Annotated in this window: 53 protein-coding genes, 1 other RNA gene and 1 pseudogene (2 of these 55 only partly in view); 28 read left to right on the plus strand and 27 right to left on the minus strand. The window is 36.4% G+C overall.

Annotated features, from left to right (window positions below):
* Nucleotides 1-295, minus strand: partial view of an MFS transporter gene (locus NDQ75_RS10070; RefSeq protein ID WP_202027351.1) — the 5' portion only. The gene continues 971 nt to the left of window position 1, outside the view; the window shows 295 of its 1,266 coding nt (coding positions 1-295); the start codon lies at nt 293-295; the stop codon falls past the left edge of the window.
* A 240-nt stretch (nt 296-535) separates the two neighbouring features.
* On the opposite strand from NDQ75_RS10070, the gene NDQ75_RS10075 reads away from it, so the two are divergent.
* On the plus strand, nt 536-1,369 hold the full coding sequence (locus NDQ75_RS10075; RefSeq protein ID WP_202027352.1) for an OmpA family protein: 834 nt from the start codon (nt 536-538) through the stop codon (nt 1,367-1,369).
* A 102-nt stretch (nt 1,370-1,471) separates the two neighbouring features.
* On the opposite strand, the gene NDQ75_RS10080 is transcribed toward NDQ75_RS10075, so the two are convergent.
* The 13 genes from NDQ75_RS10080 to aroC form a co-directional block, all read right to left on the minus strand.
* Nucleotides 1,472-2,752: a PQQ-dependent sugar dehydrogenase gene (locus NDQ75_RS10080; RefSeq protein WP_202027353.1), complete on the minus strand. Its 1,281-nt coding sequence runs from the start codon at nt 2,750-2,752 to the stop codon at nt 1,472-1,474.
* A gap of 515 nt (nt 2,753-3,267) precedes the next feature.
* The gene (gene arsB / locus NDQ75_RS10085; RefSeq protein WP_202027354.1) at nt 3,268-4,311 is read right to left on the minus strand and encodes an ACR3 family arsenite efflux transporter; all 1,044 of its coding nucleotides are present in this window, start codon (nt 4,309-4,311) and stop codon (nt 3,268-3,270) included.
* A 33-nt stretch (nt 4,312-4,344) separates the two neighbouring features.
* Nucleotides 4,345-4,959 (minus strand): arsenate-mycothiol transferase ArsC, encoded by a 615-nt coding sequence (locus tag NDQ75_RS10090; RefSeq protein WP_202027355.1) that lies wholly within the window; start codon nt 4,957-4,959, stop codon nt 4,345-4,347.
* Nucleotides 4,960-5,257: 298 nt separating this feature from the next.
* Nucleotides 5,258-5,719 (minus strand): DUF6428 family protein, encoded by a 462-nt coding sequence (locus NDQ75_RS10095; protein WP_202027356.1) that lies wholly within the window; start codon nt 5,717-5,719, stop codon nt 5,258-5,260.
* A 53-nt stretch (nt 5,720-5,772) separates the two neighbouring features.
* The gene (locus tag NDQ75_RS10100) at nt 5,773-6,105 is read right to left on the minus strand and encodes an ArsR/SmtB family transcription factor (RefSeq protein WP_202027357.1); all 333 of its coding nucleotides are present in this window, start codon (nt 6,103-6,105) and stop codon (nt 5,773-5,775) included.
* A gap of 74 nt (nt 6,106-6,179) precedes the next feature.
* Nucleotides 6,180-6,638: a universal stress protein gene (locus NDQ75_RS10105; protein ID WP_202027358.1), complete on the minus strand. Its 459-nt coding sequence runs from the start codon at nt 6,636-6,638 to the stop codon at nt 6,180-6,182.
* Between the two features lie 87 nt (nt 6,639-6,725).
* Nucleotides 6,726-7,409, minus strand: a complete 684-nt coding sequence (locus NDQ75_RS10110; RefSeq protein ID WP_202027359.1) for a hypothetical protein — start codon at nt 7,407-7,409, stop codon at nt 6,726-6,728.
* 156 nt (nt 7,410-7,565) lie between these two features.
* Nucleotides 7,566-8,852, minus strand: a complete 1,287-nt coding sequence (locus NDQ75_RS10115; RefSeq protein WP_202027360.1) for a carboxypeptidase-like regulatory domain-containing protein — start codon at nt 8,850-8,852, stop codon at nt 7,566-7,568.
* 308 nt (nt 8,853-9,160) lie between these two features.
* Complete coding sequence (locus NDQ75_RS10120; protein WP_202027361.1) at nt 9,161-9,556, minus strand: response regulator; 396 nt, start codon at nt 9,554-9,556, stop codon at nt 9,161-9,163.
* Nucleotides 9,549-9,917 carry a hypothetical protein gene (locus NDQ75_RS10125; RefSeq protein WP_207190415.1) on the minus strand — a complete coding sequence of 123 codons (369 nt, stop codon included), beginning with the start codon at nt 9,915-9,917 and terminating at the stop codon, nt 9,549-9,551. Before NDQ75_RS10125 ends, NDQ75_RS10120 begins: the two co-directional genes overlap by 8 nt.
* A gap of 225 nt (nt 9,918-10,142) precedes the next feature.
* Nucleotides 10,143-11,303, minus strand: coding sequence for a flavohemoglobin expression-modulating QEGLA motif protein (locus NDQ75_RS10130; protein ID WP_202027362.1), 1,161 nt, complete (start codon nt 11,301-11,303; stop codon nt 10,143-10,145).
* Between the two features lie 8 nt (nt 11,304-11,311).
* Nucleotides 11,312-12,739, minus strand: a complete 1,428-nt coding sequence (locus NDQ75_RS10135; RefSeq protein ID WP_202027363.1) for a dicarboxylate/amino acid:cation symporter — start codon at nt 12,737-12,739, stop codon at nt 11,312-11,314.
* A gap of 34 nt (nt 12,740-12,773) precedes the next feature.
* Nucleotides 12,774-13,844: a chorismate synthase gene (gene aroC / locus NDQ75_RS10140; protein WP_202027364.1), complete on the minus strand. Its 1,071-nt coding sequence runs from the start codon at nt 13,842-13,844 to the stop codon at nt 12,774-12,776.
* Between the two features lie 188 nt (nt 13,845-14,032).
* On the opposite strand from aroC, the gene NDQ75_RS10145 reads away from it, so the two are divergent.
* Both NDQ75_RS10145 and NDQ75_RS10150 read left to right on the plus strand, forming a co-directional pair.
* The gene (locus tag NDQ75_RS10145; RefSeq protein ID WP_202027365.1) at nt 14,033-14,863 is read left to right on the plus strand and encodes a UDP-2,3-diacylglucosamine diphosphatase; all 831 of its coding nucleotides are present in this window, start codon (nt 14,033-14,035) and stop codon (nt 14,861-14,863) included.
* Between the two features lie 36 nt (nt 14,864-14,899).
* Nucleotides 14,900-15,700, plus strand: a complete 801-nt coding sequence (locus NDQ75_RS10150; RefSeq protein WP_202027366.1) for a hypothetical protein — start codon at nt 14,900-14,902, stop codon at nt 15,698-15,700.
* An 11-nt stretch (nt 15,701-15,711) separates the two neighbouring features.
* Here the strand turns inward: NDQ75_RS10150 and NDQ75_RS10155 are convergent, their stop codons facing one another.
* Nucleotides 15,712-18,609 (minus strand): FAD-binding and (Fe-S)-binding domain-containing protein, encoded by a 2,898-nt coding sequence (locus tag NDQ75_RS10155; RefSeq protein ID WP_202027729.1) that lies wholly within the window; start codon nt 18,607-18,609, stop codon nt 15,712-15,714.
* A 160-nt stretch (nt 18,610-18,769) separates the two neighbouring features.
* Here NDQ75_RS10155 and NDQ75_RS10160 point away from each other — a divergent pair, with 160 nt between their 5' ends.
* Together NDQ75_RS10160 and NDQ75_RS10165 are read left to right on the plus strand one after the other, a co-directional pair.
* Nucleotides 18,770-19,267: a hypothetical protein gene (locus tag NDQ75_RS10160; protein WP_202027367.1), complete on the plus strand. Its 498-nt coding sequence runs from the start codon at nt 18,770-18,772 to the stop codon at nt 19,265-19,267.
* 125 nt (nt 19,268-19,392) lie between these two features.
* A complete protein-coding gene (locus tag NDQ75_RS10165) occupies nt 19,393-20,505 on the plus strand; it encodes a TlpA disulfide reductase family protein (RefSeq protein ID WP_202027368.1) in 1,113 nt (370 codons plus the stop codon).
* A gap of 146 nt (nt 20,506-20,651) precedes the next feature.
* On the opposite strand, the gene NDQ75_RS10170 is transcribed toward NDQ75_RS10165, so the two are convergent.
* The gene (locus NDQ75_RS10170; RefSeq protein ID WP_202027369.1) at nt 20,652-22,274 is read right to left on the minus strand and encodes an ABC-F family ATP-binding cassette domain-containing protein; all 1,623 of its coding nucleotides are present in this window, start codon (nt 22,272-22,274) and stop codon (nt 20,652-20,654) included.
* Between the two features lie 165 nt (nt 22,275-22,439).
* On the opposite strand from NDQ75_RS10170, the gene NDQ75_RS10175 reads away from it, so the two are divergent.
* Nucleotides 22,440-23,852 (plus strand): TlpA family protein disulfide reductase, encoded by a 1,413-nt coding sequence (locus tag NDQ75_RS10175; RefSeq protein ID WP_202027370.1) that lies wholly within the window; start codon nt 22,440-22,442, stop codon nt 23,850-23,852.
* A 192-nt stretch (nt 23,853-24,044) separates the two neighbouring features.
* Here the strand turns inward: NDQ75_RS10175 and fsa are convergent, their stop codons facing one another.
* Nucleotides 24,045-24,701, minus strand: coding sequence for a fructose-6-phosphate aldolase (fsa, locus tag NDQ75_RS10180; RefSeq protein ID WP_202027371.1), 657 nt, complete (start codon nt 24,699-24,701; stop codon nt 24,045-24,047).
* A gap of 130 nt (nt 24,702-24,831) precedes the next feature.
* Nucleotides 24,832-24,930: signal recognition particle sRNA small type (gene ffs / locus NDQ75_RS10185), an RNA gene on the minus strand.
* 89 nt (nt 24,931-25,019) lie between these two features.
* Here ffs and NDQ75_RS10190 point away from each other — a divergent pair.
* Nucleotides 25,020-26,072 (plus strand): glutaminyl-peptide cyclotransferase, encoded by a 1,053-nt coding sequence (locus NDQ75_RS10190; protein ID WP_202027372.1) that lies wholly within the window; start codon nt 25,020-25,022, stop codon nt 26,070-26,072.
* A 4-nt stretch (nt 26,073-26,076) separates the two neighbouring features.
* Complete coding sequence (locus NDQ75_RS10195; RefSeq protein ID WP_242513615.1) at nt 26,077-26,466, plus strand: acyl-CoA thioesterase; 390 nt, start codon at nt 26,077-26,079, stop codon at nt 26,464-26,466.
* Nucleotides 26,467-26,471: 5 nt separating this feature from the next.
* Here the strand turns inward: NDQ75_RS10195 and NDQ75_RS10200 are convergent, their stop codons facing one another.
* From NDQ75_RS10200 to NDQ75_RS10215, 4 genes are all read right to left on the minus strand, one after another.
* A complete protein-coding gene (locus NDQ75_RS10200; protein ID WP_202027374.1) occupies nt 26,472-27,365 on the minus strand; it encodes a YihY/virulence factor BrkB family protein in 894 nt (297 codons plus the stop codon).
* A 112-nt stretch (nt 27,366-27,477) separates the two neighbouring features.
* Nucleotides 27,478-30,066 carry a phosphoenolpyruvate carboxylase gene (locus NDQ75_RS10205; RefSeq protein ID WP_202027375.1) on the minus strand — a complete coding sequence of 863 codons (2,589 nt, stop codon included), beginning with the start codon at nt 30,064-30,066 and terminating at the stop codon, nt 27,478-27,480.
* Nucleotides 30,067-30,155: 89 nt separating this feature from the next.
* Nucleotides 30,156-30,635 carry an Lrp/AsnC family transcriptional regulator gene (locus tag NDQ75_RS10210; RefSeq protein WP_202027376.1) on the minus strand — a complete coding sequence of 160 codons (480 nt, stop codon included), beginning with the start codon at nt 30,633-30,635 and terminating at the stop codon, nt 30,156-30,158.
* A gap of 99 nt (nt 30,636-30,734) precedes the next feature.
* Nucleotides 30,735-31,868 carry a M14 family metallopeptidase gene (locus NDQ75_RS10215; protein WP_202027377.1) on the minus strand — a complete coding sequence of 378 codons (1,134 nt, stop codon included), beginning with the start codon at nt 31,866-31,868 and terminating at the stop codon, nt 30,735-30,737.
* 301 nt (nt 31,869-32,169) lie between these two features.
* On the opposite strand from NDQ75_RS10215, the gene NDQ75_RS10220 reads away from it, so the two are divergent.
* The 3 genes from NDQ75_RS10220 (at nt 32,170) to NDQ75_RS10230 (ending at nt 33,511) form a co-directional block, all read left to right on the plus strand.
* Entirely contained in the window at nt 32,170-32,598 is a 429-nt protein-coding gene (locus NDQ75_RS10220) for a helix-turn-helix domain-containing protein (RefSeq protein ID WP_202027378.1), read from the plus strand.
* Nucleotides 32,599-32,982 carry a hypothetical protein gene (locus NDQ75_RS10225; RefSeq protein ID WP_202027379.1) on the plus strand — a complete coding sequence of 128 codons (384 nt, stop codon included), beginning with the start codon at nt 32,599-32,601 and terminating at the stop codon, nt 32,980-32,982.
* A gap of 88 nt (nt 32,983-33,070) precedes the next feature.
* Entirely contained in the window at nt 33,071-33,511 is a 441-nt protein-coding gene (locus tag NDQ75_RS10230; RefSeq protein WP_202027380.1) for an MgtC/SapB family protein, read from the plus strand.
* Between the two features lie 6 nt (nt 33,512-33,517).
* Here the strand turns inward: NDQ75_RS10230 and NDQ75_RS10235 are convergent, their stop codons facing one another.
* The 5 genes from NDQ75_RS10235 to NDQ75_RS10255 all read right to left on the minus strand — a co-directional run bounded on the left by NDQ75_RS10235 (nt 33,518) and on the right by NDQ75_RS10255 (nt 41,841).
* Entirely contained in the window at nt 33,518-35,467 is a 1,950-nt protein-coding gene (locus tag NDQ75_RS10235) for a thiamine pyrophosphate-binding protein (RefSeq protein ID WP_202027381.1), read from the minus strand.
* A gap of 105 nt (nt 35,468-35,572) precedes the next feature.
* On the minus strand, nt 35,573-38,182 hold the full coding sequence (locus NDQ75_RS10240) for a DNA gyrase/topoisomerase IV subunit A (protein WP_202027382.1): 2,610 nt from the start codon (nt 38,180-38,182) through the stop codon (nt 35,573-35,575).
* A gap of 42 nt (nt 38,183-38,224) precedes the next feature.
* Nucleotides 38,225-40,078 (minus strand): DNA topoisomerase IV subunit B, encoded by a 1,854-nt coding sequence (locus NDQ75_RS10245; protein ID WP_202027383.1) that lies wholly within the window; start codon nt 40,076-40,078, stop codon nt 38,225-38,227.
* Between the two features lie 99 nt (nt 40,079-40,177).
* The gene (locus NDQ75_RS10250; RefSeq protein WP_202027384.1) at nt 40,178-41,089 is read right to left on the minus strand and encodes a DMT family transporter; all 912 of its coding nucleotides are present in this window, start codon (nt 41,087-41,089) and stop codon (nt 40,178-40,180) included.
* Nucleotides 41,090-41,490: 401 nt separating this feature from the next.
* Nucleotides 41,491-41,841: a 4Fe-4S dicluster domain-containing protein gene (locus tag NDQ75_RS10255; RefSeq protein WP_202027385.1), complete on the minus strand. Its 351-nt coding sequence runs from the start codon at nt 41,839-41,841 to the stop codon at nt 41,491-41,493.
* A 184-nt stretch (nt 41,842-42,025) separates the two neighbouring features.
* Between NDQ75_RS10255 and NDQ75_RS10260 the strand changes: the two genes are divergently transcribed.
* The 17 genes and pseudogenes from NDQ75_RS10260 to NDQ75_RS10340 form a co-directional block, all read left to right on the plus strand.
* Nucleotides 42,026-43,087: an acyl-CoA reductase gene (locus tag NDQ75_RS10260; protein WP_202027386.1), complete on the plus strand. Its 1,062-nt coding sequence runs from the start codon at nt 42,026-42,028 to the stop codon at nt 43,085-43,087.
* A gap of 22 nt (nt 43,088-43,109) precedes the next feature.
* Entirely contained in the window at nt 43,110-43,508 is a 399-nt protein-coding gene (locus NDQ75_RS10265; RefSeq protein ID WP_202027387.1) for a hypothetical protein, read from the plus strand.
* A 358-nt stretch (nt 43,509-43,866) separates the two neighbouring features.
* A complete protein-coding gene (serC, locus tag NDQ75_RS10270) occupies nt 43,867-44,931 on the plus strand; it encodes a 3-phosphoserine/phosphohydroxythreonine transaminase (RefSeq protein WP_202027388.1) in 1,065 nt (354 codons plus the stop codon).
* Nucleotides 44,932-45,044: 113 nt separating this feature from the next.
* Nucleotides 45,045-45,995, plus strand: a complete 951-nt coding sequence (locus tag NDQ75_RS10275) for a D-2-hydroxyacid dehydrogenase (RefSeq protein ID WP_202027389.1) — start codon at nt 45,045-45,047, stop codon at nt 45,993-45,995.
* A 96-nt stretch (nt 45,996-46,091) separates the two neighbouring features.
* Nucleotides 46,092-46,725, plus strand: a pseudogene (locus tag NDQ75_RS10280) (DUF937 domain-containing protein).
* 176 nt (nt 46,726-46,901) lie between these two features.
* Complete coding sequence (locus tag NDQ75_RS10285; RefSeq protein ID WP_202027390.1) at nt 46,902-47,378, plus strand: DUF6146 family protein; 477 nt, start codon at nt 46,902-46,904, stop codon at nt 47,376-47,378.
* 64 nt (nt 47,379-47,442) lie between these two features.
* Nucleotides 47,443-48,210 (plus strand): Rossmann-like and DUF2520 domain-containing protein, encoded by a 768-nt coding sequence (locus NDQ75_RS10290; RefSeq protein WP_202027391.1) that lies wholly within the window; start codon nt 47,443-47,445, stop codon nt 48,208-48,210.
* Complete coding sequence (locus tag NDQ75_RS10295; protein ID WP_202027392.1) at nt 48,191-48,721, plus strand: KdsC family phosphatase; 531 nt, start codon at nt 48,191-48,193, stop codon at nt 48,719-48,721. The genes NDQ75_RS10290 and NDQ75_RS10295 overlap by 20 nt, the downstream gene beginning before the upstream one ends.
* Nucleotides 48,722-48,904: 183 nt before the next feature.
* Nucleotides 48,905-49,495, plus strand: coding sequence for a Maf family nucleotide pyrophosphatase (locus NDQ75_RS10300; RefSeq protein WP_202027393.1), 591 nt, complete (start codon nt 48,905-48,907; stop codon nt 49,493-49,495).
* Nucleotides 49,455-50,417, plus strand: a complete 963-nt coding sequence (locus NDQ75_RS10305; RefSeq protein WP_242513616.1) for a septum formation inhibitor Maf — start codon at nt 49,455-49,457, stop codon at nt 50,415-50,417. The genes NDQ75_RS10300 and NDQ75_RS10305 overlap by 41 nt, the downstream gene beginning before the upstream one ends.
* A gap of 3 nt (nt 50,418-50,420) precedes the next feature.
* The gene (locus NDQ75_RS10310) at nt 50,421-50,960 is read left to right on the plus strand and encodes a mechanosensitive ion channel domain-containing protein (protein WP_202027394.1); all 540 of its coding nucleotides are present in this window, start codon (nt 50,421-50,423) and stop codon (nt 50,958-50,960) included.
* Between the two features lie 109 nt (nt 50,961-51,069).
* Nucleotides 51,070-53,601: a PIG-L family deacetylase gene (locus NDQ75_RS10315; protein ID WP_202027395.1), complete on the plus strand. Its 2,532-nt coding sequence runs from the start codon at nt 51,070-51,072 to the stop codon at nt 53,599-53,601.
* Between the two features lie 110 nt (nt 53,602-53,711).
* The gene (locus tag NDQ75_RS10320) at nt 53,712-55,436 is read left to right on the plus strand and encodes a sodium:solute symporter (RefSeq protein ID WP_202027396.1); all 1,725 of its coding nucleotides are present in this window, start codon (nt 53,712-53,714) and stop codon (nt 55,434-55,436) included.
* A complete protein-coding gene (locus NDQ75_RS10325) occupies nt 55,423-56,409 on the plus strand; it encodes a Gfo/Idh/MocA family protein (RefSeq protein WP_202027397.1) in 987 nt (328 codons plus the stop codon). The genes NDQ75_RS10320 and NDQ75_RS10325 overlap by 14 nt, the downstream gene beginning before the upstream one ends.
* Before the next feature lie 21 nt (nt 56,410-56,430).
* Nucleotides 56,431-56,934 carry a GNAT family N-acetyltransferase gene (locus tag NDQ75_RS10330; RefSeq protein WP_202027398.1) on the plus strand — a complete coding sequence of 168 codons (504 nt, stop codon included), beginning with the start codon at nt 56,431-56,433 and terminating at the stop codon, nt 56,932-56,934.
* A gap of 14 nt (nt 56,935-56,948) precedes the next feature.
* Complete coding sequence (locus NDQ75_RS10335; RefSeq protein WP_202027399.1) at nt 56,949-57,527, plus strand: hypothetical protein; 579 nt, start codon at nt 56,949-56,951, stop codon at nt 57,525-57,527.
* 14 nt (nt 57,528-57,541) lie between these two features.
* Nucleotides 57,542-57,671, plus strand: partial view of a hypothetical protein gene (locus tag NDQ75_RS10340; RefSeq protein WP_202027400.1) — the 5' end (the start) only. The gene runs 578 nt beyond the window's last position; only the first 130 of its 708 coding nucleotides appear in the window; its start codon is at nt 57,542-57,544; the stop codon falls past the right edge of the window.

Below are 57,671 nucleotides of genomic sequence, written 5' to 3' on the forward strand. Positions count from 1 at the left end.
TAAGTAGAAACAGTCCTAAACTTATTACCGAGAAACCTATTATACACTTAATCAATAAATTGCGCTTTTCTTTTTGGTCTACCACGTGCCCTGCAAATAACGCCAGGGAAACTGCCGGGATTACCTCCATTAACCCTATGATGCCCAGTGAAAGTGGGTCTTTGGTGATACTATACACCTCCCACTCTATAACTACAAATTGCATAGACCATGCAAAAACCATGGCGAAGCGTACTATTAAAAATATATTGAATTCTCTAAACCGAAGTGCTGCGTAAGGGTCGTTTTTTTTCAAGGTTTTTACTTTCGAATTTATGGGTACTACCCTTCAAAGGTACGTATATATGATAAATTTTTTATTCTTCCGAAGGATTTAAACGCGTTTATATAAACCGCTGATTTTCATTTAAAACACTCTTTAAAACATCGATTAAGTGAATGTTTTGTCGGATTAATTACAAATATTTTAACATTTTCTGAAAATCTATATCAAAAAAGCATCCGTAGATATATACAAATCACTTAAAATATCATTATGAAAAAAACAGTAATAACCGTATTCACAATGGCATTGTTAGCGTCTTGTGTATCGAAAAAGAAATACGTTCAACTAGAACAGGAAAAAGGGGAATTACAAAGTCAACTACAAAAATCGCAAGTAGAAAATGAAGAATTGGAAAGCAAATTTGCTGCTATTCAAGAGCGTGTAGATGAATACAACGGCAAGATAAACAGCTTAACAGAAGAAAACAACAGTATGATGGTTACTGTGGATGATGTGGCTGTTATTTCTGAAGACACCAAAGAAGGTATGCGCAAAACATTGGAAAATGTAGACCCTGTCTTGCTAAGCGAAGCGAAAACACTAAAGGATTCTATGAATTTGGCGGTATCTTATAACCTTCAAAAATCAATGAACAACAGCAGTCTTAACGAAGACGAAGATATTGCCATTGATATTGATGAAACCGTAGTTATGATTTCTATTTCTGATAAACTTCTTTTCAACACAGCAAGTTACAGAGTTAGCAACAAAGCGAATGATATTCTTCAAAAACTGGCAGATGTTATTAATTCTGAACCAAGTATTGAAGTAATGGTTGAAGGGCATACAGACCCAAGAAGCATCCACAACGAAAAAGTAGCGGATAACTGGGATTTAAGTGTTTTAAGAGCCACTTCCGTAGTACGTAAATTACAAAACGATTTTAATGTTGCTCCTGAAAAGCTAATTGCTTCAGGAAGAAGTAGCTACCAACCATTGGTAGAGAACGATTCCAAAGAAGGTAGAGCAAAAAACAGAAGAACTAGAATAGTTATTCTACCGAACATCAACAAATTCTTTGCTTTGATGGCTTCTAACGAATAACAAAAAGCGCTAGATTAACACACAATAGCAACCCTTAATGTAAAAACGCCTTACCGATTGATTTTCGGTAAGGCGTTTTTTTATGTGGATAGTTAACTTGTGCTATTTAGTTGCACTTACTTTCCAAATAATTCCGGTATCATCATCATTTACTAATAGTGAACCTTGTGGCGTTACCGCTACACAAACCGGACGACCATATACTTGGCCTTCTTCATCGCTTTTAATAAAACCAGTTAAAAAGTCTTGTGGTTTTTGTGGTTTTCCTTCATTAAATGGAACAAAAGAAACTTTATATCCAGCAAAATTCGCTCGGTTCCAAGACCCGTGCTGACCAATAAATGCGCCGTTTTGGTACTTTTCTGGGAATTGATTTTCCGTGTAAAAAGTTAATCCCAAGGTAGCAGTATGGCTTCCTGTAGGTACATCTGGAATAATGGTTTTAGCCACCATATCTGGATGTGGGTCTTCTTCCCAACGAGGGTCTTTTATCTCCCCATAATAGCTGTAAGGCCAACCGTACCATCCTCCTTTTTGTACACTTGTAATATAATCTGGCACTAAATTATCTCCTAAAGCGTCCCTTTCGTTAACTGCTGTCCAAAGTTGTCCCGTAGCTGGGTTCCAGTCCATCCCAACCGGATTTCTTAGTCCGCTTGCATAGATTTCTTCTCCGCTTCCGTCCAGGTTTACTACAAGGATAGCAGCTCGACGCTCTTCAACATCCATACCGTGCTCCCCAACATTACTAGCAGAACCTACGGAAATATAAATTTTGTCCTGAGCTTCGTTGGTAATAATATTACGTGTCCAGTGGTTATTGTAGCCACCAGCAGGTAAATCTACCAACTTCTCCCCTTTTGCGGTGATTTTTGTCATTCCCTGTTTGTAAGGGTATCTATATAAACCGTCGGTATTGGCTACGTAAAAGTTCTCACCAATAATTAGCATTCCGAAGTTTTTATTTAAGTCTTTCAAGAAAACATGGCGCTCATCAATTTTTTCATCGCCATTGGTGTCCCTAAGCAACGTAATTTGATTGGCGCTTTCACTGGAATTGGATTCAGCAATAAAATAATCTCCGTTTGGCGCAACGTACGTCCATCGTGGGTGCTTTAACTCGTCTGCAAAACGGCTAACGGTGAAACCTTCAGGCGCTTCGGGCATAGTATCCTCTGGCCACCCCACCACTTTACTCGGTTTGGATGTTGGTTGCGTAGAAAACGGCGCAGGCAATTCCAGCGTCCCTACAGCGGTTTCAACGGTGGTTATGCTATCTTTAGGAGCTTCTTCAGCAACTTCCGAAGTTTCTTTTTTATCTGTGTTGGTTTTACAACTGAATGCCAAAACCGATAATGACATCAATAATAGTGTGCGTTTCATCTGTTAATACTTTTTTAATTGGAAACCCTAATTTACAGTTAAATATGAATGTTAGAAACTGAAAGTAGTAATTAGTATTAATTTAACTTTTGTGCCTACTGGCTATTTGTTCATTTTTTCCATTGATGAAAAAACGAACCAAAAAAATCTAGGCTTGCTATAAAAATATGAGAAAACGCTACGGAACCCTCAACCACTGATAAAAATAACTCGCCCTTCCTAACGTCGGTCTCAAACAGATTTTTATCATTTACCAACACTGCTTCCTTGATTTTTAATATTTTTCTAGACAGGCCAAAAAAATCTTCAACAATGTAAAATCTTTTGAAACCTTACAGTTACTCATAGAATTGAGTAATTAATAATTAAATTGTTCTTAAAAACCTTGTTGTCAAGCTAAGCGCTTGTGCTAAACGTAGCTTCAGTATGTCGAAGCCCACCTCTAGTTGAAACATTTAATTCATAAGTCGGAATTCATAAATCGTATATTCTTAGCTTTTGCGGTTTGGGTCTTATTAATAATATTTTTTACGCAACCAAAAAGAAACCCTAACCAATAAAATTAAGGCTGGTACTTCTACAAGAGGACCAATAACACCCGTAAAGGCTTGCCCAGAATTGAGTCCGAATACCGCAATAGCGACTGCTATGGCCAATTCAAAGTTGTTCCCAGCTGCCGTAAAAGCGATCGCCGCATTCTTGTCGTAATCAATACCTTTTGCCTTGCTCATAAAGAAACCAATAAAGAACATTATGGTGAAATAAATAAGCAATGGAATAGCAATAAGCACGACATCCATCGGGATTTGAACAATGAGCTCCCCTTTTAACGAGAACATAACTACAATAGTAAACAATAATGCTATCAAAGTAATAGGTGATATAAACGGTAAAAACTGATTGTTGTACCACTCCTCCCCTTTTAATTTTACCAGAATCAATCGGCTTAAAAAGCCCATGATAAAAGGTATTCCTAAATAAATGAATACACTTTCTGCAATTGTGGCTATGGAAATATCTACAATGGCACCATCAAAACCGAATAAGGGAGGAAGCTTTGTGATAAACAACCAAGCATAGAAACTATATCCAAATACTTGAAAGATACTGTTTAAAGCCACTAAACCTGCCGCATATTCGTTGCTTCCTTCAGCCAAATCGTTCCAAACAATAACCATTGCAATACAACGCGCCAAACCAATAAGTATGAGTCCGACCATATATTCAGGATAATCGTGCAAGAAGATAATAGCTAAGAAAAACATGAGAAACGGACCGACTATCCAGTTTAAAATCAGCGATATGCTTAACGTTTTTACATCTTTAAATACTTTCGGCAACAAGGCGTAATTTACTTTAGCCAATGGCGGATACATCATTAGTATGAGTCCGATTGCAATTGGAATATTTGTAGCTCCTTTGCTATAACTATTGATAACGTCTGGAATGCTTGGAAAAAAATAACCCAAGGCAACGCCAATGCCCATGGCAATGAATATCCAAAGGGTTAAGTTTTTATCTAAAAAGCTTAATTTTTTCTTTGTTTTCACTTTAGTCATTTAGATTGAATATTTGAAAAATGAATTAAAACATTAGTTTTTTGTTACTTCGGAGAATACATATAGCATTTCCGAGGCTATTTGTCGGCTTCTTTCCAAGTACTTCTCTTCTTGCTCAGGAGTTCCATCAAATAACTTTGGATCTTCGTACGTTATCGGAATTCTTTTTTCGGCTCCTGGAATAAATGGACAACCAGCATCTGCTTGAGAACAGGTCATAATCGCTGCAAAGCTGGATTCCGGATTGAAGGCGTCATCAAATCTCTTAGAAAACCCAATTATCGGATGCTCGTTAGCATCAAACTTAATGGCATAAATAGGATTATTTGAATCTGAAATAGTTTCTATTGTGAATCCATCCTTTTTTAGCGTTTCGGCAACCATTGGAAACATGGCAGTGCTTTCGGTACCACCCGAAAAACAAGTAACATTGGAAAGTCCAAAATGATGTGCCATTGTTTGCGCCCAAACTTGTGATAAATGACTTCTTCTAGAATTATGTGTACAGATAAAATTTATTCTAACACCCTTATTTTCAAAAAGTTTAGGTTTTATATACTCAATTAAAGATTTAAGTGTTTCTTTTCTTTCTTTTGAAATGTTTTCAGTAGAAATAGCTGTGATAGTTTCGGTAATTTTTGTGTTCATACAATATTATTTTTTATTTAAAAATTGATTTAGTATTCAATAAGTAAAGTGTTGTTCATCGGATGTAAATGAATAAACCGTTTTTTCATTTTTGTCTTGACACAAAAACGAAACAAAAAAGTCAAGACTTAATTAAAAAGTATAAAAAAATCTACGGAACCCTCCACCACAGATAAAAAGAACTCGCTACACTCAAACAACTTTTTATCTTTAGGCCAACACTGCTTCCTCGATTTTCAATACTTTTGAAATAGGTCCTTTTATCAGTACTACCTATTCAATTGTCTGAATTTGGTTTTTAGCAGCAACCAGAACCGGGTGTGCAAGTGTTATTATTTAATTCGGATAGTTTTACTTTTTTCTTTGGTGGAATTCCACATTTATCTTTAGCTAGGCAATCGGTTTGGGTAGATACCAATTGATAAATCCCTCCAGTAAATTCTAAATGATATTTACAGATAGTATCTCCTTGATATTCTACTTCTATTTCGTGATCTCCTAATTGTAATTTTTCTTCGGAAAGGGCTATAATGTTAATTAATTTTTCTGGGTGTAAGCGATGGTTATAATCGTTTTCTTCCCAAAGTTGAAGGCTAATTACCTCTTCGTTTCTTAAGATTCCGCCGCAATCAATGTATCTTTTGGTAATGGCTCCTACTTCCGTTACATGAAAATGGCTAGGCACTAGGCTTCCATTTGGTAATTGAAATGCAATTTGCTCTTGACCTTCTAAGCTCGCTTTAAATTCTGATAATTTCATAAGTTATATTATTTAAATATTGCAATATTACGATTAATGAATATAAATTTTTTTTAGCAACAACTGTTATTGTCGGCCACATTAAAACTGATCAACTCTAAAAGCCCTGATGTTAACTCGTTCCAATTTTCAGTATCTATACAGTAACAAACACTGGTTCCAGAAATAGTGCCTTTTATGACACCTACATTTTTTAATTCCTTTAAATGCTGAGATATAGTAGGCTGGGCTAATCCTATCTCATCTACCAGATCACCGCAAACACAAGAATTGGTTTTTATTAAATATTGTAAAATAGCCACACGTGCTGGATGGCCAATTACTTTGGCTATTTTAGCAATCTCATTTTGTTTTTCGGTAAATATTTCGGTTCTCGTAACTCCCATATCATTTATTTATTGCAATATTACAATTAAATGAAATATCAGTCAATGTCAACTGTGTTAAATTAAAGTAAATGTTATTCCGGCTTTATTGGAACCATGAAAACAGGAATCTTTGTTTGCTCCAATACAGATGAAGCTACCGTTCCCATTAAAATCTTTTCCAAAGTACTATGGCTATGAGTCCCCATCACAATTAGGGAGGCGCCCCATTGGTCTGCGTAGTCCAAAATTTCATCCGCAGTATCCCCTTCTGCGATGTGAGAGGATACTTTTGGATCTTCTAAATTAGCGGTAGCCGTTGTTAAAAATTCCCTGGCCACGTTTTTCATTTCCTCCTGGAAACTTGGGTCGTAATTAATATTCATAGCGTCATAACCCATAAAAGTTGGGTATTGAATACCATAATATTGTAAATTACTAATTACGTGGAGCAAGCAGACTTCTGCTCCCAAAGTTTGAGCAAGTTCATATCCTTTTTCCACTACTTCTTCGGAAGCCGGGTTATAATCTATGGCTATTAATACTTTTTTCATGGTGTATCGGTAGTTATTATTCTAACTTAAAGATACTTAAATCAAAGGAAAATTCTATTTCGGAGTGCGTTAAGAATTATGTAATTTTTATTCTTTAATAATTAATAAAGAGGCTTTTACCCCTGTTGAAAGATTCCAAATATTTGATGAAATTTCCATTCCTTTATCGTCAAATACCACAAACTGGGCTGTGTTAGGGCCAGAAGATCCTTGGTTTAAAGCTTTGAATTCTATTTTATTGAAACCAGGCTGCAAGTCGATATAAAACCCTTTAAATGTAGATTCCAAAAACACATTGGGAACCACAACTTTGTCGTTTACGATAACACTAACGCGGTCTCCGTCTACATATTGATGATCCCTGCAAAGAATTTTAACAGACTTGGCATTGCTTTTAAAGTCGCCAAAATATTGAGTTGATGTAGCCCCTACCCTTGTGTCTTCCTCGCCAGTAAGCTCTCGGTTGAGTTTTTTCTTAAATCGGTCACCAGGGTCTAGAAATGCTTCGTTGGTATCCATCATATTAACCTCTTTGTTCGCCAAATCTTTAGCTGTTGGCGCTTTGGGTGCTTCAGGAACTTTCATATCGGGTACTGCTTTAATGTCCAAAGGAGTTTTTTCTGGAGCGTCTTCCTTGGGCTGTTCTACAGCATTAAGACCTTCCAGTTTAATCGGAGAATTTTGCAAATCCCCTTGTTGTGAATAACTGAAGGCAAAACTTAAAATAAGAAAAATAAAAGTAGGCAAAAACCTCATAGTGCTAACATTCATAACCGGGTTAAATATAACGACTTTTTGTAAAAATAGTAGCTAATTTTATGCCAAACACTTGCTCTGAAGTTTTCTGATATTAAAAAAGCCATTTTTTCAGTTTTATAAACTAAAAAAATGGCTTACTAATTGGTTGGTAGTTTTCAAAAAAATAGGTTACCCTTGGTCTTTTTCTAGTTGTTTCTGGATTTTATCAATTGCCGATTCAATGGATTTCTCAGGTTCGATTACGTTGTAGGCTCCCCAAAATTCAGGATCGGAAAAACCGGAGGCTTCATCGGCAATAATCACCGATTTTCGTAAACGATCTTTTCCTTTTACATCTTTTGGGTCTCCGTTCTCCACCCAATCCGTTATCGCCATTTCACTGGTCACATAATATTTAGAATTAAACAACTTTCTCTTTCTATCCACAACAAAAGCCAATTGTACATTTCCGTAGCCGTAATACCATTTACCATTCTTGATCCTATAGTCCACCCTGTAGGAAGCTTCTGTAGGATACGCATCGATACCAGTCGGTTTTCGTCTTACTAACAGCTCACTGGCTCGCTCTCTGTCTTCTAAATTCAACTTAAAAACTGCGCTTACCAATGCCTGCGTTTGGGCATCAATGAATAGTTTCCCATAAAACAATGGATCTATCACATTTTCTTTCTGCTGGAAGTTCACCACATATACCGATTTATCGTTGATAGTGGTAGACGGATCGAAACTAAAATCGTAATGCTTTATGAGTTCGTCAGTGAAAATGTACTCGGGATATTTCATAATGTCTAGAAACAAAGGAGTAAAAGGTCCACCTTGCAATTTCAAAGCAACCGTATCTAAACGGTTATAATTGGTGCTCTTTCTGGATTTATGCAAATCAATAATATCGTTTCTTCCAGAGGAATTCGGTTGTTTATATATATAGGCTACGGCTTCAGACAAGGATGCATCTCGATTTCTCTTTTTGATGGTCTCCCTGTAAAAAGCAGTCATTTTAACAGGTGAGTTCAAATAGTTTTCGCCATTCCTTTTCAACATACTTAAAACAAGGGATAAAGCGTCTTTGGGCGCACTTACATCTATTTCTGCCAACTCAATGGAGACAGGAGTCAATTTTATTTTATTTCCTTGCTGATTTAATGTCTGTAATGCTACTTTCTTAGGGTTGTATCCTAAAAAAGAAATCAAAACGTTGCTCTTTAATTCCTTAGTGGGAACTTTTAAAGAGAACTCCCCTTCTGAGTTGGTTACAGAGCTAATATTTGTATTTTCTACGGTCAAAGTTGCAAATACAAGTTCATCCCCCGTTTTGTTATCCACGACAGTCCCTTTGTATTCTTTAAAGCTGGTGGTATCCTGAACTGATACCTCTTGAGCTTTTATGTGGGAAACGCCTGAAAAAAGAAAACAAAAGGCGAGTAAAACAGGCTTCCATTTTTTAATCATTTTCATAGACCTGAAATTTTTAATTCAATCGATAAAAGATACAAAAAAAGAATGGATTTATTTCTGAATTAAATCTTAAAAATGAGAGGTGAATGATTGATTAAGTGGGAGTTAAAAAAACTCCCAACCTGTTGGGCTGGGAGATAGTAAGTAGGATTCAGGTAAGACTTGTGGCAAGTCTTTTAAGATGTTTATTTTTAAATTGCATTGGGGCTTGCGATTTCAAATAAACTACATAGTAAAAGTAAGTTAGGTTTATGAGATTTAAAACATTTTGTTGTCAACTCCGTGTTTTTGTAGGTGTACGTGGGATATTAGGGTAAATACTGATTTGAATTCTGGTTTTCTGCTATCATCTGGGTCGACATAGTCAATAAATTATCCAGATCTATGGGTTTTTGTATGATTGTAGTATTTGGTAATTGGGACTTATTTAAAGTAATCAACTGTTGTTTATTGGAAGTTGCCAAAATTAATGGAGTACTCATTCCAATAGTAGCTTTTACCTTTTCAATAAACTGTATACCTTCAAAACTAGTAGATGAAAGTCCGTAAACAACCAAATCAAAAGAGTTTTCAGCAGCGGTATTTACAGCTTGCTTTTCATTTGAAAACGCTTGTACTAAAAAACCCTCCTTCTTTAATCTAAAGCCAATTAAAGACGAAACCATTCTATCTTCTTCAATCAATAAAATGGTTTTCTTAGTCATGGAAACTTTCTATTTGTTGTTTTAATTCGTCGAATGCCATTCGGTATTCCGTTTTAAAGGAATCAATTAAAAATTGAATGTTCTGAAACGTATCCAGTTGTTGACATTCTTTTTGTATCATATCTAGGTAATCCAACAAACCGTGTGCTTGAATCATTTCCAGTCCATTTTTGATTTTATGGGCAGAGCGGGAAATGGCAAACCTATCTTTTGCTTTCAAGTAGATCTCTACATTTTCATAAAACTCTTCAATATTTTCATTTAATAGGGTTACAATTTCATTAAGATACTCTCGATCTCCCAGACATTCGTTTCTTAACTTCGAAATGTCTGCGTGCCTAAGTGTTTTCTGATTTCTCACACAAAAAATAATTATTAGTTTTTCTCATTCATCCAACATACCCAATTACAGTCATCTGTGAAAAACCAACTGGATACATTCTTTCAAAAAGCATGATTTGGGTGATTAAATCAATAAAATGTTCGCTTATGATTTAACTGGTAACAAACATATTATCTTCTGTAGGCAAATAAAACTTTTTGTTGTGTAGGGTAGAATTTTGTATGTGAAAAATCGCGGCTGTTTCTACCTTAAATTTTGAAGAATAAAATCAATTGCTGGAGTGGTATTTTTAGTATCTGAAAAAGAATCGGTGATATGGGTTGAAGTTCCTGCAAGTCCCAAATTTTGAAGCTTTTGTATGGAATCTAACCATTCTATGGAAACTTTTCCCGTGAGCATTGGTGATAATGATGCGCCACTTTTGTAGTGTTCGTATATTTTTTTCAATCCGGTTAAATATAAATAATCCTTCGTAAAGCCTCCCCCACGATGAATTCTTAAAGTAATTATGAAAGCTTTGTCGCGGTCCAATTTATATTGCCCATGAAGTAAATCGAAAGTGTCTGCAAAAGAAAAACCTTTAATAAGGCTATCGGCAGCAATTACCCGATAAGCAAGTATTTTTAACCTGTCCAAAGTTAAGGCACCGCTCATGTATTCGCTAAAAACAGCCAATCCTTCTTGGGTTTCTACATTTTTTGGGAAGCCGTTGGAGAAAATGCGTAACGGCTGACTCAAACCATTAAAAGTGGTTACCATATGCACCCCGATTTCGTGATTGGCCAATGTTTTCAATTGATTATCGTTAAAGCGTGCATTCTTTTTAATAAAGAGCGTTTGAGTACTATTGGAAACCATTGCATCTGCAGCAATGCTGGTAGAAAGTTTAATGTTTAATGGGAAATTATAACGCTCTACAAAATCCTCAAAATACGCTTTAGCATCGGTGGATGTATATTTTTTTTCAGAAGGTTTAGATCCGTTTTCATTCTTAATATGTAAAATAAAACGGGCGTTATCTACATCTTTTTGCTTAGGTGTTCCGTAAAGCCGTAAACTGTTATAATAAAATTTCTTTTTCTCGCCTATCGCTTCTGCGCATTGCACCATGTTGGCGTAATAATAAATAATACTTTGGTAAAGAGCACGAATATCGTCGTCTTCTATTTTTTCAAGTTTATGCGAAAACAATAAACGCTGAAGCTTAAAAGCATTAAATTTTTTCTTCGGATATTTAAAAACAGGTTCTTCGGTGTATTTTGAGCTGAAAAACCGTTGTTTTTCCTTTTCAGTATTCAAAGGATTAAGATAACTGAGTAATTCCACCCGTTTTATTAAACGGTCTAGATTTTTATCAATCGCAAATAAGTTCGCGTGTTCCTTTTCAATATCCTGAACATTCATATCTTTAATTATTTTGCTTCCACAGGTTTTTCTTCGTAGTGAAGCATTCCTTCACTTTTAGCGATTAAGGAACAAACCGTTGCATCTCCTGTTACATTCACCACGGTACGTATCATGTCTAAAATCCTATCAACAGGAAGAATAATTCCTATCCAAGCAGGATTCAAACCAACTGACTGCAGCACGATAATAAGCATTACCAAACCTGCACTCGGTACCGCAGCGGAACCTATAGAAGCCAGCGTTGCAGTTAATACAATAGTTAATTGCTGACCGATAGTAAGGTCTATCATGTGCATTTGTGCCAAAAACACCACAGCAACCGCTTGATAAAGGCAGGTTCCATCCATGTTAACGGTGGCGCCAATAGGCAATACAAAGCTTGTTATTTTTTTATCTACACCAAGATTATCCTCAACACACTCCATCGTAACAGGAAGTGTCGCAGCACTACTTGAAGTTGAAAAAGCCAGTGTTTGCGCCGGACTCACCGCTTTAAAGAATCCAAAATAGGAAACCACCCGGATGAATATTTTGAAAATTCCTGGATATACCACGAATATCATCAAAATCAAGCCTAAAAATACGGTTAAGGAATACCAGCTCAATCCTTTAAAAATTTCTATTACTTTCCCTATATCATCTCCAGCCATTTTACTTACCACACCTGCTAATAGCGCAAATACAAAGAATGGAGCCGCTTTCATAATTAACTCTACCATTTTCAGAAAGACTTCCATTGTTCCATCCACAAACGCCATTACAGGTTTGGATTTATCATCCGGAATGAACAGAAGGCTTATTCCGAAGAAAAGCGCAAAGAAAATAACTTGAAGCATCAATCCATTATCTCCCAGCGAAGTAAAGATGTTGTCGGGAACTATATCTACCAAAGGTTGAAGCGGACCAGATTCTTTGGTTTCATTGGCCGTTTCCATTTTTTCGCTAACGGAAGCATCTTTTAGTTCGGCACGGGATAGATCTGAAATCTTCTGCGCACGATCTAGAAACATAGGATCCTGCAGGTAATTAACCCCATCTTTTATTTGAAGATTTTCTGATGCTGCCCAAAGCTCATAACTAATGCGGTTATCAATTCGGCTTTCCTCATCAATAAGTTTACCAGGTTTAATTAAATTCACCAATAGGAGCCCTAAGCCAACCGCCAAAACCGTAGTTGTTAAGTAAGCGAGGAGTGTCTTCCCTCCCATTCTACCTAAACTGGATGGATCTCCAATATTGGCAACACCATTGATAATAGAAAAAAGCACCAACGGAACGGCAATAAGTTTTAATAGATTGATAAAAATGGTTCCGAAAGGAGCTATCCAGTCTATGGTAAACTGACTCCATCCTAGTTTGCTGGACAGAATTGCCCACACAACCCCAAGAACCAAACCAATAATTATTTGCCAATGTAGTGCTAATTTCTTCAAATGTGTACGATTTAAAAACGGTTAATAAATATAACTATTTAGTATGTTGATAACTGTTATTTATCAATGTAAAATCTGCTAAAACCAATGCTGCCATGGCCTCAACAATAGGAACCGCGCGGGGAACTACACAAGGATCATGTCTTCCTTTCCCCTGCATTTCTACTTTATCCCCTTCGCGATTAATGGTCTCTTGATTTTGCATAATGGTAGCAACGGGTTTAAAGGCTACTCTAAAATAAATATCCATTCCATTGCTAATTCCCCCTTGTACTCCACCGGAAAAGTTGGTTTTTGTTGTTCCATCCTCGTTGTACAAATCGTTATGCTGACTTCCTTTCATGCTGGCACCTTCAAATCCGCTACCGTACTCAAAACCTTTAACGGCATTGATAGAAAGCATGGCTTTGCCAAGTTCTGCATGCAATTTATCAAAGACAGGTTCGCCAAGACCAATCGGTACATTTTGAATAACACAAGTAACCACACCGCCAACGGTATCGCCTTCTTTTCTAATTTGTTTTATATAACTTTCCATTTCCGAAGCCAATTCGGTATCTGGACAACGAACTATATTTTTTTCAGCATTCGCTAAATCAAGTTCACTATAATGCTTTTTTAAATGAATATCTCCTACGGAAGAAACGAATGCATTGATTTCTACCTGTTGAAGCATCTGCTTGGCAATAGCACCAGCAACAACCCTACTGGCTGTTTCCCTTGCAGAACTTCTTCCGCCACCGCGGTAATCCCTAAAACCGTACTTTTTCTCATATACGTAATCGGCATGGGAAGGTCGGTATGTGTCTTTTATATGCGAATAATCGTGGGATTTCTGGTTGGTGTTTTCTATAACGAAACCTATTGGTGTACCGGTTGTTTTTCCTTCAAATATACCGGATAGAAAACGTACTTCATCGGGTTCTTTTCGTTGCGTAACTATGGCAGATTGCCCTGGTTTACGTCGATCTAAATCTAGTTGTACTTTGGTTAAATCTAAAGAGATGCCTGCTGGGCATCCGTCTATAATTCCGCCTAAAGCCTCCCCGTGAGACTCGCCGAAAGTGGTTAACTTAAAGAGGTTTCCAAAGGAATTTCCTGCCATAAAATTTTGATTTTGACAAATGTAAATCTTAAAAAAGAGAAACAAAAATTAATTATGCTTAATCATTCATTAATATAAAACTGTTAAAAAACTCAACACTTAACAATCTTATCATAAATAATTAATTGTCAGGTAATACCATAAAAGGCGTTGTTTACGAATTTAGTAACCAGAAAAATTAAGTTCACTTGAGAAAACGTAAACTAGATGTTGTAGTTATTTCCGATGTGCATTTGGGAACTTTTGGTTGCCATGCCGGAGAACTCCTCTCCTATTTAAATAGCATTTCCCCTAAAAAACTCATTTTAAACGGTGATATAATAGATATTTGGCAATTTAGGAAACGGTATTTCCCCAAGAACCATCTTCAGGTCATCAAAAAAATTATAGATCTCTCCACCAAAGGTACCGAAGTGTATTATATTACTGGGAATCATGATGAAATGCTTCGGAAATTTAGCGATGTTGCCATGGGGAATATTCATATTTTGGATAAGTTGATTCTCAATTTAGACGGAAAAAAAGCATGGATCTTCCATGGTGACGTTTTTGATGCTTCCATTCAACACACGAAATGGATCGCAAAACTTGGCGGATGGGGATACGACTTTCTAATCCTTATTAACAGATTTATAAATTGGATTTTGGTCGGACTTGGGAAAGAAAAGTATTCTTTGTCCAAAAAGATTAAAAACAGTGTAAAAAAGGCCGTTAAGTACATAAACGATTTTGAGGAAGTAGCTTCTGACCTTGCCATTGAAAACAACTACAAATATGTGGTTTGCGGACACATACACCAGCCGCAGATGGTTAGAAAGGTAAATAAACACGGCACTTGTTTGTATTTAAATTCTGGGGATTGGATTGAAAATTTAACCGCATTGGAATATCACGACAAACGTTGGGAATTATATCACTTCAATGAAGATAAATTAAGTCCGTTTTATTCTGATGAGGACTTAAAAACAATGAATTACAAAGAGTTATTGGCTGCAATTACCGTTACAGGCAAAAAATAAGATTTTATTTCTATATTTGAAGAAATCTCAAATTGCATGCAAAGAAGTTGTTACCCCTTGCTCGTTTTATTTACTACTCTAGTTTTAGTTTCTTGCTCCAGCAGCGAGTCTGTTTCCGAGGATTTGCTGGAAGAAATAGATAACGAAAATTATTTTCCTTTGGAAATTTCCAATAATTGGAATTACGAGGTGGACGGAGAAACTTCCGGCAATGATAGTCTTTGGGTTTCCAAAGATACCTTGATTGCAGGTGAAATTCATTATAAAATTCAGGCAAACAGTCCGAAATATGGATTTTTAACCAATGTATTGAGTGACGGTCTGTTGCATAAAACTAAGAACAAACTTATTTTAAATGGAAGCTTTACGGATTTATTCCCGGGCATAACCATTCCTCTGGAGGATTTAGTTTTATTAGACGTTCAAAATCCAGTGGGCAACGACATGTACAAAAGCACAGGCAATACTACTTATACTATTGGGAAATATACAATTGAAGCTAACTACGACATCACTTCTAAAACAGAGAACATTTTTAAAGAATTCTCCTTTTTCAATTTAGAGTACAACAATGTAATTAAAACTTCCATAACAGTAAATATGGAAGCGACGGTTTCAACTACAATAGAAGGTTTTCCTATAACCGTACCAATACTCGTACCTCAGGATGTGATTATTTCTACGCAATACTTTGCTCCAGGAGTTGGTATCATTAATAATGAAGCGAGCATAGAATATGAGCTTAGCAACCTTGACGAAGTGGATTTACCGTTAGATATTCCAAAGAGAAAATCGGAGGTTATAACTCAACGAATTACAACCTATTCGCATAAGTGATAGTTGTTCGCTTACTTTTTTACCACACTATTTAACAATGTAATTGGGTGTGCTGCATCCCGAGCCGTTCCATCTTTAATTTGATGCCTGCAACTTGTCCCGTTAGCAACAATTATGGTGTCGCTGGGCGCTTTCCTTACCGCTGGAAACAGTCGCAATTCCCCAATAGCCATGCTAGTCGCATAATGCTCTTTTTCATACCCAAAAGAGCCTGCCATACCACAGCATCCTGCATTTATCATGGTAACAGAAAAATTCTTGGGCAGATTCAGTATATCAAAAGTCACTTTAGTATTGGACTGTGATTTTTGGTGGCAATGGGCATGATACTTTATGGTTTTGGATTCCTCGGAAAACATCTCAGTGGAAATATTTCCTTTTTTAATTTCTTCGGAAAGGAATTCTTCTACCAGAAAACTATTTAATGCTAGTTTTTTTACTGATTCTTTGTCGTTAACCATACGAAGGTATTCGTCCCTAAACGATAATATAGCGGATGGTTCTATTCCTAAAATTGGAAAATCGCTATTCACTAAGTCCTTTAATTTTTCAGTGTTTTTATTAGCTAGTTTTTGAGCTTGCCCAAGAAATCCTTTTGATATAAATGTACGGCCACTTTCTCCATAAAATAATGAAACATCATACCCTAGCGCAGTTAATAATTCAATAGCATCTTTTCCAACAGTGGTGTCTAAATACTGAGTAAATTCATCAATATAGAGCAATACTTTTTTATCCGTAACCTTTTTATTTTTAATAGTTTGAATTTCTTTATTGAAATTAAAACTTTCAATTTTTGGCAAATGTCTTTCAGGAGCGATTCCAAGTATGTTTTTAATAATTTTTCCAGAAAAACTACTATTGGCTACAAAAGAAAACTTACTCGCCCATTTGTTCAATTCAGTATTGTAAGCAAATGCTTTGTCTCGAAGACTAGGCGGATTGTCTTTATAATATTGATACAAAAATTCAGTTTTCAAAGTAGCAACATCTACATTACTCGGACATTCACTGCTACAAGCTTTACAACTGATACATAGATCAAAAACTTGTTTCAGCTCTTCATTATTGAATTTGTTTTTCTTTTCAGATACTGTTAAATACTCCCTCAATGCGTTTGCGCGAGCTCTGGTCGTGTCTTTTTCATTTTTTGTTGCATGATAACTGGGACACATAGCGCCGCTGGAAAGATGTGTTTTTCTACAGTCGCCACTTCCGTTGCATTTTTCAGCGGCCCTAACAATCCCCAACGAGTCTGAAAAATCAAGCAGTGTCTCAATCTCTGGTTCTTGTCTATTAGGTTTATAGCGCAAAGACGTGTCCATAGGAGCACTATCCACAATTTTTCCTGGATTAAAAATATTATTCGGATCAAATGTGTGTTTGATACGTTTAAGCATGTTGTAATTCTCAGAACCGATCATCATTTCCACAAACTCAGCTCTCACCCTTCCATCTCCATGTTCCCCACTCATGGAGCCTCCATATTTTTTCACCAAATGGGCAACATCGGTAGTTATTTGCCGAAAAAGAGCCACATCTTCACTCTTTTTTAAGTCCAAAATAGGTCGTAAATGCAACTCCCCGGCCCCGGCGTGCGCATAATAGACAGCTTTTTGCTGATAACTTTCCATGATGGCAGAGAACTCTGTTATGTAATTGCTTAAATCGTCGATACTTACTGCCGTATCTTCGATGCAGGCCACTGCTTTTTTATCGCCAACGATGTTTCCTAATAGTCCTAGTCCGGCTTTTCTAAGTTCTGCAGCCTGATTAATTTCAGTGCCATAGAGGGCAGGATTTGCATAGCTCAGCCCAGAATCGTCCAAAGTTCTGATGAGCGCCTGTTTTTTGAGCTCTAATGCTTCTTTGTTTTCATCTCGCAGTTCGAGCATTAAAATGGCTTCGGGGTCACCTTCAATGAAAAATCGATTTGGGAGCTGTGATTTATTGTTTTTTGTACAATCCAAAATCACCTTATCCATCATCTCGCAGGAATACAAATCGTGTTGCATCACAGGATGGACTGACGCGCAACAATCGGACACACTTTTATAGTGAGCTGCAATCATCACAGCGTGGGCAGGCATTAACTCATCGAGCTGTAACTTTATTTTGGTTTTGAAAACGAGCGTTCCTTCGCTCCCAGAAAGTAACTTACACATGTTGAATCTTCCTTCATTTTCAGTAAACGGCGTTAGCTTCAGCAATTCATCAATAGCGTAACCTGTGTTTCTTCGGTGAATTTCCGGTTTCGGAAAGTTTTGAATTACTTGTTCCTTTATCCCTTCAGCTTTAAGCTCTTTATATATATTTCTGTAGATTTCTCCTTCTAAATTATCAAGCTTTAATTTTTGCTGAAATTCTTCCGAAGAGATTTCTTTAAACACCACTTCACTTCCATCACTCAAAATTCCTTCAATCTCCAAAACCTTGTCGCGTGTAACGCCATATTTTATCGAAGTGGTTCCGCTTGAGTTATTGCCCACCATACCGCCAATCATGCAACGATTGGACGTTGAAGTGTTCGGGCCGAAAAATACGCCGTGCTCCTCCAAATATAAATTCAATTCATCTCTTATTACTCCTGGTTCCACGGTTACTGTCTTATCTTCTTTATCAAGCGATACTATTTTTGTGAAATTCTTTGAAACATCCACAACAATTCCATCTCCTACGCACTGTCCAGCCAACGATGTTCCCGCCGTTCGTGGTATTAAAGAAGCCTTATTTTCATTGCAGTACGCAATAATTTTTTTGATGTCTTCTGTATTTTTAGGATAAGCAACTGCTAACGGTAACTCACGATAAACGGAAGCATCAGTGGCGTAAATTGTTCTATGGAGATTGTCAAAAAACAAGTCTCCTGAAAGCTTTTCAGCTAAAGTGTCTAAACTATTTTTGGATATATTTAACAAAACTGTGTAATCTTTAAATTATTTTAGCTACGTATCTAATACAGATCGAAAACTAAATTTATGAAATGGCCAAAAATACTAGGTTGATTTCGACCAGAGTATTTTACGGTGAATTTCATTTGACCAAATTAAAAAAATTAAAAAACAACTTATGAAAAAGCTAATTTTATTTAGTGTTTTAGCAATTGGGTTTGCAACAATGGGATATTCACAAGAAATCGCTCGTAATGCACTCGGACTCCGATTAGGAGACGGTGACGGATTTGGAGCAGAAATTTCTTACCAAAGAGGGATTGGTGATAATAACCGTCTTGAATTTGATTTAGGATGGAGAGATAGTGATAAATATGACGCTTTCCGCGTAACGGGATTGTACCAATGGGTTTTCCCAATTGAAGGCGATTTTAATTGGTATGTAGGTGCTGGTGGTGGACTCGGCGCATACGATCGCGACGATAGATATGACGATTTTGACGACGACGATGATGACGGTGGCGCATATGGATTTGTAGCCGGTGACATTGGTATTGAGTACAATTTCAATATTCCGCTCTTGTTGTCTCTTGACTTTAGACCAGAAGTTGGTTTCAACGATTTTGATGACGATTTTGATTTTGATATCGCCTTAGGGATTCGTTACCAGTTCTAAACGTGTAATAATACAAGTCAAGCCCCGAATTTTCGATGTTCGGGGCTTTTTTTGTTAATTGTCTTTAAGGATTAAAATGAAATTTTAACTTTGTAACTAACAGAAATAACTATAAATACTAATTAATGAAAAAAATAGGAAGTATCCTTTTATTACTGGTAGCTTTGGTAGCCTGTAATAAAGCAACAGAAAAAGGAACATATAAGGTGAATGTAAGTGTTGATGGCGTGGAAGATGGGAAAAAAGTTTACCTACAAAAACCCGTGGATGGCCAACGCCCTGAGGTTATCGACACATTAGAAGTAAAGGAAGGTAGTTTTGAGTTTTCGGGAAAAGCTGAAAGTCCGCAACTACACTATTTATTATTTGAAGGAATTCAAGGTGTATTACCGCTTATTTTAGAGGAAGGAACTATTGATGTAACTGCTTATAAAGACAGTTTAAACTTTTCAAAAATTCAAGGAACTCCATCTAATGAGGACTTTAATGATTTTGTTGAAAACTCCAGAAACATCAGAAAGAAAATGCAATCCATTCAAAAGCAAGGATTGGAAGCACAACAGAAAAGTGACACTGTTACCTTAAACACATTAAAAGAAACGTTTGAAGAAACGCAGGAAGAAGCACGCAACTTCGAAGAAGAATTCGTAAAAAGTCATACTGATTCTTACATCTCTTTGTTGGTTATTCAACAAATGATGCGTACAGGTTCTAAGAATTCTGAAGAAGCAGCAGCTTTGTTTAATAGTTTATCCGAAGAAGTGAAAAATACCAAAATGGGTAAAAGTATTTCTGAGGAATTAGGAAAAGCAAACAAGCTTTCTGTTGGTTCGGTCGCCCCTGATTTTTCAGGTCCTACTCCGGAAGGCGAGACAGCTTCTTTACAAGGTTCACTTGGGAAAGTAACCATTTTAGATTTCTGGGCTGCATGGTGTAAGCCTTGTCGTGCTGAAAACCCAAACTTAGTGAAGCTTTACGAAGAATATCATGACAAAGGACTTAACGTTGTTGGGGTTTCTTTGGACAGAAAAGCAGAAGACTGGAAAAAAGCGATTGAAGAAGACAATTTGCCGTGGACGCATATTTCAAATCTTAAATTCTGGCAAGACCCTATTGCTCAAGAATACAATATTCGTTCTATTCCAGCAACCTTTATTTTAGATGAAGAAGGTAAAATAATTGCTAAAGACCTTCGTGGAGAAGCTCTGAATGAAAAAGTAGCTTCGTTACTGAATTAATTAGCAGAAACATACTAAAAATAGAAAAGCTCGGTAATTTTAATTATCGGGCTTTTTTTTGTGCCGTAATGAATATTTAAAGTTTAAAGTAAAAAAGCCTGCTGGAAAATTCAGCAGGCTTTTTTTAAGACTTGTATGATATAGCATTAAGCTTTCTCGTACATTTTTGCTCGTTGCTCTTTAATTGAAGCGTCACTCATATAATCATCGAAAGATAAATACCTATCGATCGTACCATTAGGTGTTAGTTCAATAATTCTATTGGCAATGGTTTGTGTAAATTCATGGTCATGCGAAGTAAGCATTATCGTGCCAGGGAATTTCTTCAAAGAATTATTAAATGCCGTAATACTTTCCAAATCCAAGTGGTTTGTTGGTTCGTCTAGCATTAATACATTTCCACGAATCATCATCATTCTACTTAGCATACAACGAACTTTCTCACCTCCAGAAAGTACTCGCCCAGTTTTTAGTGCTTCCTCACCGCTGAATAGCATCTTTCCTAAAAATCCGCGAACAAAAACTTCTTCTCTTTCTTCTTCAGTCTTGGCATATTGTCGTAACCAATCCACTAGGGTATCGTCGTTATCAAAAAAAGCAGAATTATCCGCAGGAAGATAAGCCTGAGTGGTAGTAATTCCCCATTGGAATTTCCCTGAATCTGGTTGCAGGTTGTTGTTGATTATTTCATAAAAAGCACTGGTTGCTCTGGAGTCTTTAGAAATAATAGCTACTTTATCACCTTTTGCCAAGTTAATATCTACACCGCTAAACAAGGTCTCACCATCAATACTGGCTGACAATCCTTCTACATTTAATATTTGGTCACCAGCTTCTCGCTCCCTTTCAAAAATAATGGCTGGATAGCGTCTGCTGGAGGGCTTTATATCTTCTACTTTTAATTTCTCCAACATTTTCTTTCTTGAAGTAGCCTGTTTACTTTTAGCAACATTGGCACTAAAACGTTGAATAAACTCATTTAGCTCTTTAGCCTTTTCCTCCGCTTTCTTATTCTGCTGTGCTCTTTGTCTTGCTGCAAGTTGACTACTTTCGTACCAGAAAGTGTAGTTACCGCTATAAAGATTTAATTTCCCGAAGTCAATATCAACAATATTGGTACAAACCGCATCCAGAAAGTGACGGTCGTGAGATACTACGATTACAGTATTATCATAATTGGCCAAGAAGTTCTCCAGCCAAGTAATAGTCTCAAAATCCAAGTCGTTCGTAGGCTCATCCATGATGAGTACATCGGGATTTCCAAAAAGGGCCTGTGCCAATAACACACGCACCTTTTGCTTCCCGTCCAAATCGCTCATTAAAGTATAATGCAAGTCTTCTGAAATCCCAAGGTTTGATAATAATGCAGCAGCATCACTATCGGCATTCCAACCGTTCATTTCCTCAAACTGTACTTGTAGCTCCCCTATTCTATCGGCATTTTCATCAGAATAATTTGCGTAGAGTTCATCCATTTCTTTTTTTACGGCAAAAAGAGGTTTGTTCCCCATTAAAACCGTTTCTAAAACTGGATAACTATCGTATGCATAGTGATCTTGTTCTAAAACCGACATTCTTTTCCCAGGCTCCAAATGAACATGCCCACTCGTAGCATCCTGCTTTCCTGAAAGGATTTTTAAAAATGTAGATTTTCCGGCTCCATTGGCGCCAATAATTCCGTAGCAATTACCTTGGGTGAAGTTCACATTTACTTCATCAAACAAAACTCTTTTCCCAAATTGTACAGATAAATTAGAAACTGATAACATTCACAATTGTTTTAAGTTATTCGTGCGCAAAAGTAACAAAATAAAGGAACATGAGCGGTACTTATGCAAACGTTAAAAACGTTTATTTAACTTCCTCTTAACATTAAACTTTCTACTGCTTTTATAGATTTGTTTTAACTGGTGCTTAAAAACATCATATTCTATATGAAGTATACTTTAATTACGTTACTTATAGCGTCCCTCACCTGCAGTTGTTCCAATTCTCCCACTAAAGCTTACTTTTCTGGGGAAATTGTAAATCCAAATATGGATTATGTGTACTTACACCATAACAATGAACGAATTGACTCTGCTGAATTAAGTGAAAACAATCGCTTTTCTTTTGAAATCACCGACCTTAAAGAAGGACTTTACCATTTTGACCATAAAGAATACCAATACATTATTTTAGAAAAAGGTGATAGCCTTTTGATGCGTCTCAATACGTTGGATTTTGACGAGTCTTTGGTATATTCTGGAAATGGAGCAGCAAAAAATAATTTTCTTATTGACGTCTTTCTTATTTATGAAGATGAAGAAAAAGTTGTGAATGATTTTAGTGAATTACCACCAAAAGAATTTCTGTTCAAAATTGATTCCTTAAAAAAAATGAAGGAAGAGTTGCTTACAGATATTAATGCTTCAGACCCACTATCTCCTATGGCCATGCATATTGCAAATAAAGCCATTGATTATAGGTATTTTACCGACATGGAGGAGTATCCATTTATTCATAAAAGAAAAAGCGGTTCTAAAACAATACCAAAACTACCTAAAAACTTTTACAGTTTTAGGAACCAAGTAGACTACAACGATACGTTGCTTACTTATTATAGGCCTTATTTTAATTATTTAATCACTCATTTTAATAATTTGGCTTATACCGGATGCGCTAAAAAATGTGAAGATGTAGATAATTTAGAAAAATCTTTACATTACAGTATCCACAAACTAAAATTGATAAATGATAAAGTTGCCGAAAACAAAACTATTCGGGATAATCTGAATCGTAATGTTGCTTTCACGTATTTGTTAGGTGATAATTCGGTTGATAACAATGAAAAATTTATTGATTCTTTTAATAAATACGCTTCAGATAATCAACATATAGAAGAAGTAACCGATTTTTATAAAAACGTACAGAATCTTCAAAAAGGATTAACACTTCCATCCATTCGATTGGTTGACATGGAAGGAAATAAAATAACAATTGACTCTACTGCTTACGAAAAGAACACGGTATTTTACTTCTGGGATATCAATCAAAAAAATCACCGTGTAAATGTTTTAAATAGGATAGCAAAGCTAAAAGAGGAATATCCTGAATATGATTACATAGGAATTAATGTAAATGAAGACAGAGATGAATGGGTTAAAAATCTCCTCCATCTCACAGAAAATGGCGAAACGTTAACACAATATCAAACGGACGATATCGATGAGCTTTTGGCTACTTTGGTGATTAAGAGCTTAAACAAAATTATAATCGTTGATAAGAACGGGAAGATTATTGAAGGCTTTGGAAACATCTACCACCGAAAAGAACTGGAAAACAGTTTACGGAACAGATTGAATTAGGAGCATCGAACCAATTTCGGAAATAGCAATTTCAATAAGTTCAAAGCTCATTTTATAGCAAAATTCTTCTGAAGAATCTATTCTAAGAATCGAAAATTAATACAAACAAAAAAGCCGTCTCCAATTGGGACGGCTTTTATATATCAATTAAACACCTACCATTTATCTACAAAAGGTGTTTTATAATTTTCCTTATTGATTTCCTTTCTTGTAATCAGCAAGGAATTTTTCCAAACCGATATCTGTAAGAGGATGGTTTAAAAGACCTGTAATAGCAGAAAGTGGCCCTGTCATTACATCAGCTCCTAATTTCGCACAATCAATAACGTGCATTGTGTGTCGCACAGAAGCAGCTAAAATCTCTGTTTCGAATCCGTAATTATCATAAATCATACGAATATCGGCAATCAAACCAAGTCCGTCCGTAGAAATATCATCAAGTCTTCCAATGAAAGGAGAAACGTACGTAGCACCCGCTTTGGCAGCCAATAATGCTTGTCCAGCAGAAAAAACTAGCGTACAGTTTGTTTTTATCCCGTTGTCAGAGAAATACTTAATTGCTTTTACACCATCCTTTATCATAGGAACTTTTACGATAATTTGTTCGTGTAAAGCGGCAAGCTCCTCCCCTTCTTTTATAATATTGTCGTAATCTGTAGCAATTACTTCCGCAGAAACATCTCCTTCAACAATATTGCAAATATCAACATAGTGCTTTAATATGTTATCTCTTCCTGTAATTCCTTCTTTTGCCATTAAAGATGGGTTTGTAGTAACCCCGTCTAAAACACCAAGTGCTTCAGCTTCTTTAATCTGCTCTAAATTGGCGGTGTCTATAAAAAACTTCATGATTTATATTCTTTTAAATAAATTATTATTCAGTAAAGATACTGCACTATTTTGTCTTTTAAACATAAAAAACAAATATGCATTACAAAGTTATAATATAATTAAGGAGAAGGAAAGTAAAAGGCACAAAAAAAGGCAAGCTACCTACATCGCACCGCTACGACCGTATACCCTTGCTGCGTTCCCGCCCTGGGGGATTCTACAGGAGCTGGTCGTGTAGGACTTGCCGGGTGCAAATTTACAAACTTTTTATCTTTGCGCAATAATTTTATCATCTTAATTTAATTAAATACCTTGCTTAAAATTAAAGGAAAAAACATGCATTCTTATAAGTTTTTAATCGTCAGCTTTTTAATGGCTACTTTAGGTGGCTGTAATTCTAAAATTTCTTCGGAAAAAAATTTATTTTCCATTGAATTGGATGCTAAATCGGATAAAATTCAACATGGGAAGACCGTGAAAGTCGATGTGAAGAATCGAAAAAATAAAGAAATTGATTCGGTTACCTACAAAATGAATGGAAAAAAGGTAAACTTAAAAAATGGCTTTCTGACTTTAAATTCAGACAGACTAGGAATCCAGCCTTTGGGTGCTACGGTTTATTATGAGGGAACGTCGACGGAAGTCACCAAAAATATTACGGTTCTTGCTCCTGAAGCTCCAAAAGTGTACACTTATGAAATCATAAACACTTTTCCGCATGATATAAAAGCTTATACTCAAGGATTGGAGTTCCATAACGATACGTTGTACGAAAGCACTGGAAGAAAAGGCATCTCTTCCCTTCGGAAAGTAGATTATAAAACAGGTGAAGTCCTTCAAAAAATTGATTTAGACGATGCTTATTTTGGCGAGGGAATCACAATTCTAAATGACAAAATCTATATGCTCACTTGGCAGGCAGGTACTGGATTTATATTTAATTTAAAAGATTTTGAGAAGACAGGGTCTTTTAGGTATGGAAAAAGTAAAGAAGGCTGGGGACTTACGCACACTCCCGACGGGAGTAAAATATACAAAAGTGATGGTAGCGATAAAATTTGGATTTTAGACCCCGAAACTTTGGAAGAAGTTGATTTTATAGAAACAGTTACTAACACATCGGTTTTTAATAAAGCCAACGAATTGGAATATGTAGATGGAAAAATCTATGCGAATGTGTACCTAAAAGACAGCGCCATGATTATTGACGCCAAAACAGGTGGCATCATTGGCGTGATCGATTTTAGGGGATTGAAAGATAAGGTGAAGCAACATGCAAATTTAGATGTACTCAACGGAATTGCATATAATTCTACTACAGAAACATTTTTTGTTACCGGAAAAAACTGGAGTAAAATGTTTGAAGTTACCATTAAAGAGAAAAAATAAAGCTTTGAAAGAATTCACACAACGTATTGTAGTCCAGGAAGAGGATTTAGACGATTTAATGCACGTAAACAACGTACGTTTTTTACAATGGGCCCAAGACATAGCAAAAGAACATTGGCAGACGGAAGCTACCCAAGAAATGCTTGATAATTACATTTGGATGGTACTTTCCCATCATGTAACGTATAAAGGGCAAGCTTTTTTAGATGATGAGATTTTACTAAAAACATACATTGAAAAGGCAGATGGAGTTACATCTACTAGGATAGTAGAAATATATAATCATAGCACAGAAAAACTATTGGTAAACTGCAAAACCGAATGGTGCTTGATAGATAATAACAGTAAACGCCCTATTCGACTTACGGATGAATTAAAGAGTTTGTTCACTTAAACAAACTATATCGGCTCCTGCTCCGCTGAAGATGTGTTTTCAATTTGTTGCGATGATTTTTTTTCTTCTCGATGCTCGGAATACACCATGGTAAATTCAGCCCCCATAAAGAAAATGAGTCCGGTGTAATACACCCAAAGTAGAATTAACACTACGGAACTAGCACCTCCGTAAACAGAAGCTGGCGCGGCTTGTCCGAAATAAAATCCAATTAAGTACTTACCTAATAAAAATAACAATGTGGTTACTGAGGCTCCGGTAATAGCTGTTCTCCACTTAATTCTTCGGTTTGGTAAAAAGCGGTAAATGGCGGCAAATAAAATGGTTATCACCGACATGGAAACTAAAAAGTTAAGGAAGCTAACAATCATGGAAGCAATGTCTGGATAATGGTCCCGAATGTAATTGTTCAGAACAGAAATCCCAGCTGATACTAACAGGGAAATTATCAAAAGAAATCCAATGGCCATTATCATTCCAAAGGAAACTAAACGGTCTATCACCATCTGCTTGAAATTAGAATTTTCTTCTTCCGCATCAAAAATCGTATTTAATGTTTTTTGTAACTGAAAAAACACCCCTGTAGCACCAAAAATCAATGTTCCTGCACTTATGATAATATTGATGGTAGAATTACTATTGATGCTGGCACTGCTAATCATTCCTTCTATGGCTTTTGCGGGCTCGTAGCCAATCAAACTGGAAAATTCTTGTGTAATATGACCTTGCACGGCATCCCTTCCGAAGAAAATACTGGTAACCCAAATAACAATTAGCAACAATGACGGTAGCGAAAATAAAGTATAATACGCTATAATGGCACTTTTAGCAAATGGATCTAGGTCTAGCCAATTAGAAAATGTTTTCTTAATTAATTTAAAAGAGGGTTTTAACTTCATACGTTATTTGGTAAAAGTACACTTAAAGATAGTTTTAAAATAAAAGAAAAGCTGTTAAACAATCTACAAAAGATTAGCTCAACAGCTTTTCAATATTCTTAAAAACCCTTAGTTATGCGGAGTTTCTACTTGCGTTTATATTTCCAAATAAAGATCGGGTTACCATTCTTTCATAAGTTTCAAGCAATTCCGGATCTACTTCTTTTTTGGAAGCATTTATTTCCTGAATTTGTCTCAACGCATATTGCTGAATAGTAAGCAATGGCAATACAATTTTCTCACGTACTTGAATGGAAGCCTTCATAGATCGGGTATCTTCCATAAGCTCGGAGTATCCTGTGAGCTTCAACAACATGTCTTTACTACGCTCATACTCTTGATAAATCATCGTCCAGAAAGGCCCAAACTCTTTATCGTTAGCCATATAAGCCGTAAGTTTAAAGAAAGACTTTGTTAAACTCATCATACTGTTCTCCAATAGCGTTCTAAAGAAAGCTGAGTTATTGTAAAGTGATTGTATTTTATCGAATTCTTTATTGTCAACAAATTCTTGTATCGCTAATCCAACCCCGTAGAAACCTGGAACGTTTTGTTTTAACATACTCCAGCTACTTACAAACGGAATTGCTCTTAAATCTGAAAACACCAATTTATCCGACTTTCCACGCTTTGAAGGCCTACTACCAATATTTGTTTTGGAGTAATACTTCAACGTACTCATTCTTTCCAAATACGGTAAAAACTTAGGGTGCTTTTTAAAGTCCACATAAGCTTTGTAACTTATTTTAGCCAAGCGATCCATTGTTTCACGGTCTTCATCCGAAAGTCTGTCATTTTCGTCAAAAAATACATTGTTGGCAATTCCAGAGCTAATTAGCTGCTCCATATTGTATTGACAAGATTCCGGTGTTCCGAAATTAGAACTAATTGTTTGCCCTTGAATGGTCAACTGTACTTCTTCATTTTCAATTGTTGGTCCTAATGAAGCATAGAACTGGTGCGTTTTTCCACCACCTCTTGCAGGTGGACCTCCTCTACCATCAAAAAAGACAACTTTAATATCATATTTACGGGAAATGGCTGTTAAAGCTTCTTTGGCTTTATAAATACTCCAGTTTGCCATTAAATACCCACCATCCTTAGTACCATCGGAGAAACCAAGCATTATAGGCTGCTTATTTCCTCTTCGCTGAAGATGGGCCGCATACGATTTATTTTTGTAAAGCGTCTCCATTACATTGTGCGCATCCTCTAAATCGTCAACGGTTTCAAACAACGGCACAACATCTGTAGTTGGTTCTTCCCAATCACACATACGAATCATCGCAAAGGCTTGCATTACGTTTAGAACGCTACCGTTGTTACTAATAATGTATCGGTTACAACCCAATTCGCCATTATTCTTCTGAATAGTTTTCATGGCATAAATGGATTCCAATGTAATTCGGCTCATTTCATGTTTAAATAAACCTGGGTTTACCTTCCCTACTACCTTGCCAAGTGCTTCAATTTGCTTTTGTTCACTTAGTTTTTCATAGTTTTTCGGGAAGATATCCAATCCCATTTCCAAGGATTCTGAAACAATATTGGAAAGTACATCGTGGTGTACCCTAGAATCTTGACGAATATCTAAACTCGCAAAATGGAAACCGAAAAGCTTCATTTTGTTGATTAGGTCATTAATTTCTTCAACAAATAGCGATTGATGTTTTGCCACCAAAATCTCCTTGATTTCAAGCAAGGTATCCATAGTTTCTTCCGCCGAAATAGTTGTTCTTCCACTTTCCAAGAAGATATTTTCATATAACTTACCTTCAAGATCGGTTATCAGCTTGTCAACATGTTTAAAGGTTATACGTCTGCGCAGTTTTCTAACGTCGCGATAGTAATTCTTTAAAACAGTACTTCTAAGTCTGTCCGCAACTTTCAATGTAATATCAGTAGTCACAAACGGATTTCCATCCCTGTCCCCTCCAGGCCAAAAACCAAGGTTAACCACTTGGTTATTCAATTCCCTATCGGTGAATATATTGTTTTGGATATAGTTAAAAATCTGACTTGCAGATTGATAAAACACGTTTTCTAAATACCAGATTAAACTCACCGCCTCATCAAACGGGGTTGGTTTTTCTTTTTTAAAGAAAGGTGTTTTCCCCAATTGAGCTAGCAATTTTTTAATTAGGTTCAAGTCATTTGCGCGAATTGCTTCAGCTAAATCAGTAATTATCCCTAAAACAGAACCTGGATAAAATTGAGTTGGGTGTGCAGTAAGTACAGGTCGTACTTTAAAACGTTCCAGGTATTCTTTAAGCTCAGGCATTTTGTTTTTTGCCTCTGCTTCCTCCTTTACGTTTCTTAGCGTTCCTCTCCCATCCATATTGTTTACTACTGGAAAAGTAGCATCTTCAATAGCGTCAAAAAGAACTACCTGTCTTTCTATATATTGAATAAATCTAAAAAGAAGATCAAATTTCTCCGTATCTGAAGGTTTATCGTAATACTTGTCAAAAAAGCGGTTTACGATTTCAGTCGGATTCTTATTTTCATCAAAGCCTTTTTCACAAATTTCAGAAAACAAAGGTAAAAACACCCCTGTATTCCCTATTTCATCAAAAGGGAGTGTGATAAAAATGCTGTTGTAAATCTGATATCTTGATAAAACACTTTCATTAAATCGATCAATCTTTGGTTTTCTTAGCATATTATAATTCAATTTTACACGTAAAAATACAAAAAACCCTCTCAAAGACAAGCCTTGAGAGGGTTTCCTTATGATTTAAAACAGAAATTTTACAAATCGTTAAAAATTGTATGCATTAACCTGCGTTTATCGTTGATGCTCTCTTCTAAAGAAATCATGGTTTCTGTTCTTGAAACACCATCGATATCATCTACTTTGAAGATTACTTCTTTTGCATGTTTTGTGTCACGAGCTCTTATTTTACAGAAAATATTGAATTTTCCAGTAGTAATATGGGCAACTGTTATATAAGGTATTTGGTTTAGTCTCTCCAACACAAACTTGGTTTGGTGGGTTTTTTCTAAGAAAATACCTACATAGGCGATAAATGAATAGCCTAATTTTACGTAATCCAGCGTTAAAGAAGACCCTTTTATGATACCAGCATCTTCCATTTTTTTTACCCTAACATGCACCGTTCCAGCAGATATAAGCAGTTTTTTTGCTATGTCTGTAAATGGGGTTCGGGTATTGTCAATCAACATATCAAGTATTTGATGATCTACCTCGTCTAATTTGAATTTAGCCATAGTTTTATATTATCTTTAAAGAATAAGCAAAAAAAATAAAAAATTTTGAATTTATCACAATTGTAGGCTAATTATTTTCGTAAGAAAAACATACTTTCATTAAATTTTCTTTAAAAATTCTGTTAAATAGCTAGTATTTAATTCATGTACTTCTATCGCTTCCACGTCCAAATCGTTCACTGAAAGCTCTTTATGTCCGAAAAACTTCAACTCGTCCTCAACATGCTCTACAGTGGGCTTAAACTCGATCTTACCGTTATTTAACGATTCCTTAAAGAAGATAGCAACATCCTTTCGCTCTATCCCTTCTTTAGATTTTACAGGAAACCCTCTTAGAATAACGTCGTAAAAGAGCTTTTCGTTTTCAGGAATTTTAAAATAATCATGGTGTTTCTCACCAGTAACTTCGGTTTCTCCTATATACATTATAGCCTCCAATATAGAAAAGGCGATTAACCTGCGCGTTTCTTCCCGCTCGTAATCACTAGGGAAATGACCTGATTCGAATAGTATAGTAGGCACTCCTTCTGATTGAAAGGTGTCGCCAACACAATTAAGGTTGAATCCGTCATCATATCTGCCTACTTGATTCGGAATATGCTCTTGAAGCATTTTATTCATTGCTGAAATCACCTCCATGCTTCTCTTTCTGTTCGCTGTCACTTTTCGCTCTTTGTCCTCTGCAGGCGTCAAAAAGGATACGGTAGCCGATTTTTTATGATTTCCAGCGCTGAATATGGTTCGTTGATCATGAAGGTTAAAACAAAAATGAGGTTTAAATTCATTAAATTCTGCCCGCAGCACCTTGCTTTCCGGCTGTGAAAGTTGCTGTGCATCCCTATTTAGGTCAACTTCATTACTATTATGACGAGTATAGGCTTCTGCTCCATCGGGATTGAGCAAAGGAATGACACAAATAGTAAAAGTTGAAAGTATGTGATTACGGATTTCTGGTTTTTTCTGAAGGTAATTAATAACGTCAAAAACAGCTTTTGTAGTGGTCGATTCGTTCCCATGCATTTGAGACCACATAAAAATCTTTTTCGGTCCATACCCAAAACGGATACTGTGAATTGGTTTCCCCAAAACTGAGTAGCCTATTTCGGAAACAATAAAATCACTGGTCAGTCTATCCAAAATAGGTTGAATGTTTTTTAACGTAATATATCTGCCAGATAAAAGTGATTCTTTGTAGCTGTTATAATTGAATTGAAATTCTTCTCTATAATCCATAATAATCAGTTAAGCGGCAAATGTAAAAATATACTTGTTTACATTTGTCAATAGAGACAATTTACAAATGTAACGTCTTAATACAATGTTTCTAGTATAATCTTTTTAATATTGTAAACAATTCACCCTTGTATAAATCATATTTACCAAAATTACGTTTTAAAATATTGTTTTCTAGTTGTTTAAATACCTTAATATGAAGTTTAAGTTTAATAAAAAATGCTATTTTACACTTGTATTTCGCTAATTCCGAAGTATTTTTTACATTTGTAACCTATTTACATTTTAAAACTAGTTTACAATGGTAAACAAAGAAGATTTTATAAAACGGCTTGAAAAAGTGATTGATTATTACGACTTATCAGCCTCTGCTTTTGCTGATAAAATTGGCGTGCAACGCTCCTCCATTTCACATTTGTTATCTGGACGTAACAATCCGAGCTTGGATTTTGTCATGCGTATTCTTGAGAATTTCCCTGAAGTAGAACTCTATTGGCTCTTGAACGGAAAAGGAAATTTTCCCGAAACATCCACTTCCTCGAAACCACCAAAACTAGATGCTGACCTTTTTTCTTCTGAAGAAGTCACTCCTTCTACTTCAAAAGAGATTGAGCCGTCAGAAGAAGTGAAAAATGAAACTACTACTGTACATGCAAAAAAAAGTGATATTGCCCGTATTGTGGTTTTTTATAAGAATGGTACCTTTGAAGAATATAAAAATTTACCTTAAATGAGAATTTGTTCAATTGCTTTACTGTTTTTACTTCTATTTACATCTTGTTACCAACGGGAACGAAATTGTACTGATTTTAAGACAGGTGAATTTGAATTCTCGCATACAATTAACGGCGAAACCAAAACAAGTAGGTTTATAAGGAACGATTCTATTGAAATTGATTTTTATGAAAATAGAATTGATACAAATTCAGTTCGCTGGATAAACGACTGTGAGTTTATTGTGAAAAAAATTAATCCTACCAACAGAAGTGAATCCCAAGCAATCCATATGAAGATTCTCACTACTGAAAAAGACTCTTACCTATTTGAGTATTCTGTGGTTGGAGACCAAAAAAACAAACAGAAAGGAAAAGCGAGAAAAATAGGACCATTGTAAGTCGTTTTCTGCTCATTTTTAGACAAATTTCACTTCTCTTTTAAATTAGATACATTGGCATTTATTATTTTTTAATAAATTGCTTGTTATGATAATTGATATAATTTCTGAAAACATTAAAGTCGCCGATTTTATTTTAAAACTTGGGTCGGCTACCGTTGCTGGGCTTTTAATCGGTCTGGAAAGGGAATACAAAGGAAAAAGTGCTGGTCTGAAAACTAATACACTTGTTTCTATAGGTGCCGCCGTTTTTGTGATAATTTCCATGCAGTACGAACATCAATTTGGTGTCGATGCCACGCGTGTGCTCAGTCAAGTTGTGGTGGGAATCGGATTTTTAGGCGCGGGTGTAATCCTTCAGAAAGACAACAAAATCAAAGGATTAACCACCGCAGCAACTATTTGGTGTAGCGCAGCAGCAGGTTGTTTAGCTGCTACCGCGCTCTATGTAGAATTAGCTTTTTTAAGCACCCTTGTTGTGATTATTAATTTACTTTTCGGTTATATCGATTCTAAAATTAATAAGTAGTTTTTTTTAAATTAAACTCACATCCGAACAAATTTCTAAAACTGCTGGTCCTTTTTGTTCAAAAAGTACTTTCATAGCTGCTGGTAATTCAGTACCACTTTTAATTTGTTTTCCCCAAGCCCCACAACTGATAGCAAATTCAGCAAAATTTGGATTTTTTAAGCTTGTTTTCCACACATCGAAATAACCAGCTCGCTGTTCTTTGGAAATTTTCCCGAGTTCGTTGTTGTTTATGATAATTAGTTTTACCGGCATTTTATATTTCACCAAGGTGGTAATCTCTGCTAAATATTGACAAAGTCCGCCATCTCCGGCCACCGCTACAATTGGACGCTCTTCCCCAACAGCGGCAAATGCTCCCAGCGCTGCGGGTAATGCAAAACCAATGGAACCAAGATATCCAGACATTAAAAAGGATTGCTTTTTGGATTCGAAATACCTTCCAAAGGAATAAGCATTGTTGCCAACATCTACTGTCATTACTGCATTTTCGGGAGCTTGCTTGGATAATTCGGTAAATACAGCTACTGCGCTTACGCCATTTTCTTTTTCCTCGATAAGTCTTTTCTTTTTTTCATTTCGCCAGATTTCCCATCTTTCAGCAATCTCGTTGGTTCTATCTATTTTGTTTTTCAAACCTAAATTTTCTTTCAGCAACATGGCAACCGTTACACTCATTTCTCCCCACACAGCCGCTTCCACTTCATGAAACTTGCTGAGAGCCAGCGGGTCAAAGTCAATTTGAATGCTTGGAATTTTAGGTGTGATGCCCGTGTGGTTTGAAAAAGAGGCGCCAATTACCAATAACAAATCGGATTCGTTCATAAAATAAGATGCGATGGGTGTGCCACTTCTACCCAAAACTCCGCAACCTAGCGAATGATAGTCAGAAATTAGTCCTTTTCCTTTAAAAGTAGTAAGCACCGGACAGTTTAGTTTTTCTGCCAAAGCAATTATTTCCTTCATATGAAAACGGGCGCCATGGCCAACAATAATTGTAGGTCGCTCGGCTTTTTCAAGCAGCGAAATGGCTTTTTCAAAGCTTTCTTTGGGTGGTGCTATTTGTAAAGGTGTAATTCTATTATGCTGAGTTTGTGCTTCTGAACCTTCTTTTGCTTTTAAGGTTTGCACATCGTCTGGGAAAGTAAGGTGGGAAACTTCCCTTTTCAGTATTGCCTGCTTTACGGCGAGGGACATAAGTTCCGAATGTTTACTGTTGGAAAGTACCCGATGGTTAAATTCTGCTACGGAATGAAAAGCATCCACTAAATCCAATTCTTGAAAATTTCCAGTTCCAACAACTTGCGTTGCAACTTGCCCGGTAAGCGCCAAAAGTGGAGCTCTATCAACCTTAGCGTCCCACAAACCAGTAAACATATTGGTCGCACCAGGGCCAGCTATAGCAAAACATGCAGCTGGTTTGCCTGTAAGTTTTCCGTAAGCGGAGGCAGCGAAGGAAGCAGCACCTTCGTGCCGGATTCCAAAAAACTTTAATTTGCCTTCCTCTTCTTTCCTGCGCATAGCATCGGCAAGCCCTAAATTTGAGTGACCAACCATACCAAATACCCGATTCACCCCCCAATTTATCATGGTTTCCACCATTATATCGGTAATCGTAGTTTCATGCTCTGCTTCTTTTTCCACAGCTACGTAAACGCCATCTTCTCTTTCCTCTACTTCAAACGTATCTACACCATCATCAAAACCACCTGGGGAATTTCCAGTACATGGATGGTAATCCCAACCATGCCATGGACACCTTAGCCATCCTTTTTCTATGCTTCCTTCTCCCAACGGGCCGCCTTGATGCGGACATTTATTGTCTAAGGCACATATTTTATCTTCAAAATGGGTTAAGCATAGTGTTTTTTTTCCAGCAGTGACTGTAGTTACCCTTCCTTCCTGTAATTCTTCTCTGCTTGGTAAAACGCGATGCCATATTTTAGATGTAGACATATTTATCCAATTTAGGTTTAAATCGGAATAAATATAGAAAATAAATTATATTTGATTTGAAATAAACAAAAAAATAACGGTGATTGGTATCTATCCTCCTATGTTTTAATCAAATAAGGTCGGGCCTTCGTCTTCTTTGGATTTACCTTTTTTATCAGCGCTCACATCTTCCTCATCGTTCACTTCGATGTCCTCAGGCTCTTGTTCTTCGGGCTCTTCAAAAGGCAAGGAATCCAATAAATTAATCTGGTTTACTTTATCTTTTGTAAGTTGATTACCAAGTGCACCTATACCTTTTATGGCAATAAAATCTTCAATATCAATCTCTTGATTTGGTTTTCTATCTTTGCCGCGTTCTTTAGTAAACTCTAATTCCGCAACAGGACGCCAATCCGTGGAAACAATTTCCAGTCGGCTACCGGGAACCTCGGGAATGAAAGACTCCTCTTTTCCTTCATTCTCAATTAAGAATCTTTTTATGTAGTAAAGTTCTTTTTCTCCGTTATAATAAATGGCGGAAATAGGCTTTTTAGGATTCCATTTTTCCAATACGATCATATTGCTTTCAAAATGCATTGTTAATTCTGGAACCGCTGTTTTTACAATACCATCTTGAGTAATAATTAAGAGTCTGTCTTCCCCTTTAAACGCGCCAAGTAACTCTCCTCTACCATCTACATTTAGACGTTGTACAGTATCATCGAACCAAATTTTTCTAGGTTTAAGCGTAGAAACACCTTTCTCCTTTAATTCAATTCGTTTGATGGCATATTTACTAACAATATTTCCTTTAGAAGCTCGTCCTTTGATAAGAACATCAGCAAAATCCAAGTCCCATTTAAGCTTTTTGATACTTCCTACTTGTCGAAGGAAAATAGTAACAATTTCGGCTTCTCCGTTTGGATTGGCTGAAAAATAATGAACATAAGAACCCGCTTTTCCATTTGTAAGGTCATATTCCCTATCCCTTGTTATACTTGAAACAAAGAAGCGTTTTACATAAGATGCGCCGCCTTTGCCATCTTTGTAAATAAGGTTGTAAATGGTTCGCTTGTCTTTCTTCTTAAAAACAGCTACGTGAATAATATCTTTTCCTATAAATGTTTTTGCATCTACTTTAGTAACCATCATTTTACCTGTGGCAGTAAATACAATTATATCGTCAATATCGCTACAATCACAAACGTATTCATCTCTTTTTAAGGAAGTTCCAATAAAACCTTCCTTACGATTTACGTAGAGTTTGGTGTTTCTAATCACAACTTTGGATGCTTCAATATCATCGAAAATTCTAATTTCGGTTTTGCGCTCTCGTCCTTTTCCGTAGGTAGTTTTTAATTTCGTAAAATAATCAATCGCAAAATCCACCAAATGCTCCAGGTGATGTTTAACCTTTGCAATTTCATCTTCCAACGCATCAATTTTTTGTTGCGCTTTGTCGATATCAAATTTTGAAATCCGCTTTATCCGAATTTCCGTTAAACGAACTATATCTTCTTCAGTAATAGGTCTTTTTAAATGTTTGATATGCGGTTGTAACCCTTTATCAATAGCGCTTATAACGCCTTCCCAAGTTTCCTCTTCTTCAATATCGCGGTAAATTCTATTTTCAATAAAAATACGTTCCAAGGAAGCAAAATGCCATTGTTCCTCCAGTTCATGAAGTTGAATTTCAAGCTCTTGCTTTAATAAATCCACGGTGTTATCGGTAGACCTTCTAAGCATTTCGCTAACCCCAATAAATAGTGGTTTGTTATCTTCAATTACACATGCCAATGGCGAAATGGAAGTTTCGCAAGCTGTAAATGCATACAGCGCATCAATAGTTTTATCTGGAGAAATTCCATTAGGCAGATGCACTAAAATCTCTACTTCTGCCGCGGTGTTATCTTCAATTTTTTTAACTTTTATTTTCCCTTTATCATTCGCTTTTAGAATTGAATCTATCAAGCTCGAAGTATTAGTTCCGTAGGGAATTTCGTTGATTACCAACGTGTTCTTGTCGTATTGAGCAATTTTAGCACGAACACGAATACGGCCTCCGCGCAAACCATCGTTATAATTGGTCACATCCATAATCCCTGCGGTAGGAAAATCTGGATAAATGGTAAACTTTTTACCTTTTAAGTGCTTAATGGAAGCATCTATAAGCTCAATAAAGTTATGCGGAAGTATTTTGGTTGAAAGTCCAACAGCAATCCCTTCTGCCCCTTGCGCCAACAATAGCGGGAATTTAACAGGAAGATTTATCGGTTCCTTCTTTCTTCCATCGTAACTAAGTTGCCAATCGGTTATTTTAGGACTAAAAACAACTTCGAGTCCGAACTTCGACAAACGGGCTTCAATGTAACGAGGAGCTGCAGCGCTATCTCCAGTTAATACGTTCCCCCAGTTTCCTTGGGTGTCGATTAACAAATCTTTCTGCCCGATTTGCACCATGGCATCCCCTATGCTCGCATCCCCGTGTGGGTGATATTGCATGGTGTGCCCAACAATATTGGCCACTTTGTTGTACCTACCGTCATCCAATTCTTTCAAGGAATGCATAATCCTGCGCTGAACTGGTTTAAATCCATCTTCAATTGCGGGAACGGCACGTTCTAAAATTACGTACGAAGCATAATCCAAAAACCAATCTTGGTACATTCCACCAACACGGGTAATGGTTTCCTGATTGTTATTTTCTTCTGAATTTATTTCTGAATTTTCTTCCATAAAAGAATTTAGTAGGTATTTTATTTATTTGATAGTTAATATCTAATCTTCCACTACATCAAGTTCTACTCGAAGGTTATTGATGATGAATTTCTGGCGGTCGGGAGTATTTTTGCCCATGTAAAATTCCAATAGACTTTCTATCGACATGGCTTTATCCAACATCACAGGATCCAAACGGATATCATCACCAATAAAATGCTGAAACTCATCAGGAGAAATTTCCCCGAGTCCTTTAAATCGTGTTATTTCTGGCTTACCACTTAACTTTTCAATTGCTTCTTTACGTTCATCTTCACTGTAGCAGTAAATGGTTTCTTTTTTATTCCGCACCCTAAACAAAGGGGTTTGCAGGATATAAAGGTGTCCTTCCTTAATAAGTTCAGGGAAAAATTGAAGGAAAAAGGTTATTAACAATAGACGAATATGCATTCCATCCACATCGGCATCGGTAGCAATTACAATGTTGTTGTACCGAAGGTCTTCCATGGATTCTTCAATATTCAATGCCGCTTGTAGCAGATTGAATTCTTCATTTTCATATACAATTTTTTTGGACATTCCGTAGGTGTTCAACGGTTTTCCACGAAGACTGAAAACGGCCTGCGTATTCACGTCACGGGACTTTGTAATGGAACCCGATGCAGAATCTCCCTCAGTGATAAAAAGAGTAGTTTCCAGTGCTCTTTCGTTTTTGGTATCCCCCAAATGAACACGGCAATCACGTAATTTTTTATTGTGAAGACTTGCTTTTTTGGCTCGGTCTTTTGCTAATTTTCGTATCCCGGAAAGTTCTTTTCGTTCCCTTTCCGCCGCTAATATTTTACGCTGAAGTTTTTCAGCTACTTCTGCATTTTTATGAAGAAAGTTATCTAATTGCGTTCCGATGAAATCGTTTACGTACGTTCGCACCGTGGGTAAATCGCCGCCCATATCGGTAGAACCCAATTTTGTTTTGGTCTGACTCTCGAAAACCGGCTCCATTACTTTTATAGAAATAGCAGCAATAATTGATTTTCGAATATCGGAAGCATCGTAATTCTTTCCGTAGAAATCACGCACGGTTTTAACCACAGCTTCTCTGAATGCTGCTAAATGTGTTCCTCCTTGAGTTGTATTTTGTCCGTTTACGAAAGAATGATATTCTTCGCTATACTGAGTTTTGCTATGAGTAATGGCGACCTCGATATCATCCCCGCGTAGATGAATGATTGGGTACAGCATATCTTCCTTGCTGGTGGTATCTTCCAACAGGTCTTTTAGACCATTTTCAGAATAATACTTTTCCCCGTTAAAAACAATGGTAAGCCCCGGATTAAGGTACACATAATTCCGAACCATCTTTTCTATATATTCATTTCTGAATTTATAGTTCTTAAAAATGGTATCGTCCGGAATAAATGAAACTTTGGTCCCTCTACGCCTACTGGTTTCTTCCAGTTCTTCTTCGTTTACGAGGTTTCCCTGCTCAAACTCGGCGGCTTTAGATTTATTATCCCTGTTCGATTCAACACGGAAATATGTCGACAATGCATTTACCGCTTTGGTACCAACACCATTTAAACCTACCGATTTTTTAAACGCTCGGGAATCGTATTTTCCACCGGTATTCATTTTAGAAACCACATCCACTACTTTTCCCAATGGAATCCCTCTACCGTAATCGCGAACAATTACTTTCGTGCCCTGTACTGAGATTTCGATGGTTTTTCCAGCGCCCATCACAAATTCATCAATACAGTTATCCAGTACTTCCTTTATTAAAATGTAAATACCGTCGTCTGCTGAAGAGCCATCACCTAATTTACCAATGTACATTCCAGGACGCATACGAATATGCTCCTTCCAATCTAACGACCGTATATTATCTTCCGTATACTTAGTAGTTTCCGACATAAAATATTAGAGGTGGGTTTCGTTGCTAATATAATGTATAGCGGGATAAAATGAAACCCCGCATCAGTAAAGTAATTAACAAGCCCCAGCTGCAAATTGTTAAGAACCTGATTTTTTGTAAGTTGATTTATTGATGGATATCAGTATAATTCCAAAAATGACCAATAAAGTTCCCCCTAATTGTAAAAGTGTTAGTTTTTCATCTAAAAAGACAGACACCAGGGCAATCGTGGAAATAGGCCCCAATCCGCCTAAGATAGCAAAATTAGATGCTCCAATTTCCTTAATGCAATATGAAACCAAATACGACGGGATTACTGTGGAAAGTACAGCCATGCCAAGCCCTAGCCAATAAACGTTTTGATGATAACCCAACAAAGGGGTTTTCTCAAATAGCACATAATGAAGTACCACACTCGTGCAAGAAATAATCATGGCGTAAGATGTAAAACGCACTACCCCAAACTTTGGAATCAGCCAATCGCTTCCCGTTAAATAGGAAGCATAGGTTACTGCACTCATAAATATCAATCCGGCGCCAATTATAAATGATGTCCCTTCCAAAGCCATTTCATCATAAAAAGCAACTATTACGCCTAAATAGGTTAGCAATATGGCCAATAACTGCACTCGAGTAATGGGTCTTTTTAAAAAAATGCGGGAAAGCACAACCACTATGGTTGGATATATAAAAAGAATGATTCGCTCAATGCTTGCTTTAATGTATTGAAGTCCTAAAAAATCAAAATAACTCGCCAAATAATAACCTATGAATCCAAAAAGTACCAACCAGAGAAAATCTTTTCGCTCGGGCTTAACTCCTTTACTTTTGGTAAAAAAAAGTACTGTCAAATAAAATGGTAAGGCAAAAAGCATTCGAAACAGCAGCAAATTAACTGAGCTTACCTCGTACTGGTAAGCCATTTTTACCATAACTGCTTTTGCTGAAAATAGCACAACACCTAAAATCCCGACGATTATAACAATGGAAAGTTTTTTATTTTCTTTCATTAATGTTAGTTTGATTTCATACTCAAGAAATTGTATTTATTGATTCAAAGAGTATCCTTTCATTTCTTTTGCTCGCCCAAAAGAAACGAAACAAAGAAAAAGGCGCCTTATCCAAGGAATTTTTTCGACCATGAAGTCGAAAAACCGAAATCAAAACTCCGCGTCGCTCCGTGCCTACGCTCCTGCTTTCGGAGCTTTTGATTACTATTCTAGGGATAAGGTTTTTTCTATGCGATTTCAGTAAATTATCAATTTGGGTATTTTTTTATTAAAAGTAACATTACAATTTTTGGAACAAACCGTGTTTCCTGATGGGAATACGATGTTCAATAAGATGAATGCAACAAAAAAGCTGAACGCGATTTGCGTTCAGCTTTTTTGTAAGAATATTTTATTAACCGTTATTCCGGATGCATAAATTGTTGTTTTACCAACAACTCTTCTTCGCTTTCTACGTGGTCATCATCTGGGACACAGCAATCTACCGGACAAACAGCCGCACATTGTGGCTCTTCATGAAAACCTTTACACTCCGTACACTTATCAGGTACAATGTAATAGATTTCATCGCTTACGGGCTCCTGTGCATCGTCGGCGTTCACTTGTTTTCCATCTGGCAATACAACATCTCCTTCCAGTGAAGTTCCATCGCTGTATCTCCAATCGTCTGCTCCTTCATAAATTGCTGTGTTTGGGCATTCAGGTTCACAAGCCCCACAGTTTATGCATTCATCTGTAATTATAATAGCCATAATTTTTCTTTTTCATTAACTTATTTACGAGTGGCAAAAACTGTAAATTAAGTAAGTGGTCGTTAACGGGCTCTTTTTCTTTCAAACAAAATTAAAATTTCATCAATCTAAAAGTTCGCCTCGGTTCATTTATGTAAATTTGCCTTGTCAAAAATAAAGACAAACAAATTTTTAACCAAATATAATGAGTGACATTCACAACAGAATTCGTGCTTTTGTTAAACTTGGCGATTTTTTAAGGCAATTCCCTTCCGAAAAAAGTAAAATTGAAGCTTCAGATGAAATCGATTCTACTTTTATTGATGGTTTCTGGCATCAAATAAAATTGGCAGAAGAACACAATAGTTGGTTTACAAAAGAAAATGTGCTTTTTTCCATTAAAAATTGGGCAGAAGCATTAACGGAATCCAACCTAAAAAAATGGCTATCGGGATACCTTATCGATGAAGTGACTCCTAAAAAAGTAGCCATTATTATGGCGGGGAATATACCCCTGGTAGGGTTTCACGATTTTCTATCCACTTTAATAATTGGGCATGATGTTTTGGTGAAATTGTCTTCCAACGACAAGCACTTACTCCCTTATTTAGCTAAATATTTGGAAGTTGTAGAGCCTAGTTTTAAAGGAAAAATTACCTTCACGGAAGAAAAAATGACAGGTTTTGACGCAGTAATCGCTACTGGAAGCGACAATACGGCCCGTTATTTTGAATATTACTTTGGAAGTAAACCGAATATAATTCGTAAAAATCGGAATTCTGTGGCGGTGCTTACCGGAAAAGAATCCAAAGAAGAGCTCGAAGCGCTCGGAAAGGATATTTTCATGTATTACGGATTAGGTTGCAGGAGCGTTTCCAAGCTTTTTGTTCCGGAAGGATATAATTTCGATACTTTTTTTGAAGCTATTTACAGCTACGGAGATATTATTCACGAAACTAAATACGCTAACAATTACGATTACAACAAGGCTGTTTATTTAATGAGTTTGTTTAAAATATTGGAAAACGGATTTTTAATGTTGAAGGAAGACGAAGGTTACGCCTCTCCTATCGCTACTGTTTTTTACGAACAATACGATAGCGAAGAAGTCTTAAAAAATAAATTGGCTGAAGATTCCGATAAAATACAATGCGTTGTCGCCAATAATTTTATGGAAAATGAAGTTGCCTTCGGTAGAACCCAACACCCAAATCTTTGGGATTACGCCGACGGAGTGGATACGATAAAGTTTTTGTTGGGGGTTTAGTTGTTTGTAGCTCATTTAAAACATGAAAAGTGATAATCAGATATTTAGTCTATCTACAGGCTATGGACCATTTATCTCCGAAGGCACAACTGCTCTTTTATATTGCTTCCCTGTTACATCGGGGCATATAGATAAGTTATTTGAGTTTGGTATTTCTGAAATAGATTTCGCTATTCTAAAGTCAAACAATTATAAGTTTAAGGCACTCTATTATATTTTATTCCATGAAATTCAATCCACTTTTGGTACTGGTCATCCTAGTCCAAGAAAATACACCAATAAAGAGTTCGAGTATGTAAAAAACAGAGTGCTGCATATATCTAACAGTGAGTTAGAGTTATATATCAAAGAATTTTCAAGAGATAAGAATTTATCAGAAGACTACTTTCAATTGTTTTCTAAGAATTTATTTTTAGAATGAAAGACAAATAGGCAACTTTTTCTTTCTTGAAAATTGCAGTCCAGCTTTTTTACATTAACTTCTGGTAATTATTTTGGAGAGCCTAAACTTTAAAAATTTCATCCCCGAAATCACCCAAACCCTAGTAACTTAATAGGATAATCTCCTGATTTACTAAAAATTATAGTCCTCTTTTTCGAATTACTTTAATTATCAAGTTGATAACAACTCCCTAAGCTTTTAACAAATAGTGGAACAACTATCTAACAACTCCTTAATTTTTGTTAGCATTCCAACAAAATTATTATACTTTTGATAACAGTTTTTCTATCAGAAATTAGCAACTTTGTAACCATTAAAAACACAACTGACTATTTGTATGAAAAAGCATAATTTTAGTGCAGGTCCTTGCATTTTACCACAAGAAGTATTTAAAAAAGCTTCCGAAGCCATTTTAAATTTTAATGGTCTGGATTTATCCCTTATCGAAATTTCCCATCGTAGCAAAGATTTTATTGCAGTGATGGACCAAGCCCAAGATTTGGCATTAGAGCATCTAGGACTTAAAGACAAAGGATATAAAGCTTTGTTTCTGCAAGGGGGCGCTAGCACGCAGTTTTTAAACGTTGCTTACAACTTACTTAATAAAAAAGCGGCCTATCTAAATACAGGAACATGGTCTTCCAAGGCGATTAAAGAAGCTAAATTGTTCGGCGAAGTGGTTGAAGTTGCATCTTCTAAGGATAAAAACTTTAATTACATCCCAAAAGGCTACAATATTCCAACTGATATTGATTACTTCCACTGCACTTCAAACAATACCATTTTCGGCACACAAATTAAAGAATTCCCAGAAGTGGATGCTCCTTTAGTGTGCGATATGAGTTCTGATATATTCTCACGTGTATTGGATTTCTCTAAGTTTGACATCATCTACGCTGGAGCTCAAAAAAATATGGGACCTGCAGGAACCACACTCGTTGTTGTTAAAGAAGATGTTCTAGGCAAAGTAGACCGCGTTATCCCTTCTATGCTAGATTATAGGGTGCATGCTGAAAAGGATAGTATGTTTAACACACCTCCAGTTTTTGCTGTGTATGTTTCTATGTTAACCCTTCAATGGTTGAAAGACCTTGGCGGTGTTGCTGAAATTGAAAAAAGAAACAACGAGAAGGCAGCATTGATTTACGGAGAAATTGACAGAAATCCGCTATTTACAGGATTTGCAGCTAAAGAAGACAGGTCTCCTATGAACGCTACTTTTAATTTGGTAGATGAAAGTCATAAAGAAACGTTCGACGCACTAGCGAAAGAAGCTGGCTTAAACGGAATTAATGGACACCGTAGTGTTGGAGGTTATCGCGCTTCTATGTACAACGCTATGCCGTTGGAAAGTGTACAGGCATTGGTTGACGCCATGCAAGCGCTTGAGAAAAAGGCTTAAGTCAATTTTTGATTTACGAAAGAGTAGTTTAAACTAAAATATAATTTAACTCATTTCGACACTAAAAGTCGAATGATATACCCCTCACCAGGGATTTAAATATAAAATTTACAATGAAAGTATTAGCTAACGATGGCATCTCTCAAAGCGGTGTCGACGCTTTAAAAAGCAAAGGTTTTGAAGTAATTACCACAAAAGTTGCACAAGAGCAATTAGAAAATTATATAAACGAAAACAAAGTAGATGCACTTTTAGTTCGTAGCGCTACAAAAGTTCGTAAAGAACTAATCGATGCTTGTCCGTCCTTAAAACTTATCGGTCGTGGAGGTGTTGGTATGGATAATATCGACGTTGCGTACGCAAAAGAAAAAGGACTTCATGTTATCAATACGCCAGCAGCTTCTTCTGCTTCTGTAGCAGAATTGGTTTTTGCCCATTTGTATGGCGGTGTTCGTTTTCTTTACGACGCCAATAGAAATATGCCTTTGGAAGGTGAAAGTAAATTCGGTCAACTTAAAAAAGCGTATGCAGGCGGAATTGAATTAAGAGGGAAAACTCTCGGAATTATCGGTATTGGTAGAATCGGACAAGAAACGGCAAAAATTGCATTGGGAGTAGGAATGAAAGTGGTTGTTTTTGATCCTTTTATCGATGACGTAACTATTCCTTTGGAATTTTTTGACGGACAAAAAGTTGAATTCAGCATAAAAACCATTTCTAAAGAAGAGGTTTTAAAGCAAGCTGATTTCCTTACCCTTCACGTACCAGCTCAAAAAGAATATGTTTTAGGAAAAAAGGAATTCGAAATAATGAAAGACGGCGTTGGTGTAGTAAACGCAGCACGAGGTGGTGTTATAGATGAAGTAGCATTGATTGAAGCTTTAGATAGTAAAAAGGTTTCTTTTGCAGGAATTGACGTTTTTGAAAACGAACCTACCCCTGCTATAAAGGTATTGATGCATCCAAAAATTTCTTTAACCCCGCATATTGGCGCGGCTACCGGAGAGGCGCAAGATCGTATTGGTGTTGAGCTTGCCGACCAGATTGGAGAATTGTTAAAATAACATTCTGCTACATAGAAATAAATATAGCCCTTCAGAAATGAAGGGCTTTTTTTGTATCTTGAAGACAATTATCAACAATAATAAAATATAAATATCATGTCTGGATTAGCATCATTATTAGACAGCGATCTTGGTCGCCAAATTATAGGTGGAATTAGTAACGAAACAGGAACTTCAGAAGGAAAGACTTCTGATTTATTGAGTATGGCGCTCCCTCTTTTGACCGGAGCTATGAAAAAAAAACGCATCATCACCGCAAGGCGCCGAAGGACTTATGAATGCTATTAATAGCAAGCACGATGGTAGTATTTTGGATAATTTAGGAAGCTTTTTTGGTGGAGGCGTTGATCAATCCGCTATTAGCGATGGCGCTGGAATTCTTGGACACCTTCTCGGTGGGAATCAAGCGAACGTAGAAAACACTTTAAGTAGTAAAACGGGAATAGACGCCGGAACTGTTAGTCAGATCCTGAAAATGGCTGCGCCGCTCATTTTAGGTTACTTGGGAAAACAGACCAAAGAAAATAACATAAGTGGAAGTAACGATATGAGTAGCCTTTTGGGCAGTATGCTGGGCGGACAATCACAACAAAACCAAAACCTTATAACATCTTTAATAGATAGCGATGGCGACGGTAGCGTTTTAGACGACGTAGCAGATATGGTTATTGGCTCAAATAAAAAGAAAGGCGGACTTGGCGGAATGCTGGGAAGTTTTTTGAATAGTTAGTCCTATTATTAAGTTTATTGAAGATAATATTGTCAAGCTGAGTATTAGTGCTAAATTTAGCTTCACTTTGTATTTTCCATATACGAAATAGCCTTCGACAAGCTCAGGCTGACATATTACCCTAGCTATATTTTTTAAGACGTTTGCTTTTTGTATCTTTAAAAGAAAGCTTCAAAATGAAATATCTCCTGTCTTTTATATTCGTAGGCATTCTTCTTTGGTCGTGTTCATCTTCCAAAAAAACACCCATGACTAATGAAGAGGCGATGGATTTATATATTTCCCAAGCTGAAAAAGAAGCTTTTAATTCCAAAGGTGGAAAAGACACTGTTGAAATAGGAAGCGATAGTACGGAATACCAAATCATCATTATCGATCCGGGCTTTTATTCTTGGCTAAATAGTATTGCACAGCCAGAAGGTTACTATTCCCAAGAATATATGGAAAATCGTAATAATATTTACGTGGTAAATTGGAATCAGCGTGTATTGCAACCAAACCGCTACAATCCAAACTTATACGAAATGCAAATTGATTACAGTCCGCATATTGATTATGGCTACGAGGTAAACTACAAACTTTACAATTACTTTTTATATTTCCAACGGAAGTACAATCAGCGCTTAGGTCCCTTCTACCCTAGAATTAGATAAAAAATCACTAAACTTTTTTAATGACGAATTCATCTAAACCAACTGCATTGTGTAATTTAGCAACATGATTAAAGTGGTTTTACTTGGCGGCGGTAATGTAGCGCATCATTTACATGAAGCCTTACGATTATCAAAAGAGGTAGATTTGGTTCAGTGCTTCAGTAGAAATATCAAATCCATTAATGTTTTTCAAAATTTTACGCCCATCACTAAAAATCTAAATGAGCTTAAAGAGGCTGATGTTTACATTATTGCTGTAAGCGATGATGCTATTTCTGAAGTTTCCGAAGCTATTCCCTTTTCAGGAAAATTTGTGGTACACACTTCTGGCAACAAGCCCTTGAATGTGCTCAGCAAGAAAAACAAACGAGGAGTTTTTTATCCGCTACAAACCTTTTCTAAGGGCAAGGAAATGGATTACAGCAAAATTCCCTTCTGTTTAGAGACGGAAGATGAAAGAGATTATAACACCTTGAAAATTATAGCCGAGTCTATTTCGCAAAAAGTATTTAAAATTGACTCTGAACAGCGTAAAAGCCTTCATTTAGCAGCTGTTTTCGTAAATAATTTTGTGAATCATTTGTATAAAATTGGAGACGATATTTGTCAAGAAAGTGGCATTCCTTTCGAAATTCTGCAACCTTTAATTGAAGAAACTTCAGAAAAAGTAAAAGAAATGCAACCTTTAGAGGCGCAAACGGGCCCAGCACGGAGAAATGATGTAAAAACGCTGGATGCTCATAAAGCTCAAATGAAAAGTGAAAATCAAATAAAAATATACGAATTACTAACTGACTCGATACAAGAAACTTATGGAAGAAAAAAGCTATAAAGAATACCTGGAACACATTACAACCTTTGTTTTTGATGTGGACGGCGTTTTAACCGATGGAATCATCTCCATTACTTCGGATGGACAATTATTGCGCACGATGAACGTAAAAGATGGCTACGCGCTAAAAACGGCTTTAAATAGTGGTTTTAACATTTGTATTATTTCTGGCGGTAGTAACGAAGGTGTCCGCGCGCGACTTCGTGGACTGGGAATTACGGATATTCATCTTGGCGTTAGCAATAAAATTGATGTTTTGGATGAATATTTCGATGTATACAATATCAAACCCGAGAACGTGCTGTACATGGGCGATGATATTCCGGATTATCATGTTATGAAAATGGTAGGAATGCCCTGTTGCCCCAATGATGCCGTAGCGGAAGTAAAAGAAATTTCTAAATACATTTCCCATAAACAAGGAGGAAAAGGCTGTGTTCGAGATGTGATAGAACAGGTTATGAAAGTACAAGGGAAGTGGAAAGAAAGTTTTGACGCTAAGTATGATTAATTATGTTAATAAATAGCTTATTAATAAATAGTTGAATTTTATTACTTAAAGTAAAACTTTAGTTTTTTAATTTAGTATAATTATAAAAATAAAAAGTGTTTTATATTTATTTCTGAGGATTGAAGTTATTGTAATTCTTAATCCACAACTCAGATAAACAAATTCCATTAACTACCCAACAGTATGCTTAACGAAAAATTAAAAGATTATCACATTATTTTAGCTTCCGGCTCTCCAAGAAGGCAGCAGTTTTTCAAAGATTTAGGGCTAGATTTCGAAAAACGCTTAAAAAAAGTTGATGAAATATATCCCAAGCGACTTTACAAGTATGAAATTTCTGATTATTTGGCGCAATTAAAAGCCCTGCCGCATAAAGACACACTAAAAGATAAGGACATATTAATAACCTCCGACACCATCGTATGGCACAACGAAGAGGCTTTAGGAAAACCAAAAAGTAAACAAGAGGCTATTGATATGCTAACTTCACTTTCTGGAAAAATGCATGAGGTTGTCACTTCTGTTTGTTTCACCACCAACTCTTTGGAAAAAACAATTAACCACATTACGAAAGTGTATTTTAAAGAGCTTACGCAAGATGAAATTGAGTATTATGTAACGAATTTTGAACCGTATGATAAGGCAGGCGCATACGGCATACAGGAATGGATTGGGCAAATCGGTATAAAAAAAATTGAGGGTTCCTATTTTAATGTGGTAGGAATGCCGGTGTATGAAGTGTATAGAGCTCTGGAGACGTTGGTGGAACCGTAGGTTATTCGTATTTTTAAGAAAGTCTTTTTCTATGATGATTTCAAAAACATTTTCCACGCTCATTGCTATACTAGCTTTATTTATGTTCAGCTGTTCTTCTCCAGATAAAAAGCCGCGTGAGATTTCTAAAAATTTTAAAAAATATTGGTACGCCGGAGAAGCAGAAATCACTTCCTATAAACTTTCACAGGCTCGTTATGGGGAATTAAGAGAAGGGAAAGCGGTGCTAATATATGTCACAGAGCCTTTCTTAACTGATAAACAAGTAAAAGCGAATCAACCAAATAAAAACTCTGCTCCTGTATTAAAGCTCAATAGCACAAAAAATTTCAACACGGGTATTTACCCTTACTCCATTATGAATAGCGTGTTTTACCCGCTGAATTTTAACGACCACGCTTTAAAAATCGTCACCTCTGTTACTGAATGGTGCGGACAAGCGTATATGCAGCTAAACAACCGTTCAGGCTTTGACATTACCGTACATTCTTATTTTGAAAATGAAGCCGATAAACAACTGAATCTCGACACAAATATTTTGGAAGATGAACTCTGGACACAGTTACGTGTGAACCCTGAAAACCTTCCAGCTGGCGAGATTGAAATAATTCCTTCCTTTGAATTTATTCGATTGAACCATAATGAAATAAAGCCATTTAAAGCAACTACAACTTTAATTAAGAATAATAGGTTTAGTACGTATACGATTGATTATAAAAATCTTCAAAGGACGTTAGAAATCACTTTTCAAAACGAGTTTCCTTACACTATTGAAGGCTGGAAAGAAACTTATAAAAGTGGGTTTGGCAATGAGGCTAAAACACTTACTTCTTCCGCAGAAAAAATTAAAACAATTAAATCGGCTTATTGGACTAAAAATTCTTCAACAGATGTATATTTGCGGGACTCTTTAGGTTTATAGTTTATGACAGATTTTTTTGCCTTATACAGGGATGAGTTAATTCGTACTATCGTTGCCATTGTAGTTCTTTTAGTGGCAAGGATACTTATTTTTAAAACAGTAAATAAGGTTGGCAAAATTGGTGATATTGACCGAAACCGTACGCTACTTATCCTTAAATACTTCAACGTTTTTATTTTAATAATTTCCATACTAGCAATAAGTTTGGTTTGGGGAGTGGATTTTAAAGATTTAGGACTTTTCCTTTCTTCAGCTTTTGCTGTTATTGGTGTTGCTTTCTTTGCATCTTGGTCTATACTAAGCAATGTGACAGCTGGAATTATTCTATTTTTCTCTTTTCCTTTTAAAATTGGTGACCGCATCCGTATTCAAGATAAAGATTTTCCTTCCGAAGCAATCATAGAAGACATTAGGGCTTTTCATCTCCACTTAAGAACGGACGAAGGCGAGCTCATTACCTACCCAAATAACTTAATGCTGCAAAAAGGAATTGTGGTTATCGAGAAGCCAAACCGGGAAGATGACGGAGCCAGTTCTGTCTAGTTCAGTTTTTATTGAATACTGAAGGTTTTTTTGCTGTTGGGTTTTACATTATGTAGTGCCTTACCAACATTTATTTCTATATTTGAACTAACACCTAAAACGAAATAGTATGCAAAAAATATTATCCTTTATTCTAATTGGATTAGTATTTTCATATTCAACAATTGCCCAAAAGCCTAAAACCTATACTTCTGCTGAAATTTATCAAGCGGTACAAAAGCTCAATTTTCTAGGGACCGCGCTATATGTTGCGGCCCACCCTGACGATGAAAACACTCGGTTAATATCCTATCTCTCGAATGAAGTAAAAGCCAGAACGGCCTATTTATCCTTAACACGCGGAGATGGCGGACAAAATTTAATAGGTTCCGAGCTTAGGGAATTATTAGGTGTTTTGAGAACCCAAGAATTACTGGCGGCGCGACGGGTAGATGGCGGTGAACAATATTTTTCAAGAGCAAATGATTTTGGTTTTTCCAAACATCCAGAAGAAACGTTTGAAATTTGGGACAAAAATGAAGTTTTAGCGGATGTTGTTTGGGTCATAAGAAATTTTAAACCCGATGTTATCATTAACCGTTTCGACCACAGAACGCCCGGAACTACGCATGGGCACCACACGGCATCTGCCATGCTAAGCGTAGAAGCATTTAAACTTTCCGATGATAAAAATAGTTTTCCAGAACAGCTAAAATATACAGAGGTTTGGCAACCAGAACGCCTATTCTTCAATACTTCTTGGTGGTTCTACGGAAGCCAAGACGCCTTTGAGCAAGCAGATAAGTCTAAAATGATAGGTTTTGATATAGGAACCTACTACCCTACGCTTGGAAAGAGCAATAACGAAATCGCATCCATCGCCCGAAGCCAGCATCTAAGTCAGGGGTTTGGAAGTATTTCAGCTAGAGGTTCAGAAGAAGAATACATCGAGTTGATTGATGGTAGCATGCCTAAAGACCAAAATAATTTGTTTGATGGCATTAACACCACGTGGACGCGTATTAAAGGCGGAAAAGAAATAGGGTCTATTTTAGAGAAAGTGGAAGCTGAATTTAATGTTAAAAATCCCGCCCAACACATCCCACAGTTATTGAAAGCTTACAAGCTTATCGAAAAGCTGGAAGACCAGTATTGGCGAACCGTAAAATTAAAAGAAATTAAAAAGATAATTGAAGCCAGTAGCGGATTATTCTTAGAAGCGATTGCCAATAATGCCTCCGCCGTTCCGGGAGAAACGATTTCCATTAAAAGTTTTGCCATTAATCGGTCGAATATCCCTATGTCACTGGAAAACATTCTGATTTCACCAAGTGATACCCAAGAGAACATCAATAAAAATTTAAAGAATAATCAGCTTGTAAATAACACTTCCAATTTCACGATTCCGACAGAAAGTGATTATACCGCTCCTTATTGGCTTACAGAGGAAGGTACACAAGGAATGTATACCACGCCTCAGCAATTGCGTGGAAAACCTGAAACACCGAGGTTGGTAAATGTTACTTTTAATATTTCTATTGAAGGTGTGAAAATTCCATTTCAAAAGCCGGTTGTTTATAAACATTCCAAACCAGACAAAGGGGAATTGTACCAACCTTTTGAAATTTTGCCAAGGGCAACGGTATCCGAAGCTAATAAAGTCATTATTTTTTCTGATGCTTCTGAAAAGCAAATCCCAGTAACAGTTACTTCGGGAGCGGATAATGTGTCGGGAACACTTCAGCTTAAATACAATAGCGGATGGAAAGTTACTCCTGAAAAAATTGATTTTTCAATCACGAATAAAGGTGATACAAAAACAGTTTATTTTACCATAACCCCTCCTTCTGAAGAAAACGAAGAAATTATTACTCCGGTCGTTACCATTAATGGTGAAAGCTATAAAAAAGAACTTAACACCATTGCTTACGACCATATTCCTACCCAATCGGTTTTGCTCCCTTCAAGTTTTAAAGTGGTTCGATTGAACATTAAGAAAGTTGGTGAAAATATTGCTTATGTTGCAGGTGCCGGTGATGAAGTACCCGAAAGTTTACGCCAAATAGGCTATAAAGTTTCTATCATTCAGCCTGAAAATATAAGCAGCAGTTACCTAAAAAACTTTGACGCCGTAGTAATGGGAATTCGTGCTTACAACGTGCATGAATCGCTTAAATTTAAACAGCATATCTTATTGGATTATGTGAAAAATGGAGGGAATTTAATTGTTCAATACAACACTGCGGGAAGAAGAGGACTGGATATTGATAATCTGGCACCTTTCTTGTTGCAATTATCCAGAGACCGGGTAACCGATGAAAATGCTGCAGTTGCTTTTAATGCACCGCAACACCCGCTTTTAAATACACCAAACAAGATAACACAAAAAGATTTTGATGGATGGGTACAAGAGCGAGGTTTGTATTTTCCGGATAAATGGGGAGAAGAATTTACCCCTATTTTATCCATGAGTGATAAAGGCGAGAACGAAACAATGGGAAGTTTGTTGGTTGCTCCATACGGGAAGGGATATTACATTTATACAGGATTGAGCTTTTTTAGGGAACTTCCGGCAGGAGTGCCTGGAGCGTACAAATTGTTCTCCAATATGCTTTCGGTAGGGAAAAAAGAAACTAACGACAAAAATTTAATTAAAGGATAATCATGCTGAAGAAATTCATTTGGAAACGGGAATATTCCATTGTGTTGCTAATGAACGCTATCTACATTTTTATCTTCTATTTGATTATGATTTATAACAAGTAACATCGGATGGAAGTAATAGATTGGATTGTATTGACCGGAACCTTACTTTTTATAGTAGCTTATGGTTATTGGCGTACAAAGGGTAGTAAAGATGTAACAGACTATGTTCTTGGTGGAAAAGACGCCAAATGGTATACGGTTGGGTTGTCCGTAATGGCGACACAAGCCAGTGCCATTACGTTTCTTTCTACACCTGGTCAAGCATTTCATGATGGAATGGGCTTTGTTCAGTTTTATTTTGGTCTGCCTTTGGCTATGGTTATCATTTGTATTGTTTTTATTCCTATTTACCATAAATTAAAGGTTTACACGGCTTACGAATTTCTTGAAAACCGTTTCGACCTGAAAACACGTTCGCTAGCGGCTATTCTATTCCTTATTCAACGAGGGCTTGCTGCCGGAATAACAATTTATGCACCTTCTATCATTCTTTCGGCTGTATTGGGTTGGGAAACCAAAACGCTAAATATTATTATTGGCATTCTAGTAATCATTTATACCGTTTCTGGAGGAACAAAAGCTGTGAGTGTTACCCAGAAACAACAGATGTTTGTGATTATGACGGGGATGTTCACCGCTTTTTATTTGGTAATGAGCTATCTTCCGGACGATATTTCCTTCGGAAAAGCACTTAAAATTGCTGGCGCCAATGATAAATTGAATATTCTTGATTTTTCCTTGAATCCGAAAAGTAGATATACTTTTTGGAGCGGAATTACAGGTGGTCTTTTTCTTGCCCTCGCCTACTTTGGAACCGACCAAAGTCAGGTGCAACGTTACTTAACCGGTAAATCGGTTCGGGAAAGTCAGCTTGGTTTAATTTTTAACGGACTGTTTAAAGTCCCTATGCAGTTTTTCATATTACTCGTAGGCGTTATGGTTTTTGTGTTTTATCAGTACAACCATTCTCCGTTAAATTTCAATCCTGCCGCGGTCGAAGCCGTTGAACAATCTGCTTACGCAGAGGAATACAGTACGTTAGAAAAGCAGCATTTAACGTTGGAAAAATCCAAAAAAATGGCGCAAGAGCGCTATTCCGCAGCTTTAGACATAAAAGATTACGACTTAATCATGTCTGCCAAAAAGCAAATTCAGGAAATAAATAAGCAAGAAATACAAAGCAGAAAGGAAGCCAAGGAAATTATTCAGAAAGTTGACGAAGACTTAGAAACAAACGATAAAGATTATGTTTTTATTCATTTTATACTGAATAATATTCCTACCGGATTGATGGGACTACTGTTGGCAGTAATATTTTCAGCAGCAATGTCATCGACTGCTTCAGAATTAAACGCTTTAGGAACAATTACCACGATAGACCTCTTCCGAAGAAATCAAAAAGAAGAGCAAACGGATAAATACTTTTTAAATGCCACAAAATGGTTTACGCTTGCTTGGGGTATCATCGCCATTCTGTTTGCTAATTTCGCATCCTTACTGGATAACCTCATTCAACTGGTAAACATTATTGGTTCTATCTTCTACGGAAATGTACTTGGGATTTTCCTTATTGCCTTTTTTATCAAATTTATTCGTGGGAATGCTGTTTTTGTCAGCGCTATTGTTACTCAAATAGTTATCATTCTGGTTTATTATTTTGCAATTCACCGGTATGATGCGGGCGATGAAAAATTGGGTTATTTGTGGCTTAATTTTATTGGTTGTGCCCTTGTAATCTTTCTAGCTTTACTATTTGAAATCTTAAACAGAACAAGAAATGCCATTAAATAAAAAAAATATAAATTGGGGAATTCTGGCTCCTGGACATATTGCCAAAAAATTTGCCAAAGACCTTTTAACGATTGAAAATGCCGAGCTGTACTCAGTGGCTTCTCGAACATTGGAAAAAGCGGAAGCTTTTAAAAATGAATACAAAGGAAAAGTAGCATATGGAAGCTATGAGGATTTGATGAAAGACCCCAATGTCGATGCCATTTATATTGCCAATCCGCACGCTTTCCATAAAGAATACACCATTGCATGTCTTCAGCACAAAAAAGCAGTAATGTGCGAAAAACCACTTGCTTTGAATGGCGAAGACGTGGACCTAATGCTTCAAACCGCAAAGAAGGAAAATGTGTTACTTATGGAGGCACTTTGGACATACTTTCTTCCGCATTATCAGTTTTTACTGAATTTTTTAAAGGAAGGAAGTTTCGGAAAAGTAACTTCGATGGAAGCCGATTTCGGATTTCAACCTGTATTTGACGAAAAATCGAGGCTTTTCAATAAAAAATTAGGCGGTGGAAGCTTATTGGATATTGGTATCTACCCCATCTTCGCCGCATTGACTATCCTTGGGAAACCCGAAAAAATAAAAGCGTCCGCTACGTTCTTTGAAACAGGCGCCGATTCTTCTTGTAAAATGCTATTTGAATATCCTAACAACGTAAAAGCCGAGCTCTCCTCTACCCTTTTGGAGAAAACTCCCACAGAAGCTGTGATTCAATGTGAGAAAGGAACTATAAAGTTGCACACACAATTCCACAAACCTACTAAAATCACTTTTACGGATAATAATGGAAACCAAACCTATAAAGATTTTGGGGTTACTACGGAAGGCTACAGTTTTGAAACCATTCATTTTAATGAACTGCTTCGTGAAAACAAAAAAGAAAGTCCGATTATGACACACGATTTTAGCCGCTTACTCATGCAAACCATGGACAAAGTAAAAGAACAAATTGGATTACAATATTCTTAATTTTTAAGTGAAATTTTAAAGATGACAATCAATTTTACTCCGATAACTATTGAAGACAAAGCTACGGTTTTAAGACTTTTTAAAGAAGCTGCTGAAAAGATTGATAAAAAAGGGGTTGACCATTGGCAATATTGGAAAAATCCGCCAGCAGAAAAAGTAAAATGGGTTGAAGAAGGCTTAAAAAACGATGAGTTTTTCTTCATTCACGATGTTCAAAATAATGACACAATCGGAATGGTTAGGATTCTAAAGGAAGATTTGTTGTATTGGGGTAAGCAAGTTAAAAAAGCGAAATACGTACATTCGTTAGTAATAAAAGAAAACTACAACGGAAAAGGAATAGGCACCAAGGTACTAAAAGAAATAGCCCAGCAGGCAAAAAACGACTCCTGCGAATATCTTCGCCTAGACGCAGACGCCAAAAACCCAAAGCTCTGCAATTACTACGAAAAACAAGGCTTTAAAAAAGTTGGAACCAAGCAACTACCGCTATCCACCTACAATTTGTATGAAATGGAGTTGTGATAATGTAACTTACTATGAAAACGATTTCAAATAAGAAATATTTAGTTCTTTTCCTTTTATATATAATTGTTGGCTGCACCCAGGAAAGTAAATCATCCAACCAAGTAACCGATTATTACCAAGGTTTTAAAAATTCAAATTATGATTTAATCCGAAGCACAATAGCTGACTCTTTGGTTATAATTGAGGGTAGTCAAGAATTGAAATTTAGTCGGGAAAGTTATTATAGCCATTTTAAATGGGATTCCGTTTTTCAACCTGAGTATACAATAAAGAACATAACGCGAAATAATGAAAAAATTCTTGCTACAGTATCACTAAGGTCATCAAGGTTGGAATTTTTGGAAAACAATCCACTAACTTGTACGTATGAGTTTCATTTTAAATCAAATAAAATAAACAAAATAGTAATAGTAAACTGTGATGCAGATTGGAAGATCTGGCAAAACCGAAGGGACTTATTAGTGAATTGGGTAAAAAACAATTACCCAAAATATGGTGGTTTTATAAATGACTTAAGTATGGATGGAGCTACTAATTACCTGAAAGCTATTTCTTTATACAAAAAAGAAAATTTAAAAAATACCCCTTAAAACTTTTTAAGATTGTGAATGTAATTATCAATAGAATATTATTTTGGATTGCACCTTTTATCATTATCTTATTCTTAATAATATATTTAAACGACGTTACTTTAAAAAATTTTTATACAGAAATTGGATTTTTAGGTTGGTTAT

It is taken from the genome of Galbibacter mesophilus, from assembly GCF_023721415.1.
GTDB lineage: Bacteria > Bacteroidota > Bacteroidia > Flavobacteriales > Flavobacteriaceae > Galbibacter > Galbibacter mesophilus.

What these genes read in the sequence shown, in the direction of transcription:
- NDQ75_RS10325 (WP_202027397.1), top strand. Translation starts at nt 55,423, where the DNA reads ATGCCATTAAATAAAAAAAATATAAATTGGGGAATTCTGGCTCCTGGA.
- NDQ75_RS10200 (WP_202027374.1), bottom strand. Translation starts at nt 27,365, where the DNA reads ATGAAGTTAAAACCCTCTTTTAAATTAATTAAGAAAACATTTTCTAAT.
- NDQ75_RS10170 (WP_202027369.1), bottom strand. Translation starts at nt 22,274, where the DNA reads ATGTTATCAGTTTCTAATTTATCTGTACAATTTGGGAAAAGAGTTTTG.
- NDQ75_RS10205 (WP_202027375.1), bottom strand. Translation starts at nt 30,066, where the DNA reads ATGCTAAGAAAACCAAAGATTGATCGATTTAATGAAAGTGTTTTATCA.
- aroC (WP_202027364.1), bottom strand. Translation starts at nt 13,844, where the DNA reads ATGGCAGGAAATTCCTTTGGAAACCTCTTTAAGTTAACCACTTTCGGC.
- NDQ75_RS10100 (WP_202027357.1), bottom strand. Translation starts at nt 6,105, where the DNA reads ATGGGAGTTACGAGAACCGAAATATTTACCGAAAAACAAAATGAGATT.
- NDQ75_RS10290 (WP_202027391.1), top strand. Translation starts at nt 47,443, where the DNA reads ATGATTAAAGTGGTTTTACTTGGCGGCGGTAATGTAGCGCATCATTTA.
- NDQ75_RS10165 (WP_202027368.1), top strand. Translation starts at nt 19,393, where the DNA reads ATGAAAAAAATAGGAAGTATCCTTTTATTACTGGTAGCTTTGGTAGCC.
- NDQ75_RS10250 (WP_202027384.1), bottom strand. Translation starts at nt 41,089, where the DNA reads ATGAAAGAAAATAAAAAACTTTCCATTGTTATAATCGTCGGGATTTTA.
- NDQ75_RS10240 (WP_202027382.1), bottom strand. Translation starts at nt 38,182, where the DNA reads ATGGAAGAAAATTCAGAAATAAATTCAGAAGAAAATAACAATCAGGAA.
- NDQ75_RS10310 (WP_202027394.1), top strand. Translation starts at nt 50,421, where the DNA reads ATGACAGATTTTTTTGCCTTATACAGGGATGAGTTAATTCGTACTATC.
- NDQ75_RS10255 (WP_202027385.1), bottom strand. Translation starts at nt 41,841, where the DNA reads ATGGCTATTATAATTACAGATGAATGCATAAACTGTGGGGCTTGTGAA.
- NDQ75_RS10105 (WP_202027358.1), bottom strand. Translation starts at nt 6,638, where the DNA reads ATGAAAAAAGTATTAATAGCCATAGATTATAACCCGGCTTCCGAAGAA.
- NDQ75_RS10285 (WP_202027390.1), top strand. Translation starts at nt 46,902, where the DNA reads ATGAAATATCTCCTGTCTTTTATATTCGTAGGCATTCTTCTTTGGTCG.
- NDQ75_RS10080 (WP_202027353.1), bottom strand. Translation starts at nt 2,752, where the DNA reads ATGAAACGCACACTATTATTGATGTCATTATCGGTTTTGGCATTCAGT.
- serC (WP_202027388.1), top strand. Translation starts at nt 43,867, where the DNA reads ATGAAAAAGCATAATTTTAGTGCAGGTCCTTGCATTTTACCACAAGAA.
- NDQ75_RS10275 (WP_202027389.1), top strand. Translation starts at nt 45,045, where the DNA reads ATGAAAGTATTAGCTAACGATGGCATCTCTCAAAGCGGTGTCGACGCT.
- NDQ75_RS10225 (WP_202027379.1), top strand. Translation starts at nt 32,599, where the DNA reads ATGAGAATTTGTTCAATTGCTTTACTGTTTTTACTTCTATTTACATCT.
- NDQ75_RS10130 (WP_202027362.1), bottom strand. Translation starts at nt 11,303, where the DNA reads ATGAATGTTCAGGATATTGAAAAGGAACACGCGAACTTATTTGCGATT.
- NDQ75_RS10305 (WP_242513616.1), top strand. Translation starts at nt 49,455, where the DNA reads ATGAAGTGTATAGAGCTCTGGAGACGTTGGTGGAACCGTAGGTTATTC.
- NDQ75_RS10330 (WP_202027398.1), top strand. Translation starts at nt 56,431, where the DNA reads ATGACAATCAATTTTACTCCGATAACTATTGAAGACAAAGCTACGGTT.
- NDQ75_RS10110 (WP_202027359.1), bottom strand. Translation starts at nt 7,409, where the DNA reads ATGAATGTTAGCACTATGAGGTTTTTGCCTACTTTTATTTTTCTTATT.
- NDQ75_RS10265 (WP_202027387.1), top strand. Translation starts at nt 43,110, where the DNA reads ATGAAAAGTGATAATCAGATATTTAGTCTATCTACAGGCTATGGACCA.
- NDQ75_RS10295 (WP_202027392.1), top strand. Translation starts at nt 48,191, where the DNA reads ATGGAAGAAAAAAGCTATAAAGAATACCTGGAACACATTACAACCTTT.
- NDQ75_RS10175 (WP_202027370.1), top strand. Translation starts at nt 22,440, where the DNA reads ATGAAGTATACTTTAATTACGTTACTTATAGCGTCCCTCACCTGCAGT.
- NDQ75_RS10115 (WP_202027360.1), bottom strand. Translation starts at nt 8,852, where the DNA reads ATGAAAATGATTAAAAAATGGAAGCCTGTTTTACTCGCCTTTTGTTTT.
- NDQ75_RS10220 (WP_202027378.1), top strand. Translation starts at nt 32,170, where the DNA reads ATGGTAAACAAAGAAGATTTTATAAAACGGCTTGAAAAAGTGATTGAT.
- NDQ75_RS10235 (WP_202027381.1), bottom strand. Translation starts at nt 35,467, where the DNA reads ATGTCTACATCTAAAATATGGCATCGCGTTTTACCAAGCAGAGAAGAA.
- NDQ75_RS10300 (WP_202027393.1), top strand. Translation starts at nt 48,905, where the DNA reads ATGCTTAACGAAAAATTAAAAGATTATCACATTATTTTAGCTTCCGGC.
- NDQ75_RS10075 (WP_202027352.1), top strand. Translation starts at nt 536, where the DNA reads ATGAAAAAAACAGTAATAACCGTATTCACAATGGCATTGTTAGCGTCT.
- arsB (WP_202027354.1), bottom strand. Translation starts at nt 4,311, where the DNA reads ATGACTAAAGTGAAAACAAAGAAAAAATTAAGCTTTTTAGATAAAAAC.
- NDQ75_RS10315 (WP_202027395.1), top strand. Translation starts at nt 51,070, where the DNA reads ATGCAAAAAATATTATCCTTTATTCTAATTGGATTAGTATTTTCATAT.
- NDQ75_RS10260 (WP_202027386.1), top strand. Translation starts at nt 42,026, where the DNA reads ATGAGTGACATTCACAACAGAATTCGTGCTTTTGTTAAACTTGGCGAT.
- NDQ75_RS10160 (WP_202027367.1), top strand. Translation starts at nt 18,770, where the DNA reads ATGAAAAAGCTAATTTTATTTAGTGTTTTAGCAATTGGGTTTGCAACA.
- NDQ75_RS10230 (WP_202027380.1), top strand. Translation starts at nt 33,071, where the DNA reads ATGATAATTGATATAATTTCTGAAAACATTAAAGTCGCCGATTTTATT.
- NDQ75_RS10215 (WP_202027377.1), bottom strand. Translation starts at nt 31,868, where the DNA reads ATGGATTATAGAGAAGAATTTCAATTCAATTATAACAGCTACAAAGAA.
- NDQ75_RS10095 (WP_202027356.1), bottom strand. Translation starts at nt 5,719, where the DNA reads ATGAAATTATCAGAATTTAAAGCGAGCTTAGAAGGTCAAGAGCAAATT.
- NDQ75_RS10090 (WP_202027355.1), bottom strand. Translation starts at nt 4,959, where the DNA reads ATGAACACAAAAATTACCGAAACTATCACAGCTATTTCTACTGAAAAC.
- fsa (WP_202027371.1), bottom strand. Translation starts at nt 24,701, where the DNA reads ATGAAGTTTTTTATAGACACCGCCAATTTAGAGCAGATTAAAGAAGCT.
- NDQ75_RS10335 (WP_202027399.1), top strand. Translation starts at nt 56,949, where the DNA reads ATGAAAACGATTTCAAATAAGAAATATTTAGTTCTTTTCCTTTTATAT.
- NDQ75_RS10245 (WP_202027383.1), bottom strand. Translation starts at nt 40,078, where the DNA reads ATGTCGGAAACTACTAAGTATACGGAAGATAATATACGGTCGTTAGAT.
- NDQ75_RS10210 (WP_202027376.1), bottom strand. Translation starts at nt 30,635, where the DNA reads ATGGCTAAATTCAAATTAGACGAGGTAGATCATCAAATACTTGATATG.
- NDQ75_RS10150 (WP_202027366.1), top strand. Translation starts at nt 14,900, where the DNA reads ATGCAAAGAAGTTGTTACCCCTTGCTCGTTTTATTTACTACTCTAGTT.
- NDQ75_RS10120 (WP_202027361.1), bottom strand. Translation starts at nt 9,556, where the DNA reads ATGACTAAGAAAACCATTTTATTGATTGAAGAAGATAGAATGGTTTCG.
- NDQ75_RS10320 (WP_202027396.1), top strand. Translation starts at nt 53,712, where the DNA reads ATGGAAGTAATAGATTGGATTGTATTGACCGGAACCTTACTTTTTATA.
- NDQ75_RS10190 (WP_202027372.1), top strand. Translation starts at nt 25,020, where the DNA reads ATGCATTCTTATAAGTTTTTAATCGTCAGCTTTTTAATGGCTACTTTA.